The sequence below is a fragment of the Bacillus salacetis genome (assembly GCF_049177075.1).
GTDB lineage: Bacteria > Bacillota > Bacilli > Bacillales > Bacillaceae_B > Rossellomorea > Rossellomorea salacetis_A.
The window spans coordinates 3,928,211-3,985,881 of the sequence record NZ_CP185377.1 but is presented as its reverse complement, the minus strand read 5'-3'; the positions used below and the strand labels follow the sequence as shown (position 1 = coordinate 3,985,881).

Here is a 57,671-nt window from a genome sequence, read left to right as displayed (position 1 = left end):
ATGAAAATGATGTCCTCAAAGAAGGTCTATGCCATCATCAAAAGAGGAGCGGGAGGCAAATGATGCTCCCAAAGAGGGTCTATGCCAGCATCAAAAGAGGAGAGGGTTGAAAATGATGCCGCCAAAGAAGGTCTTTACCAACATCAAAGAAGAGCTGATTGAAAATGATGTCGCCAAAGAGGGTCTATACCGTCATCAAAAGAGGAGCTGATTGAAAATGATGTCGCCAAAGAGGGTCTATGCCCGCATCAAAAGAGGAGCTGATTGAAAATGATGTCGCCAAAGAGAGTCTATGCCCGCATCAAAAGAGGAGCTGATTGAAAATGATGTCGCCAAAGAGAGTCTATGCCCGCATCAAAAGAGGAGCTGATTGAAAATGATGTCCTCAAAGAGGGTCTATACCGTCATCAAAAGACGAGCGGGTAGAAAATGATGCCGCCAAAGAAGGTCTTTACCATCATTAAAAGAGAGTCGGAAAGAAAATAATGCCCTTAAGAGGATCTATTCTTGCATCAAAAGAAGTGAAAATAATGGTCCTTAAAATGATTCCGTCCAGCATCCACTTAAATCCCTGCAGTACCCTCCCCCAACTAAAGCCGCCATTCCCAGCCACCCGAATCCACAGTCTCCAAGACCGGATTTAAAAAGATTAAGAGTTTGTGAAGGAAATAACATGGAATATTATAGGTATTTTTACATATTATTTATGAAATTTGCAGAAATATGTATTATACTAGTAGATGTTGTAGGAATTTTCACGGAAAACTGAATATAGGAGGAGGAATCACAAGGGGTTCTAAAGTGATAAAACGAAAATCTCTTAATCAAGTATTCTTGTAACTGTGCCGAACACACCCGCCTAACGGGAGTTTGGCTGTCCTATTGTCGATTTTAGTTACATAGAAACCGGGTTATAAGATGACGGAAATCCTATTCTTCCACGTATTAGTTTATTAAGAGGTTTTCAAGATGCAAGATTAAAATTAACAAAGGGCGGGATACGAATGAATATGAAAAAACCATTATATGGAGTTTTGTCCACCGCAGCACTTGCAGCTGGAATTTTTGCAATATCACCGGCAGATACAGAAGCTGCGACTGGAAATAACTTTGACCTGACCATTATGCATACCAACGACACACATGCACATCTTGATAATGTGGCACGCCGCATCACGGCGATTAAGGACCTCCGTGCAGAGCGCCAGAATTCCATACTGTTGGATGCGGGCGACGTCTTCTCAGGGACTCTTTACTACAATAAATATAAAGGGCTTGCAGACGTAAAGTTTATGAACATGATCGGATACGATGCGATGATTCCAGGTAATCACGAATTCGACGACGGTCCTGCAGCCTTTGCAAATTTCATTAAACAAGCTGAATTCCCTATTCTAAGCTCAAATATCGATTTCAGTGCTAATGCAGACATCAGTCCATTAGTTCAAAATGAAATCGGGAAGCCAGGGGAAGGCGGAAAAGTTTATCCTGCTTCCATTCTGGAAGTGAACGGGGAAAAAGTGGGTGTCTTCGGTCTGACTACTGAAGAGACAGCCATTCTTTCCAGTCCTGGGGATACAGTCGTATTTGAAGACTATGTGCAAAAAGCTGAAGAAACAGTTGCTATGCTTGAAGCTGAGGGCATCAATAAGATTGTCGCACTGACTCATCTTGGATACAACTATGACGTAACACTCGGTGAAAGTGTCGACGGCATTGACGTTATTGTCGGCGGGCACAGTCATACGAAACTATCAGAAGCGGTCGAGATTGAGAAAGATGATGTAAATGCTGAGCCAACAATTGTGGTGCAGGCGAATGAGTACAGCAACTATCTTGGAGATCTTCAAGTATCATTCGATGAAAATGGGGTTCTTGTTGATGGTTCATGGGATGAAACCTTAATAGATCTTAACGCACAAGATGCCAACAAAAACTATGTAATCGAAGCAGATCCTGAAGCACAGGCAGCACTTGACGAGCTGAAAGGACCAATCGAAGAAATGAAGCAAACAATTGTTGGTTCTTCAGCAACATTCCTGAACGGTGAGCGTAATAGTGTCCGTTTAGGAGAAACCAACTTAGGTAATCTGATTGCTGACTCCATGCTTGAAAAAGCCCAGCAGAATGGCGGAAATGCCACCATTGCGATCCAAAATGCAGGAGGGATCCGTGCGTCAATCGATGCCGGCCCTATATCAATGGAAGAAGTCCTGACTACAATGCCATTTGGAAACACATTGGTTACACTTGATTTAACTGGAGAAGAAATCATTGCTGCCCTTGAAAACGGAGTAAGTGATATTGAGAACATTGCTGGACGTTTCCCGCAAGTTGCAGGAATGAAATTTGCTTATGATGCAGAACTTCCAAAAGGTGAACGTGTTACAAGTGTAAAAGTAAAATCTGATAAAGGTTATGAACCTATTGATCTTGATAAAATGTATACAGTTGCTACTAATGCTTATATAGCTGGCGGCGGTGATGGATATGAGACGTTCGGTAAAGCGAAAGAAGACGGGCGTATGAAGGAGCTGTTCTTTGTTGACTATCAAGTATTCATGGAATACCTTGAAAATCATGCAAATGTAGATCCGAAAATTGAATCCCGTATAGTAGAAGCAGGAACAGAACGTATCCATGGAGAAACCCGCTATGAAACAGCAGTCGAAGTTTCAAAAGCAGGATGGACAAGCGCTGATACTGTTGTGCTTGCCCGCGGAGATGCGTTCCCGGATGCTCTTGCAGGAGCTCCATTGGCTTACAGTCTGGATGCTCCAATGCTGTTAACAGATAAAGAAGTATTGACAGGTTCTGTGAAAGAAGAAATTAAACGTCTTGGCGCGAAAAAAGTCATCATCCTTGGCGGAACAACAGCGGTTGACAATTATGTAAGATATCAGCTTGAAGGAATGGGGCTTGATGTTGAGCGTATCGGCGGCGAAAATCGCTGGGAGACAGCTGCGAATATTTCTGCACGAATGGGCGGTTCCCCTGAAAAGGCTGTGGTCGCTAACGGGAACAACTTCCCTGACGCCCTTGCCGTAGCATCTTATGCTGCACGTAACGGATATCCGATTCTGTTGACAGAGGAAGACAAACTTCCAAGAGAAACAAGCAATGCCCTTAAAGGGGTTGAAGATACTATCGTTGTCGGCGGTCCAAGTGCAGTAAATGCCAAGGTATTTGGCAATCTTCCTTCTGCTGAACGATATGCTGGTGAAAATCGATATGGTACAGCAGCTGTTATTGCGGAAGAACTAATGCCGTCTTACCGCGTCTATGTAGCTACAGGTGCAGATTTTGCAGATGCTCTTGCAGGTTCAGTCCTGGCTGCTAAGCATAATGCCTCCATGGTACTTGTGAAACCAGGTATGCTTCCTGATGAAACAAAAGCTGCCCTCGACGCCCTTAATGCTAATGAATTCAACGTCCTTGGCGGAGAGAACGCGATTAACCAATCAGTTGTAGAGCAGTTAAGTAAGTAGAAAAGATTCATTTCTATACAACAAAAGGTGTCCGGATTCCCGGCACCTTTTCTGTTGTATAGGAACTTATAAAAGTCTCAGGATGTGGATAACAAAGATTGATATCTTCATCCAGCGCCAGCGCCAGCCCCTCGGGTCATAAGCCGATGCGTCAAGAAGGTCAAAAGAGTGACCTTCCCGCCGGCTCGTCTTATGCCTGTTGGGGGCTGATCAAGGCGCTTGCACTTTTGTTCTTGACTCGGCAGGAAAATGAATATCCCCTCCATCCTTGTCACGAGATTGAAAGGAAAACTTAATGGGTATCTGGAATAATTAATCCATTTCCAGCCGGAAAATAGTGTATAATACAGAGACGTGTGAATGATTATATAGAATTAATGTTGGAGGGTTTTTATGTCGTCTATTTTGGTAACTGGAGGCACGGGATATATAGGAAGCCATACTTGTATTGAATTGATTGAAGCAGGCTTCGATATCATTATTTTGGACAACTATGCTAACAGCAATCCGGTAGTGTTGGACAGATTGACAGCCATTACAGGCAAGAGTCCTAAATTTTATGAAGTGGATCTGCTGAATGAAGAAGCGGTCGATCGAGTCTTTTCAGAAAATGATATACAAGCGGTCATTCATTTTGCGGGATTAAAAGCGGTCGGTGAATCGGTTGAAAAACCATTATATTATTATCATAATAATATAACAGGAACTTTGGTGCTTGCTGAGGTCATGAAGAAGCATAACGTGAAAAAGATGGTCTTCAGTTCTTCGGCAACGGTGTACGGTATGCCAAAACAAGTGCCAATTTCAGAGGAGTTTCCTCTTAGTGCAACGAATCCATACGGACAGACAAAATTGATGATCGAACAGATTCTGCAGGATGTTTTTGTATCCGATCCAAGCTGGAGTGTTGCCCTTCTGCGTTATTTCAATCCAATCGGGGCTCATAAGAGCGGAACAATCGGGGAGAATCCAAATGGTATTCCAAACAACTTAATGCCATATATTACTCAAGTGGCTGTAGGGAAGCTGGAAGAGTTGAGTGTGTTCGGGAATGACTATCCAACAGCGGATGGAACTGGGGTAAGGGATTATATCCATGTCGTCGATTTAGCGAAGGGCCACTTGAAAGCCCTGGATAAGGTCCTGACAAATCCAGGTGTGGAAGCATACAACCTTGGAACAGGAAATGGCTACAGCGTACTTCAGATGGTTGAAGCTTTTGAAAAGGCAAGCGGGAAAAAGGTGCCGTACCGCATCAGCGAACGCAGACCTGGTGATATTGCTGAATGCTATGCAGATCCAACTAAAGCAGAAAAAGAACTTGGATGGAAGGCTGAGAAAGGTTTGGAGGAAATGTGTGAAGACTCCTGGAGATGGCAGTCTCAGAATCCGGAAGGGTATTAAGAAATATATCAATCACCAAAAGGCTGAGATTAGATTTTTTAATCTCAGCCTTTTCTTTCTGCCCTGTCAGTTTATAAAAAAATCAGTAGTCTCTGCTCTTCTCCTATGTACTTCTGTCGAAAAAAATCTCTTATAATTGATTGTAATTTAGGCGATAGAGATTATAATCAAGTTTATGGTGTTCTTTTTAAAGAACGAATAGTAAAATTGAGGTGGTAGGGTTGAGAAAGTTTCCACTAATGGCGGGTCTTGCAGCCATCAGCATAATCGCAGGCTGTCTGGTGAATGCTGAAGAGATCTCTCATGATGAAGTTGAAGAAGCTGCAATGCATTCTGAAGGAGCGGAGAAAGCAGTGAAAAATGAGTTGGCTGGTGTTGTGAATTACAAGTACTATCTTGATAAAGGCAGCAGTTCTATTTTAAAAAAGATGAAACAGATGGATATGGTTATTGTTGACCCGGTGGTAATGGATAAGCGGTATATCAAGGAGGCACAGCAGAGCGGGACTATTGTTTACGGATATATCAATGCAATGGAAGCGGATAAGTGGAACAAGAATTTATTCAGGCAGCTGGAAGAAAGTGATTTTTATCATAAAGACGGTAAAAGGGTTTATTTTTCTCAGTGGGATTCCTACTTAACGGATATGACTTCCTCAAAATATCAGGATGTGCTAATTGACGAGATCAAGAGGCAAGTGGCAGATAAAGGGCTTGATGGCGTTTTCCTTGATACTGTTGGAAATATCGATGATCAATTTTCCGATAATCCGGAAACCCTGAAGCGGCAGCAAGAGGCTATGAAAAATTTTATGAAGCGGATCAAGTCGGAGTTTCCTGAGCTTTCAATCGGACAGAATTGGGGATTTGACACCCTGACCGGATACACTTCCCCCTACGTTGATTTCATTATGTGGGAGGACTTTGATGCGCCGTACATCAGGAGCGATAACTGGTCACAGGAAAAGATCCAGGAATTGGTCAAGAACAGAGAGAAATATGGCACCGAGGTTTTTACCATCACTTTTGAAGATGAAGAAAGAAGCAGGAAAATCGCAGAAAAGTACGGCTTTAAAAATTATTATAACCCGGCGGGCTCCTATTATAATAAGTGGTAAGCCGGGATTGCACCCTGTCCAAGCAGTAGAATTTCTGTTTTGACAGGGTTTTTTAGTGGAGATAAACATCAAAAAGACGGCGCCATAACAGCACCGTCTCAAAATTTCTGCTTACTATTATATTATTGGTTAAGCGGAAAAACTTTGGTTCTATTGGCAGGCACCGTCGCCCAGTAAATGGACTGGCCGCCGTAACTTTCAGCGCCGCTCAGGTTTACACCTGTGAGCGGAACAGACACTTTAAGGTTTGAAGTGATGGTGATTTTATCTCCTGGATAATAGATTGCAGTCACACTAGCGTCGTTCAGGTTCATTCGTTCTTGCATCTTTCTTCCAATTTCCTCCTGCGACAGGTTGATGACAGGAAGGTTGACCAGTTCGCTGTACTTCTGCTGCGTTCTGTCAAGCACATCACTCAGCAGGGAGTGGGTGTTGTCATACGCACGCGCATTGGACTGGTGGAACATCAGCGGATTGATGTCGTAGCGGATCATATACCTTAAGTATTGATCGCTTTCCAAATCGATGATTTCGCTGTAAGACAAGTCACGGCCCCAGTAAGATTTATAGCGATAGTTATATTCTGAAGTTTGTTCCTCTGGTGTTGAAGCATTGTAATAGATATTGGTTGCGTAACGCGGAATCATCAGGATGCCAGGCTGATGCGCATTTGGAATTCCGGTGTTTGGCAGGCGGCTTTGTTCGCTTGAGCCCCTGGATGGATCAGACACCACATAACGGACACCTTTATCGTATGCGGCTTTCATGGCAGCAGGGTTGTTCAAGCCTGACACTTCTGGAGTGATTAAGGCCTTTCTGCTGTAATTGGTGAAATTATAATTGGTGGCGAGCCTGTTATTTTTAACGATCTGCCTTACTGTTTCTTCATAAGTGGTTTCTTCCAACAGCATATGATTCCAAGTATGATTAATCCAGCGGAACTCGCCCTGATTAGCGATGATCGCTTCGGTGAGCGAATCTCCTGCAGCTGCGCCTTCCCCATTAAACGGCCATTCGATCATGAAACCATTGAAAAGAGGGTGAGAAGAAAACTGTCTCTGCCAGTTCGTGATGGTATTGAAATCGTTACCTGTCATTCTGTATTCAAGCCCTGTTTCATCACTTAATTTCACTGGATCCCAAAGGTCATCGGGAATCATGATATCATCCGGCTGTATACTTAAGTAGGTTTTTCGCTGTCCTACAAACAAGCCATCTGTCAGCCAGTTTATAATTCCATAGTTTAAGAGCATGGTGTGCATTTGATCCGGGTTATGGTCCATTGTCAAGGCAATGCTTTCCCGGCCGTCCGGATAGTTTTTCAAGACTGCAAGAGTATATCCCTCTGTGGATTTAAGAAGCGGGGTGACACCTTCCTCATGGGCTGCCTGATAAGTCCATGCTCCTTTTATGCCGATTTTGATATCGGGATTAAGGTAGGAGAATGTTTCTGCCCCCTCTTTTGTCAGAACAGCTTCAAGGTCTGAAGATGCACCGTTTGAACTTATAAGTCCATAATTATCGGGATAGCTGCCTGGATAAGTATAAAGCACGGCCTGCCTGACCCCATATTGGGCTTCGTAATTCCATAAGGTTTGCCATTCTTCATACGTAAAGGCACTTTCCCAAACTCCAGGAGAACTTTGATAACCAAGATTTCCGGTTGTCAGCAAGACCCCTTGGAAATTTCCGGTTGAAGAACCGTCGGGAACGAGCAACTGAGGTGTCAGTTCTTCTTTCGATGCAATCAGGGTCTTATAGGGAATCCCGATCCGTTTCAGGGAATCAACAGCTGCTGAGTAGGAAGGTTCTTCTTCAGTCGCGGCTATTAGGAGGATTTCCATCTTCCTTGGGTTCTTGACAGCATTACCTGCCGCTGCAAGCGTATTCTCTGTTCCTGCAAAGTTGGCGGTTTGGGCATTTTCCTTGATGCTTTTTTTCAAGGATTTAATACCGGCAGGAGAATCATCAGTAATTTTATGTTGAAGTGAACTCCAGCCGTCTTTGGTGGAGGAAGCTTTCTCCGGTGACTTCTTGGCGATACTGCTTTCCGGAACACTCACAAAGAAAGCAAAAATAAGTGTGAAGATTAATAAAATAGAAAAAATCTTTTTTGCAGTCATTAATATGATCACCATCCAGATTATTTTGCGGGGGACACCCCTTTTTGAAAAAGGATATAGCAAGAAGCAGCCTATTATTATTTCATCCTTTCATCTCCTCCTGACAGTAAAGGTTAGCGGTAAAGTGATCGTTTCGTTCTTTATTAAAAACAAAAACGTTCCCAATAAAGATTTTACTTCAAGACAACTTCTGTGTAAATGTAAATTTTTCCTTATAATGTAAAAGGCTCTTGTTTATGTTTGAAGAGTTGAAAGACATTTCGACAATTACCCTGCAATATCTGTCGCTATCAAATTCTTTATTAAGAAAAAATTGTTCTATATAATATATTGGTAAATAAGGATGGAAAGAGTAAAGAGTTCTCTTGCTTCATTAATAAACTTTAATATGCGGATCGATCCTTATATCAAAAAAGTTGGAGGTTCATTCATGTCGTCTATTTTAGTAACTGGAGGCACAGGATATATTGGCTGCCATACCTGTATAGAGTTGATTCAGTCTGGTTGGGATGTCATCGTACTTGATAACTTTTCTAACAGTAAGCAAGAAGTTTTAAAAAGAATCATGGCTGTAACAGGCAAAGAGTTGAAGTTTTATAAGGTAGATTTGTTGGATCGTGCTGCCGTGGAAGTTGTATTTGAGGAGAATAATATTGAAGCAGTGATTCACTTTGCTGGCTTAAAGGCAGTGGGGGAATCTGTTGAAAAGCCTTTGCACTATTACCACAATAATATTACTTCGACACTGATTCTTGCTCAAATGATGCAGAAATACAGCGTGAAGAATTTGGTCTTCAGTTCTTCAGCCACGGTTTACGGCATACCTGAGGAAGTGCCGATTATGGAGGATTTCTCTCTCAGTGCGACAAATCCCTATGGCCATTCAAAACTTATGATTGAACAAATTTTGCGGGATGTCTTCACTGCCGATCAAGAATGGAGCATTGCCCTTTTGCGGTACTTTAATCCCATCGGTGCTCATGAGAGTGGTGCTATAGGGGAGGACCCTGATGGAATCCCTAACAACCTTATGCCTTATATTACACAAGTGGCAGTGGGCAAGTTGGAAATCCTTAATGTATTTGGCAATGATTATAATACAGTGGATGGTACAGGGGTAAGGGACTATATCCATGTGGTGGACTTAGCAAAGGGTCACTTAAAAGCCTTACATAAAGTGCTTAAATCAAGGGGAGTGGAAGCCTATAATCTGGGAACAGGCAAAGGTTATAGTGTACTACAGATGGTGGAAGCTTTTGAACAAGTGAGTGGACAAAACGTCCCGTTTCGTATAGTCTCCAGGCGACCTGGTGATATAGCGGAGTGTTATGCTGACCCATCAAAAGCTGAAAGAGAGCTTGGCTGGAAGGCTGGAAGGAGTCTGGAAGAAATGTGTGCGGACTCTTGGAAGTGGCAGTCCAGGAACCCGGAAGGATATAAAGAGGTTCCACAAGCTTCCTGCTCTAAGCCACTGACTCCTACGCCTTAAGAGTCACAGCATATTGAAGAACGCAGGTACGCTATTAAAATAATTTCAAACCCAAGAAGTTGACAGCTTGTCAGTTTTTTGGGTTTTGTTACTTTAGGTTTTTCAACTAAGGAAGTAGATCTTAATAGCAGCCAGTCGCAATAGTAAGAAAAGTTATGAGAATTAAAGGAAATAAAAGGAAGGCAGTAATAAAATGGTAATATAAGGAAGAAATAAAGGTTTTATTATACGTTAGGACATTTTATAATAACTAAAGGTTCTCTATTAAGAACAAATTTAAATTTCACTCCGGTGAAATACTTAGCAGGTGACACATCTTAAGCTACCATTTTAAATAATCTTTGTTGGTATGGAGGTGAATAAAGCCGTTTTCTGCAGCCAGGTTTTCACTCTGCACTTTGTTTTTAAAAGAAACCGTCAGCACTTGAAAGTCATAGTTTTTCCTCAGGTCCTGGAGAATCTTTATTTGTTGGGAGGCCCATTGATTCGATGCAACCATATCAGATTGAAAGGATTCCCACATTATGAAATCGATGTAGGGTGCTGTGTAGTTTTTTAATGTGTCAAAGCCCCAGTTCTGCGCCACCAAAAGACCTGGATACGTTTCTTTGATATACATAATCAGATCGGTTACGCCTTTTTGTTGTTCTTTCAAGATAACAGGATCGGTAGAATGCTCATTATCAATGTCACCGACAGTATCCAAAAACACACCATCCACACTTCCGATATGGATATCGGTTTTCATTTCTTCCTTTAATAAAGACTGATAATGAGGAGAAGTTATATCAGCCAGGTAAGAATCCCATTTGGGGTAATATACTTTTTCACCATTTCTATAGAAATAGTCAGTGTCCTTGATTTTGTCTCTGACACTTGCATTCCAGTTATCAATCTCCAACACATTCAAGTAGCTCAACACAAGGGTCCCATTGCTCTTGATTGACTCAATCTGGCTGGCTGTATAGTGATGTGCTTCAAGAATCACCATATCAAGGCTTTGCATTTCCTTGATGATCCGGGGACTCGGTGCCCCGTAATAAATTTTATAATCAGCGATTTCTTTAGGATTGGTTGATTGATTGGAATATAGATAGAACACAAGAATAATAATGCCGGCAGTGGCTATAGTCATATATTTTAATTCTGTCACCTCACTAAAAAACTACCTTCATTATATCCCATAATTAACTATTTTTTACAAAAAAGATAAAAAGGAGTGCTTACATGTTGTCTTTGCGTGGGGGGTTATTAAGAAAGGGTTTGGAGCTAAGCATTGCGATTGCCATTATATTTTCGGTGGAATTCTTTCTGGGGTGGGATTTTGACTTTTGGAAGTCGAGCCTGTTCCTATTCTTGATTCTTTTATTCTCCATCCAGTACGGCTGGAAAACAGGCGGTGCCAGCCTTGCTACCGTCATGATCTATGAGGTGGTAATGACCTGGATAAAAGGATCGGATGTCCTTCTTTTATTCTATGATCTTGACCAGGCAAAATGGTTGATGCTCTACCTTGTTGCCTTTACAGTGAGCGGTATTTTTGGAACCAAATTCAAGGAACGATATAACGATTTGCAGGATGAGTTCAATGACTTGGAAAAGGAATCCATGACTCTCAAAGAGACGGTGGATGTTCTCGAAGCCTCCAGAAAGACCTTAGTGTCAAAAATCTATGAGTATGAAAATACACCGGCCAGGCTTTTTGATTTAATGAAATCGATCCACTCCGATAACTATGAAGGGATCATGGGCAATATGATGGATACTCTTACGGAGTATTTTCAGACGAACGATGTCCGGTTATATGAAATGGATAGACGCAGCCATTCATTGAAAATCAAATATAAAACAAAAGAGACGGATAGAAATGATGACCATATTCTTACAGGTAATTCACCTTTCTTTAAAAGGCTTCTCACCCAAAAATCGGTCATTCTAAGGAATTCTTCCGATGAAGAAAATGTCCCGCAAATTGCTGGAGTCATCTCTCAAAATGAGGAAGTCACCGGGGTGCTGGCAATGAATAAAGTGAGCTTGGAACGGTTGAATCCTTACGAGCTGGAACTGCTTCAGACCCTGTTATTATGGGTTTCATACTGTCAAGAGCAGATAAGCCAGTCGAAAGAGATGGTGAAGGAAAGTAAAAAGGTTTATTCGAATATTTAGGTTGGAGGAAAACGGTCATGGCTAACTTGTCTCCCTTAATTATTGTCTTCGGTGTTCTGGTCAATACATTGGTTGTTCTATTCGCCTGCAAAACATTTGCAGGAAAAAACCATATAGAGAAAGGCCCTTTTGTATGGGTGATATGGATGTCTATATTTCTGCCTGGAATTGGTTTGGCATTTGGGCTGGTGATTTTAAAAATCAGCAAAGCCTTAAAGGCTTCTGAGCACCTTGGTCACAATGATGGTTTAGAACACGTTAAAGTCCGTTTCGACTATCTCCAGGAAGAAGCAAGAAAGGACGAGTCAGTTGTCCCGCTTACTTCGGTTTTCATGGGGACGGATACTGAACGTCAAAAAGACCTTATCCTGAGCATGCAAGACCTGGGGGTCAGTAAGATTGGGAAATATCTGCGGCTCGCTCTTAAAAGTCCCGACCAGGAGATTGTCCATTATGCGGCAACAACGACAAATTCAGTTCAGGAGATGTTCAGGAAACAGATTGAATATTTAAAGCAGAACTTACTTCCTGCGTCTGAAAAGGGCTATGTCGAGATCACCAATTTGTATGAGCACTACGTAAAAAGTGAGTTGTTGAGTGATCATTGGAAGAAACTCATTTCCGAAGAATACATAACCTGTCTGGAAGATGCCGTTTCATTGTTTCCTGATAACCATTTCTTTTATTACAGGCTTGCCGAATTGATGAGGAGTGCCGGGAATAAAGAAGAATCCTATGAGATTTATCTTACATTAATTGAAAAGTTCCCTGCCCATTATGAAGGGTATGCCGGTGCAGTGACACATTTATATGATGGGGAGAAATGGCAGGATCTGCGAAAAGTCATTCAGCAAATGAATCAGCACGTGAGGGTGGAAGTCATACCCCGCAATCTCAAAACCACATTAACTATATTGGAAGGAATCATATGATAAAGAAAATAAGCCTGAAACTTATCATTGCTTGTCTCTTGTTTCCCGCTGCCATTATCGCCATTCAGCTTTTTCGATTAGAGAACATTAATCAGGTCGTTTCTCCGATTGTTGTGGCAAAGAAGAACTTTAAGACCATGTCTAAGAAAAACGCAGACTTGGAAGGTGAGCAGTTAAAAGTATATATCTATAAGGATGATACGGACCTTTCAATTAAGGTTGCAGAAAATCTTAGGTATTCTCTGGAATATGCAAAAGTACCTTATAAGTTTGTATCTGCAGGGGATTTGGAAACATTGTCTCCATCTCCCTACCATTTGTTAGTCCTGACAGGGGAAAATTCAACTGAGTGGCCATATGGCCATGTTGAATCTTTTGTCAGGAACGGAGGCCGCCTGGTTTTCACTAATCGTTTCATCAACAAGGAATGGTACGAACTTGCCGGAATTGAGGAAGAATTCGGCTTTTCCAAGACCCCTGTTTTCGGAATGAAATTTGACAGGCCCCTGTTTCCTGGCTATGTGGAGATAGAAGGGGAAAGTGGATTGGCTGAAAACAGTATCATCAAAGTTTCTTTAAAAGACAATGCCAAAACATATATTTCCTCCAAAGGTAATCCGTTGCTTTGGACGTACCCTTATGGAAATGGGAAGGTCGTTTATTGGAATTCGACAATGTTAAGCTCCAAGGATGTCAGGGGATTGCTGCTGCATTCATTAGGCTTGGCATCACCTGCATTTGTGACGGCTCAAGCTGCTGTAAAAGTCATTTTCATCGACGATTTTCCATCTCCGGTCCCCGCAGGTACCAGCAAATCGATTAAAGAGCAATTTAATATGTCTATCTCGGATTTCTATAAGAAGATATGGTGGGAAGATGTAAAAGGCTGGGGCAAGAAATATGATTTAAAATATACCAGTGCATTCATAGGGACATACCGTGATGATGATGAACTAAGTGCAGAAGATTTAATAAAAAATGGGAAAAACCGCATGACGTTCTACGGCAGGCAGATATTGGAGGAAGGCGGTGAGGTTGGGTTCCATGGTTATAACCATCAATCACTGGTTACCAAAGACGAAAACATAAATCCCGCTTTTGGCTATAAGCCCTGGAAAGATCAAGCCCATATGGAAATAGGATTATCAAGGGCAAAGGACCTTTTCGATCACTTTTTCCCTAATCAATCACTGGAAACATATGTCCCTCCGTCAAACGTTTTAAATGAAACGGGTATGAAAGCACTCCAGAACGCCATGCCGAATATTAATATCATTTCTGCTTTGTATGTAGGAAACCCTGAATTTGGTGATTACATTCAGGAGTTTGGATTCAATGATCAATACCCTGGTGTCTATAACTTTCCGAGAATCACGAGCAACTACAATCCTACCAAAGAAGATGAGTTCATCCAGAATGATGCCATTGCCAACTTCGGAATGGTCTCCCACTTCTTTCACCCTGATGATGTGCTTGATGAGCACCGTGCCGGGGATGAAGGATGGATGGAATTAAGAAAGAGTTTTGAAGAAAATTTGAAAAAATTATCTGAATACTATCCTTACCTCGAACCCCTGACAGCACAGGAAGCAAGAAATAAGATGGTGAAGTATCAAGAAGGAGAGATCAATATTAGGTACTCGGACCAATTCATTTATATTACAGGGGATGAAATCCTCAACCCATCGCATTTACTTGTCAGGATTGAGGAGGGAAAAATGCTGGATACTGGAGAGTTTGACTTTGGAACGGTCAATCGATTAAAGGACTCAGAAGATATCTATGTGGTAGAACTGAAAGAGCCTGAAGCAAAATTGGAGATAAAGGAGTCAATGCAATGAGGATAGGGCTTATAGCCGAAGGGAGTTATCCCTATATCAGCGGCGGAGTTTCAAGCTGGATTCAAATGTTGATAGAAAGTATGCCGGACCAGGAATTTGAAATCATTTCCTTATCTGAAAAGGAAAGGAATGAGCAGGACCGTAGGTATCAGATCCCTGCCAATGTCACTGGTATAACTGACATTAACCTGAACGGGAAAAAGCAAAGCATGAAACCTTCTGCGCAGTTAACCGATCATGACAAGTTGAAGCTGGAACAATGGATCCTTTACAACAAAATTAATGAGCATGCTCTTGCCGTTCTGGGGAATGCCGACAAGGTCGGAACAGCCGAGCAATTTTTTAACAGTCCTTTTTTCTGGGAGATGATGGAGTCAAGTTACCAATTAGAAAATGGTATGCATTCATTCATAGCGTATATCTCGATGTGGAAATCCCAGCTTACACCTATTATTCATCTGCTGCAGCAGCCCTTTCCGAATGTTGATATCATTCATTCAGTCTCTACGGGATATGCAGGACTTGTAGCGGCGTATTTGAAGATTACCCGGAATATACCGTTTATCTTAACGGAGCATGGTATCTATGGAAGGGAGCGGGAAGAGGAAATCCTTCAGGCGGGCTGGATTCCCCATGATTTCAAAAAGCAATGGATTCGATTCTTTTACCAGCTGTCTTCAAGTGCTTACGATCATGCGGATGATGTCATCACGTTATTTCAAAAGAACAGCGATTTCCAAAGGCATCTGGGAGCACCGGCCGAGAAGCTGAAGGTGATTCCAAACGGAGTTGATTTCCATAAATACGCTGCACTGGCAAAGCAAGACTCAGGAACAAAGTTAAGGATTGGCGCAATTATCCGGGTTGTGCCCATAAAAGACATTAAAACGATGATTCTTTCTGCAAGCTACCTTAAAGAAGAAAATATTCCCTTTGAATTTCTAATAATGGGGCCTACGGAGGAAGATGAAGAGTATGCATCGGAATGCCAGAACCTGATTGATATCCTGGGACTGGAAAAAGAAGTGTTTTTAACGGGAAGGATTAACATAGTCGATATGCTTGCCAGTTTAGATGTCTGCGTATTAAGCAGCATCTCGGAAGGTCAGCCATTGGCGGTACTCGAAGGGATGGCAGCTGGAATCCCCTGGGTCACCACTGACGTGGGGTGCTGCACTGAGCTGATCCATGGAGGAAGGTCTGACCGGTTTGGGCAGGCGGGATTTGTAGTCCCTCCAGTCAATCCAAAAGCAATGGCTGAAAAGCTTAAATGGTATTACGAAAACCCTGAAGAAGGTATCCGATTTGGTCTGAATGGCCAAAACAGGGTGGAAGCATTCTATCAAATATCACAAGTAACAGAAGCGTATTCGGTAATTTACCATGAGAGAGGGGAAGCAAGTGGCAGGAATCGGGTTTCATCTTCAGCCGTTATTTAAAAAAGACTATTACTCTTCGAAACTGAAAGCCTACGGATTCGCAAGCTTGATAACAGCAGGGCCGTGGATCATCATGACCGCTGCCATCGGGATTATCCAGTTCATACTGGGCCAGTTTTCCACTGTCAATACAGGGGAGAGGGAACTGTTCATTTTTTCAGTTTGTTACTGTTTCATTTTTTCTCAGATTATTTTTTCCTCTCAGCAGCTCACCGCGACCCGATATGTATCAGACTTGATCTATGAGAAAAAGTATTCTTTGATCTTTCCGGCATTTTTGGGGCTGACAAAAGTGATATCAGTCCTGGCCTTATTGTCATGGGGCGTCTTTGCTGTGATTTCGCCACTCCCATTGCTTTACAAGGCGGTGCTTTTGTTTCTGTTTCTGACGGTCAACCAGATATGGGTATTGCTTCTGTTTCTATCAGCGGCAAAACATTATCAAATCATCGTCAATGCCTTCTTGTTCGGGGGAGCAGCCGCCATCCTCTCGAACTTTACGGTATGCTGGTACAGTGATTATTTCACCGGCGATTATATGCTGCCGTTCATGTTGCTGCTAGGATTCTATTTAGGAATGTCCGTCACGATGTTCATTCTATTTATTTCCCTGCTGAAAACTTTCCCGGATTGGGCAACGGAAAATCAGTTTGGATACTTTTCGTATTTTGGCAAGTATCCGATGTTAGTGGGTGCAGGTATTTTGTATAACCTTTCCATTTGGATATGTACATGGCTGATATGGTTTGGGGAAGGGGCTCAAGTCATTCAACATTCTTTCTTGGTCCACCCTTTGTACGATATGGCGATTTTTTGGAGCTACCTCACCATCCTGCCCATTCTCATTCTATTTGTTGTTTCAATTGAAACAAGATTCTACCTGAAATACATTGCTTTCTTCCGGGCAGTGAATGAAGGAGGGACCCTGGAACAAATCCGTCAAGCCAAAGAAAAAATGGTTACCGTCCTGTGGCAGGAGATACAGCGGGTCTTTCGCATTCAGTTGATATTCTCCGGTGTCATCATCGTGCTTGCCGGCTACATTTTTGGACAATTGGGACTGGATGATCAATTTGTCAACATGTTCCGTATGACGGCAGTCGGGGCCTTTGCCAACGGTATGCTGCTCATCATGTTTTTGTTGTTATTGTATTTCGATGACCAAAAGGGTGCCTTATACAGCACGATCCTTTTCTTCCTCACCAACTTGACTTTAACCCTAGCATTTCTTCCTGGAGGGATCGAATGGTTCGGGCTCAGCTTCTGTATAGGAGCTTTCGCCAGCTTCATATTTGCAGCCCTTCGCCTGATGTTCTACCTGAAATCCCTGGAATATCATGTGTTCTGCAAGCCGGCTCCGGCACAAAGAGGTAACTGGTTAACAAAGTTCGGACAGTGGCTGGACAAAAAAGCGTTGATATAAAAAATAAAGGACGAATCCTGGTTTCTAAAATGGAACCGGGGTTCGTCCTTTTTACTTATAGTCTTATAATTTCCCCTTCTGCGAGCTGAAGAGCGGCAATGCTGCCAGCAGGTAACTCCAGAACCGAATGTGAATCCTTCACTGGGGAAATGAATTTCCAAGGTTGAATGCTACTTACCAGTTTGACAATTCTATTATTGTTATCGAGAAAAACCACATCAATAGAAAACTTCATAAAACACATATGTATTGAATTGCAAGGTGTAATCAATAATCCTTCCTCTACCAAAGGATCTTTCCGGAACATAAGGCCTTTCAAGCGTGAAAAAAATGTATCAGCAGTGGAGATGGAGTAGGGAATTGTTCGATATAGTGTGTCTTTAACGGTGTTCTTCATATAAAACCTCCTGTATATAGTGACGTATAAAAACAATATATACTAAGAAGTTAAGGTTCACAATAGCGAAAAATGTCGCGGTTTTGTCGGTAATAGGCGAACGTTTATGGTAAAAAAAGTATTTACTTGTTCTCAATAATGGATTATTATATGAGTACGAGGTGTTCAACATAACGAACAACCTAGTAAATACAAAAAACGAATAGGGGAGAAGTAAAAATGATGAACAAAATGATGCACTTGGTGAGAGAAGAAGAAGGACAAGGTCTATCTGAGTATGGGTTGGTATTAGCTGGTGTTGTAGCAGTAGTAGCAGTAGCGGTTGGCTTATTAAGAACACAAATTACTGCTCTGTTTACAAACATCTTTACTACAACACCATAATTAATTTAAACAAAAAGTAAAGCCCTACTATTTAGTAGGGCTTTAATTGAAAAGAGGTCGATAAAATGTTAGTGATTTATACAACTCTCTTTCTTGCATTAATCATATCTTTAATAACAGATATGAAAAGTAGAAGAATCTTAAATATTATAACCTTTCCTGTAATCCTTATAGGAATAGGGTTTTACTCCATAACCCAAGGTTGGGATGGATTTTTTTTTAGCAGTTTTGGGTTTTTAACAGGTATCGGCACACTGTTGATTCCATTTATCTTAGGTGGTATGGGTGCAGGTGATGTCAAATTAATGGGAGCCATAGGTGCAATGATGGGGTCTGCCTTTACACTAAAGGCATTTTTTATTATTGCTCTCCTTGGAGGTGTGATCTCACTCATCTTAATACTAAGGAAAAAAGGATTCTTTAATGTCATGAAATTATTATACCTAATGCCATTACTATTAAGTGGAAATCCAGGTTTACTAAATCTCAATTACCAAGATAAATCAAAAATAGTCTTCCCATACGGTGTTCCAATAGTATTAGGTACCTTAATTACAATGGTATGGGGTGTGGTGTAATGATAAAGAAGGAAAATGGCCAATCCCTTGTAGAATTTGCTTTGGTGCTACCAGTGTTGCTGATTCTTATCTTTGGAATAGTTGATTTTGGGAGATATTTTCATGCCTATCTAACAGTGGATCACGCGGGTCGCGAAGCAGCAAGGGCTGCAAGTATTGGTACGGCAGATGCAGTAAGTGTAGCTGTTCAAAATGGATCTGGTATTGGGTTGACGGCAGACCAAGTGAGTTTTACTAGTTCAGGAGGAGAGGCAACAATTACCATTGTTTATCCTATTACTTTCCTGACACCTGTAATCGGTTCAATGGTAGGCTCGCTTACTGTTGAGGACACTACAATTATGAGGATTGAGTGATGATGAGAAAAATTAAGAGACTCCTATTAAATGAGAATGGAAATATTCTTGTCACTGTAGCATTATTCATGGCAGTGTTATTAGGTGCTACAGGTTTAGCTGTAGATGTAGGGAAGGTGTACTTGGAAAAGAGTGAATTGCAAAAGGCACTGGATGCTGCGGTTCTGGGCGGAGCCCATATAATTGTCGGTAAAGGAGAAGCGGAAGCAATTACTCTCGCAAAAACTATTGCCCAAAAGAATAAATACTCTTTAGAGGGGAGCCCTTTTTCAACTACAAGAAATTCCATAAAGGTTACTAAACAAGTAACAGTACCAATGACATTTGCCAAATTTATTGGTGTGGAAGATAAGGTAGTGTCTGCCTCAGCAAAAGCAATTGCTGCACCGTTGAAAATTGGGACAGGAATCACTCCAATCGCTGTGGAGAAAGCCGCAATCCCTCATGGAACGGAATTAAAATGTGATAACACCGGTAATCACCATGGGAATTGCGGATACCTGGCGATTGATGGAAGTGGAGCGAGCAATCTGGCAGATGGAATATTAAATGGTGCAAGTGTATCGGTTGGTGATATGAAAACTTTTGATACAGACCCAGGGCAAAAATGGGGGCCGGTAAAGTCGGCATTCCAGACTCTTATTGACCGGGACGAAGATAAACCTCATTGCCAGCGGTTTGATACAGCAGACAATCATTGTGCGCGTGTCATTTACATAGTTGTCATAGATACTTGGGATAACCTTAATGGCAAAGATCAGGTTCAGGTAGTGGGCTTGGCTGCCTATTGGTTAGAAGATGTAAATAAGGATAAAAGCATCAAAGGGCGTTTCATTAAGACTATTGCTCCTGGAGAAATTGATCTGACTAGCGGCGGCAGTGAGTATAGTTTATATGGTGTAAAACTGGTTGAGTAAATTCTAATCTAGCTAATGAAAAGTGGAGGATATTATGAAAACAAAACGTATTTGGATATGGTCCTTTTTATTTGGCATTATCGCAGCAGTTATTGCTTATGCTGCTATTTTTCCAGGTAATACGCCCCTGCCTGCAACTACATCTACTGCTAAAGCAGATAATGAAGAGAAAAAAGAGGAGCCGGAGGAGGAGCCTGAAGAAGTCTCTCGCCAGTTCAATAATCCGATGGAAACAGTTGCTGATGGAATGCGCGCTATTTCATTAAGGGCGCTGAATGTTGAACAAGGGCTTTCAGGGTATATTGAACCAGGTTCATATATTGATATTGTTGCCTTTGAATCAAAAATTGACAAGAAACTCGATAAAGAATATAGATCATCCGTGCTGATGCTCCAAAACGTAAAAGTACTCTCCTCGGGTAAAGCTGCAGATGCGCCTGAAGAAGCATTAAGATATGAAACGATAACGGTTGAGGTAACACCGCAGCAAGGTGTGGAATTGAGTTTGGCATCTCTGGACGAAAGCGGCTTCTACTTTATGCTTCGAAATGAAGATGATCATCAGTCGATAAAAGACAGAGTTTCATTTACAAGGGAAATTATTAAAGAAGGGGAAGATGAAGGTGAAGAGTGATGACTAAGTGGTTCTATTTTTCAGATACAAACGCTCCTTCAGATGAAATTAATGTGATACTACAAAAGCAGCAAAATGAGCTAAATCATTTTTACCGGCTCGAAGAAGTTATCGAAAAACTGAAGAGTTCAGAGAGTATTGTATTGTTTTTAAGAGCCAATACCCATTATAACGGGTATGATCTCTGCCAGGAATTATCAGTGAAATTCCCCAATGTTTATATTGTTTTGATCGTTCCAGACAATATGGAAAACACTAAGAAGGCCATGAATGCCGGTGCTTCTAATCTCTTGAGATATTCGGCTGAGGAAGAAGAAAAAAGGGATGTTATTATTCAGGCGGGCAAATATATGAAACTGCGGGAAACTGACTGGAGTTTCCATGATTCAACAAATTGTAAGGTTATTTCGGTTTGCAGTACCAAGGGAGGAATTGGGAGGACCACTACCTCAGTTAACTTGGCTGCTGCATTTGCCAAACAAGGAAAAAATGTTGGTATTTTGGATGCTGATCTACAATTTGGAGATGTCACGATGTATCTGGACCTGAAACCGTCAAAGACTATTTATGAATGGGTTAAGGAAGGTTATGAGCGTAAGGTATATTCAATAGAGAAATATCTAAGTAAACATGAAAGCGGTGTTTCGGTATTTCCGGCTCCATTGCGTCCTGAATTTTTTGAAATGATAACAGAGGATCATATTGAAAGAGCAATTGAGGAAATGAAAATGCTTTTCGATGTCATTGTTATCGATACATCTTCTAGCTTATCTGAAGTTCATCTTAAATGTTTGGAACTATCAGATGAGTGCCTTCTGCTGGTTACTTCAAATATCCCTGTTCTTCGTCGGAGCAAACTGTATATAGAAACTTTGGAATCTTTCAATTTAGGGGATAAGCTAAAAATCATTGAAGCGAGATCTGCCAAGAAGAAGGTGCTGGATCTAAAAAAAATGGAACAGATGCTTGGGAAACCTTTTACAGGGAGTATACCAGATCAAGACTCTATTACTGATGCATCCATAAATACCGGGATACCTTTTTTGCTTTCCCATCCCCGCTCACCAATTGGAAAATCAATCATTATACTTGCACAGAATTTGGATTCGCCTCCAGAAGAGGAAAGTTTGTCACGTTCTAAAAAGAAAAAAGGCTTAAGGAGATTATCCCTGGTAAAGGAGAAGGTATAAAATGGCGTTATTCACTAAAGTTGCTGAAGAAAAAATTTCAGTAAAAAAACCGAGGAATGAGCGAAAAAATGCTATAAAGCAGAAAACAAAAGAATTCTTGAAGATGGAAACAGAATTGCATACCTACCTAATTGAAGAATTAAAAAGGTTTCCTGTCGGCAATGAAACAGATGAGAAAAGTAAAATTACTGAACTAAGTGAAAAATTTATAAATGAAGAAGGTGGACGTCTCACTTTTGAGGAGAAAGAGCAGTTGATAGAGGCAGTTGAGGATGAACTATTAGGGTATGGCCCCATTACTCCTTTACTGGAAGATCCATCTATTTCGGAAGTAATGGTAAATGGTCCTGGTGATATCTATTTTGAACAGAAGGGTAAATTGGTAAGAAGTGCTGTCACCTTTAGAGATGATAGCCATGTACTGCGCATCATTGAAAAAATTGTTTCACCTATCGGAAGGCGTGTGGATGAAAGCTCCCCCATGGTAGATGCAAGGCTTCCGGATGGCTCACGTGTGAATGCAATCATACCGCCGCTCTCCCTAAAAGGACCTTCACTGACAATAAGAAAGTTCTCCGACACTCCCTTTACTTCCCGGGATTTAATTTCATTCGGTACGATGACCGACGATATGGCAGAGTTTCTTGAGCTTTGTGTAAGAGCCCGATTGAATATCTTCATCAGCGGAGGGACAGGCTCTGGTAAAACCTCTTCCTTAAATGTTCTGTCTTCCTTTATCCCACATGATGAGAGAATTGTAACCATTGAGGATGCAGCAGAATTAAAACTTTCACAAGATCATATTGTCTCGCTTGAATCAAGGCCGTCAAATATTGAGGGTAAAGGAGAAATAACGATAAGGGATTTGGTGAAAAACTCCTTGAGGATGAGGCCGGACCGTATTGTAGTCGGTGAGGTCAGAAGTGCTGAAGCTTTAGATATGCTGCAGGCCATGAACACAGGGCATGATGGAAGCTTGAGTACCGGGCACGCCAATTCACCGAGAGATATGCTCTCCCGTCTGGAAACAATGGTGATGATGGCAGGATTTGATTTACCGGTAAGAGCCATTCGGGAACAAATATCAAATGCAATTGATTTAATTGTCCAGCAAGTACGACTGAAGGATGGTTCCAGAAAAATCACCCATATTACAGAAGTACAGGGCTTAGAGGGAGATACGATCGTTCTTCAGGATTTATTTGTTTTTAAAGAAGATGGCATTTCACCTGATGGAAAAGTGGAAGGGCGGTTTATGTCAACAGGGATCCGTCCAAAATTCATTGACCAACTTGAAGCGTACGGAAAGGTATCCGCTTCCTGGTTTATGGGAGAATGGTAGGATGGAAAAGTTGATGTGGATCTTTTTGATATTCATTCTGGCAAGCTGTGTGTTTTTTGTATTGGCTTCAAGGATAAGCAGGAAGAAAAGAATTTCTGAGAGGGCCAGTTACTTCATTCCTGTTGCTGCTGATACTGAAAAGTCTGTAGAAGCTAAACAAAAAAAACGAGCATCAAATAAAGTAATTGAAACTACTGCAAAGCTTTTTCACGGAGTCCGTTTCAGTGAAAAAACGGAAATAATGCTCGTGCAAGCCGGGAGTACGTTAAAGGTTGAGGAATTCTTTGTTTACAGGCTTATTTGTTCAGTTGTTGCGGCTTTCCTATCCATATTACTAGATTTAGGCGTCTTAATTAGTATTGGAGCACTGGTTGTAGGGTATTTAGTGCCGCAATTATACATGAAGAATAAAAGAAAGAAGCGGTTACAGATATTGCCGTTACAATTAATTGACACACTCGGGATCATATCCAATTCAATGCGTGCGGGATTCAGCTTTATGCAAGCGATGCAGTTAGCAGGAAAAGAAATGCCTGATCCGCTCGGGCCTGAATTTGAACGCGCAGTTCGTGAAGCAGGCTTGGGAATACCGCTGGAGAAAGTGTTTGAAGATATGAGCAAGCGCCTTCCGAATAAAGAATTGGAGGTGGTCCTGCAGGCAATCACTGCACAAAGAAAAAGCGGAGGGAATTTGGCTCAGCTGTTGGAAACGATGGAAGATACTATTCGCGGTAGAGTACGGATCCTTGGAGAAATGAAAACGCTGACTTCTCAAGGGAGGATGTCTTCATGGGTCATAACATTATTACCGGTTGGGCTGGGCCTATATCTCCATTTTATCAATCCTGATTACTTTTCTGATATGATTCATCACCCCATTGGTATTGGTATGCTGGTGATTGCCGGTACTTCGGTTCTGATTGGATGGTTCCTCATTCAAAAGATCATACAGATAGAGGTGTAAAAAATGTCTATTATATTTCTCCTTTCAGCTACATTTTGTTTTATGCTCCTTTTTGCAGCAATAATATTAACGATCAACACACAAAAAATCGCTACAGAAAAACGTTTTAATGCCTACTTTAATAGTAAAGTTCAGAATACGGTAGTAGACGGGGAAGGAAAAGCAAAAAAAGCGAGAAGTTTTGGAGTGTTTCAGCAATACTGGATGAAAGGTATTGTACAGGTTAATAAAAGAACTTCAAAATCTCAACAGAAAAAATTAGACCTTTTGCTTAGGGATGCAGGACTTTCATCAAAGCTCTCTGCAATAGAGTTTCGTTTAATACAGCTTTTGATCAGTTTTGGCAGCGGTTTTGCGGTGATGCTTTTGCTCACACCGATGGTTGAAAATATTAAAATGGTTTGGCTGATGGCTTTTGCGGTTGGTTTTCTTGGCTTAAGGATTCCAATGTTTATATTAGGTAAAAGGAGAACACAGCGAATTGCTGAAATTAACAAAGAAATGCCAGATTTTTTTGATATGGTGAACTTACTCATAGAGGCGGGGATGGGACTTGATGGCGCAATATCGACAGTATGCCAGAAGAAGAAAGGTCCCCTTTCCGAGGAATTTCGAATAGTATTAGAAGATATGAAAAGGGGGAAAACAAGGAGGGAAGCCTTCTACGATATGCGTATGAGGGTGCCTTCCGACTCGTTGCAAAGTGTCATGACTACCATGATCCAGGCCGATTCATTAGGTGTGGGAATGGTAAAAGTCATTAGAAATGTAACTGTTCGGATAAGAGAGCAGCGGAGGGAAGCAGCCAGGGAGCAAGCTATGAAGGCTCCGGTAAAGATGCTGTTTCCAATGGTATTCTTTATATTCCCTTCCCTCTTTATTGTCGTATTGGGTCCATTAGTAGTCAAGATATTAACTGGGGGTCTTACGGGTTAAAAATAAGAGGACAAAAAACTCCAAGCAAATCAGCTTGGAGTTTTTTATTGTCTTCTTTTATTGATTCACATAATCCTTAAACTCCTCAAATGAAAGAGAATAACTAATCGGAAATCTTGGTATTTCATAAATGTGATCGATTGGACTTGCGTTTCGTTCTTCGAGAGTAAAGGCCATTTTCGTGCCCAGCTGTTCGAGTATTTCTATGGTTTCTGGTGTGTATTCGCCGTATGGATATGCAAGAAAGTCATTATCGCCAAGCTGGTGGAAGCTGGTTTGCAGATCTTTCTGGACTTCTTTTTTAGATTTGGAGGTTAAAAAAGCCCTTTCCTTCCCGCCTTTTGTTTCTTTTTGGTGGAAGGTATAGGTGTGGCTTCCAAACTCGAACACGCCGCAAGAGGCTTTCAGCTCTTCCAGACTGAGATATTGTACTTTGCTTGGGTCGTAATGATGAACATTTTTTCTGATGGAACCAGTCACAAGGAAGTTGGCAGCATAAAAGTTATACTTTTTTAATATTGGGTATGCTTCAATGTAATTGTCCTTATATCCGTCGTCAAAGGTTATGACCACACTGTTTTCCGGTATTGCTTTGCCTTCTGTTAAGAAAGCGTACAATTCATCCAGTGTCAGAGTGACGAAGCCATTTTCTTTCAGGTAGGTCATCTGTTTTTTGAAATTTTCTGTGGTGACAATAATCGGATTGATTTCGCCGTCGATATAGTGTTTTTGTGACAGGTCTTGCTCTTTTATAATGCGGTGGTACAGCAGTATTGGGATGCTTGTGGCTTCATTATTGTCTGTTTCAAAGGTTCTTGAATTTCCAGGCCGCTCACATAGATCAAACCCTTCATTTACAGGGAACGGGCCATGGTGTTCATCTGCCAAGATGTCGTATTTGCTTAGGACGACTCCAAAACCGATGAAAATCGTGCTGAGAAGTGAAAGGAATCCAAATGCAAAAATGATCTTAACGTACATATGTCTCATGCACGCTTCACTCCTTTTATTTCAAGTGCTCCTGTACGCTCAAACTTGTTCCAGGAGTGGGGTTTATATAAATAAGTAACCGTTCCGTACAGAACGAAAGTAAGGTTTAACACTCTAAAGATGAATATCTCGAATGGAAGGAATAATACGATGCGTGCTAGATCTGTTTTCGAGAATGTTATAGTGTGCAGATAACTGATGTAGAGGGTTGTAAGTCTTTGATACGTAAAAAGGAAGAAAGCTGTTGTAAGAAGCATTAGCATGATTAAATAATGATTTTGATTGATTAAGAGAAGGAACGGTGCCGCGATGACAGGGAAGCCATTAAGTGTGCCAATGAGAAATTGATCCACAAGAAAAAAGATGGAAAATCTCTTTGAAAACTTATGAAAATAGCACATTCGGTAATGGACCAGGCAGTCAATAAACGCTTTTTGCCATCTTACTCTTTGTTTGAATAAGTCTCTTATAGTATCGGGAGCTTCAGTAAAACAAATAGCAGAGGGAACAAATGTGATCTTATCTCTCCGGCCGTTCTCTTCGATATATCTATGCAGCTTGAGAGTGATATCCATATCCTCACCAACAGTGGTCCTGAATCCGTTTACCTTAAGGAGAATTTCCTTTTTAAAAGCCCCGAACGCCCCTGATATCACAGACAAGGCTCCAAGTGAGGCTTGAGCCCGTTTGTATAAATAAAAGTCTGTCAGATATTGAAGGAACTGGTATCTAAGAATCCCTTTCATCTTAAAATGGGGCTGTAAATTCTCAAAATCCCCTTGGAAAGCCTGGGCAATCATGACATTTCCACCACAGGCAATGACATTTTTCTCTTTAAAGGCATCGTTCATTTCAGATAACGAATTGGCGTGCAATACACTATCAGCATCAAGGGTAACGACAATCGCATTGCTGGCAAAATTAATGCCGGCATTTAAAGCATCGGCTTTCCCGCCGTTTAGCTTGTCAATGACAAAAATATTCTTGGCTGACTCTGAGCGGTATACATTCAAAAGCTCCTTATGACGAAGGGGCTGGTCAAAAGGTTTGGCATAAGGCTGCAGCTTCAATAGTTTTTTCAACTTGTCCAGGGTATTGTCTGTTGACCCGTCGTTAACTATGACCATCTCAGCATTTTTGCTGCTGGTTTGTATGAATCCCTGGATACAGTTTTCAATGACGACAGCTTCGTTATAGGCCGGGACAATAACTGAAAAGCTGTGTTCCTGCAGACTCAAAACCTTTTTCCTTCGCTCATCTTTGAAGATTGGAATGAGAATATACAGTGTTTGAAAAGCCACAAATGTCAAAAAAACAATCAGTGCAAAGTAAAGGTAAGCCATTTGTCCTTATCACTCCCCGTTTGTTTTTTGATAGACCCTCACATAATCAATAAGCATTTCTTTTGGAAAGGAATCGTTTGGGTCAGGGTATCCAGGCCAATTGCCGCCGACAGCAGTATTCAAATACAGATACAGGGGAGTATCAGGTGAAAACTCTTCTGTCTCAAAGATTTCTTTACCGTCTAAAGTCCAGGTGATTTTATCTTTTTCCCACACAAGCCCATAATTGTGATAGTCAGCTGAGAAGTCAGTGTCTTCACTTATATGCTGATAATGATCCTTCATTTTACCTTGCTCTTCATTCTCCCAATGGACTACATAAAAAAGTTCATTTGGCTTTTGGCCAATATTCTCCATCATATCAATCTCAGGAAGCCAGGTTCCGCCATTTGAATTGACCAGCCAAAACGCTGGAAACATCCCTTGTCCTTTAGGGATTTTCGCCCTTATGTCAATTTTTCCATAAGTGAACTCAAGGGTATCTTCAGTTGTTACTGCTCCGGAAGTATAATGCCTCCCTTTGAACCTTTCTCTTTTGGTCGTAAGCACCATGTTTCCGTTTTGGACTTCAACGTTATTTGGAGAGTAATACTGAAGCTCATTGTTTTTAAAAGAAGGCCAATCCTGCAATTTCCATAATTCCTCAAGTTTCTCTGGTTCTTCAAATTCGTCACTCCAAACAAGTGACCATTCATCTTGAGGGTTGGAAAGGATCTCAGAAGAAACCATAGTGTTATCTTTTTCTACCGTTTTAACCTCTATGCTGGGTACCTGTGCTGAAATGTTCGTTATTGAGTCTTCTACTGCTGGACTTTTTTGTATGCTGCAGCCGGACAAGATTAACGATAATGTGATGAAACCAATAAAATAGCGAATAGTAACCCCTCCTATATTTATTATTAAGAACAAAGTATTATTATATAATGAACTAAGAACCCAAAAAAATAGCCACATTTGTTCATTATATAGAACAATTTTATTCTAGCAGAGAAATTAGCATAAGTAAATATTTAAGAATATAACCTGTTTTTACCATGCGTAAATGGTTAGGTTTTGGTTTCAGTTATTGGTTTAAAAAAGATAATTGAAAAAGCCCTTCGTCCAAGTTAGGAGAAGGGGGCAAAAATTACAGGCCGTATTATAAATGTTTATTATTTATACAAACGAAATAATCGTCCCGCCTTTCCCGGCATAAGTCCCCATCGTCGCTCCCATATAATTAACGACAATGTCCTTAGGCTTGAACCTTTCCTGAATCTCATTCTTTAAATACTCAACATCATCATGGTTGCCGGTATGGGTGATTCCGATGGTGGTGTCGGAAAAGTCTTCCTTGCGTTCACCAACGATCTGCAACGCCTTCTTAAAGAATCTCTTGTTTCCACGCACCTTCTCTTTTAGCTCAATCTTTCCTTCAATGCCTTCCAGTATGATTTTAATATTAAGGACTTTGGCAATCGACCCCTGGAACTTGCTGAGTCTTCCGCCTTTTACTACATTTTCAAGAGTGTCCAGGAGTATCAGGATATTCATCTTTTTTCTCATTTCCTGAAGTTCCCCGAGAATCTGCTCGCGGTTATGGCCTTGCTGTACGAGTTCCGCAGCTCTTAAAACTTGAAACCCGTGTCCCAGTGAACCTCCGAGTGTATCAAACACCTCCACATTGGCATTGGAAGTTTCTCTTCCCAGACAGGCAGATTGATAGGTGCCGCTGAGATGGGAAGAGATCGTGAAGCAAATAATTTCGTCTCCCTCTTTATCCAATCGGGAAAATAAGTCTGCGAAGTTTGAAGGAGAAGGCTGTGAGGTCTTGGGAAGTTCATCAGCAGAGAACATCTTTTCATAGAATTCCTGAGGTGTTAAATCAATGCCTTCTTTGTATTCCTTGTCTCCAATCCGGACTGATAAAGGAACGATGTGGATATTATATTTTTCTACTACCTCTTTTGGTATATCGGCAGAACTGTCTGTAACAATATGTATCATCTTTATATTCCTACTGTATCTATGAGGCTATTTTACCATGTGACAGTCACCACTAGACAAATCTTGTTTCACAAAATGTTTCTTGATCTGGATGAATAGTTGCTTGCAAAACAGATTCGACAAATACCGGGTGGTGACTGTCACACATATATGTATAAACGGCCTGGTCCCCCAGGCCGTTTTAATTAAATCACCAAAGCACATCCACAAACTCATTGTTAAATAGATTCGTATCAATGTTGCATGCCTGGGCCCCAATGCCGTACTGCCAGCCTATGATTTTCGACCCATCCGGCGCCTGCGGATTATACTCCGGGGCATTCTCCTTGGTCGTAATGCCGACATTCGGTGATGCCGTCCAAAGGTAGGTGTTTTCCACGATCGCATTGTTCTGGCTGACGGCTTCATTGAAGGCAGCGGTCAATGCACGATCGCCATCAAAAATGCCGTAAATTCCCGGTTCATAAGAGGAAGAAGATACTGTGTCATACCAGCCTCTTATAAAAGCAGCGTCAACCGGATAAGTGGGTTCGATATCCGCAAAGAGAGCCGTTCCTTTCGGGGCACCGATTTCCTCTGCAAGTTGAATCGCTTCTTCAGCTTCTTCCACGCCTTTATCAGAACCTGTAGCATCATCAAATCGGTTGTGAATCAGGAGAATCTCGTCATTATTGGACTTGATGAGCTCTGCTTCTGCCTGGGTTAACCCTGCAGAAACTCCTTCTTTGCCGCCGAGATACCTGCCGACAACAGCGGGATCGCCGAAGTTTTCCCGTACACACATATTCAATTCTTCCGTTACAGCGCTGGCAGTGTCGATTCCCCAGGCTAATTCGGAGCCTGATCCTCCATTGTCGTTTCCGTTATCTCCTCCGTTACTACCGTTGCCATTGCCTGAACCGTTTCCTCCATTTCCATTGGTGACCCCATTGCTGATGTTGTTGCTGATATTATTCACCACATCCCCGTCACCCTGCACGTTCACTTCTACGTTATTGGTGATGTTGTTGGTAATGTTGTTTTTTACGTCTTTTCCTGCATTATTTTCTATCTGATTCTCAACGGTATTCTTGGCTGATTTGCTGCCATTGTTATCTATTTGATTTTGAATATTGTTTGTTCCATCCATAGGCTGTGCTGAAGTGGACGCTTCTTTTCCTTCTTGCAGTCCGACCTTATAAATATAAAGACCGGAGAATAATGAGAGCAGCAAGAGGACGGCTGCCAATAGTACACCAACATACTTATTCTGCCACACTTCTACATTCACACCTTTCATCATTCTTCTACAGCATATGCCTGATGAAGGCGGGCGTGTGGGCGGAGGCATTGGTGCAACGCATTGCCGCAGTCCAAAGAATAAAAAGCAGGGGAACACATAAATATACATTGTTAAGCTATTAAAATATAATTTTTATAAAAAGCATTGCATATTTATACTAATGTGTTAAAATACATTTTATTGAATAAATATTAATTAAACTTTTAGGGGGACATTCGATATGAAAAAGCTTTTTGCAGGTTTGATGGCGGTAGTAGTGGCAGGTTCGTTGGCGGCATGCGGTACTTCAGAGGAAACGAGCGGGGAAGGGAAAGAGAAGATTGTGATGGGAACATCGGCGGACTTTCCTCCATTTGAAACACACGATAACAGCGGAGAGATTGTCGGTTTCGATATTGATCTTGCGAAGTACATAACGAATGAGTTAGGGTACGAGCTGGAAATCAAGGATATGAACTTTGACGGACTGATCGGTGCGCTTCAGGCTGACACAGTCGACTTTGTAGCATCCGGCATGTCTGCAACAGATGAGCGTAAAGAAAATGTTGATTTCTCTGTTGAATATCATCGTTCCGGGGAAATGTTCATCACTTTGCCAGAATCAGAGATTGAGAGCATGGATGATTTAGAGGGCAGCAAAATCGGTGTGCAGCTTGGTACAATCCAGGATACAGCTGCTCAAAAGCTGGCAAAGACAATGGATATTGAAGTGAAGGCTTTGGATAAACTTCCGGCGTTGATCCAGGAATTGAAAGCCAAGCGTATCGATGCCATCTACCTTGATAAAACGGTAGCTGAAGGATATATCAAAGAGGTGGATCTAAAAGGCTTTGATGATGAGAGTTCCGCTTCACCGGGTATGGCTATCGCGTTCCCTAAAGGCAGCGACAAAGTAGAGGAATTCAGTGAAGTCATCGAAGAAATGAAAGAAAACGGCGAGCTGAAAAAACTAGAAGAGAAATGGCTGGAAGAAGAATAAAACTTTAAGAAATGAGGTGCAGGCATGGATTTGGATTTCCTCCGGATCGTGCCTTCTATTCCTTTTATACTAAACGGAATATGGGTGACGTTACTTTTCGTTTTGGTGTCAGGAATCGTAGGTTTTATCATCGGAACGATTTTATCATTATTCAAGATAGGCAGAATTAAAGTATTAAAGTGGCTGGCGGATGCATATACATCCATTTTCAGGGGAACACCGTTAATTTTACAGCTGATGCTGATTTATTTTGCTACACCGCAGCTGACTGGCTATGACATTCCGCCGTTTTTGGCAGGGATGCTCGCTTTCGGATTGAACTCAGGTGCATATATTTCTGAAATCATCCGTGCCGGAATCCAGGCTGTGGACAAAGGACAAAAGGAAGCGGCTGAGGCGCTGGCAATTCCATACCGCCCGATGATGAAAGATATCATTCTCCCTCAAGCATTAAAAAATATCCTTCCTGCATTAATGAATGAATATATTACGTTGACAAAAGAATCAGCGATTGTTTCAACAATCGGATTTTTAGATATTATGAGAAGATCGCAAATCGTCAGTGCAAACACGTATACAGCATTTGAACCGCTGATCTTCGCGGGTGTCATTTACTATGTGCTCGTCATGTGTTTGACGCTGCTCGGAAGAAAACTTGAGAGGAGGCTGCGCCGAAGTGAGTAACGATTATATTAAAATAAATGACCTTCACAAGAAGTACGGAAAGCTGGAGGTTTTGAAAGGGATTTCGACCACGATCAATAAAGGGGAAGTTGTGGCGATCATCGGCCCGTCCGGTTCAGGGAAGTCCACGCTGTTAAGATGCTTGAACCTCCTGGAGACCCCGACAAGCGGTGAGGTCTGGATTGATTCGGAAGAGATTACAGACCCTAAAACGGATATTCTGAAAGTGCGTCAGAATGTCGGAATGGTGTTTCAGCACTTCAATCTATTCCCTCATAAAACCGTGCTGGAGAATGTCACATATGCGCCGGTTGTGGTAAAAGGGGAATCAGAGGCAGCGGCAGAAGAGATTGCATTGAAGCTTCTGAAATCGGTGGGTCTTTCTGAAAAAGCAAATGACTATCCGAACAGATTGTCTGGCGGCCAGAAGCAGCGGGTCGCAATCGCGCGAGCCCTGGCAATGTCACCGGATGTCATGCTGTTCGACGAGCCGACATCCGCGCTGGATCCGGAAATGATCAAGGAGGTATTGGACGTTGTGAAATCACTGGCACACACAGGCATGACCATGGCCATCGTCACACACGAAATGGGCTTCGCCAAAGAAGTCGCAGACAGAATCCTGTTCCTGGACGGCGGTGTATTAATGGAAGACGTCCACCCAGAAGAATTCTTCCATAACCCAAGCAGCGAACGCGCCAAAGAATTCCTGCAAAAAGTCCTTTAACCCTCTAAAGCAGTGGGGGACAGTCCCCCGCTGCTTTAAAGTGGTGAAGTGCACTCGAATCTTTATAAAATGAGGTTGAAAATCATGAATGCATTGAAGCAGCAAATAGTTGATGAGATCGATCAGTTGAAGACTGTATTTGATGAAATCAGTGTCTATATTGGAGAGAATCCGGAACTTGGCCATGAGGAGTTCAAGGCAAGCAAAGTACTTTCTAAAACCCTAGAAGATTACAGATTCACCGTTGAAATGGGAACCTGCAATTTACCGACTGCTTTCAGAGCGGTTTATGACAGTGGAAAGGAAGGTCCGGTCATCGGCTTCATGGCTGAGTATGACGCTCTGCCGGAAGTAGGGCACGCATGCGGGCATAACCTGATCGGCACCATGGGGATCGCTGCCGGGATCGGCTTGAGCAGGGTCCTCTCAGAAACCGGCGGAAAGGTGATTGTTTACGGAACCCCGGCAGAAGAAACCCGAGGCGGAAAAGTGACGATGGCAGACGCCGGTATTTTCAACGAATTGGATATAGCATTGATGGTCCATCCGCTCAACAGCTATGTAAAAAGTGGTTCATCCCTCGCAATGGATGCCATTCAGTTTGAGTTTTTCGGCAAATCGACTCATGCTGCCGCCAGTCCTCAAGACGGCATCAATGCGCTGGATGCCGTCATCCAAACGTTCAACAGCATCAATGCACTCCGCCAGCATATCCTGCCGAGCGCACGCATTCATGGAATCATCACCGAAGGCGGAAAGGCGGCGAATGTCACGCCCGACTATGCTGTTGCCCAGTTTTATGTACGCGGAACCTCCCGTGCGTATGTCAATGAACTGACAGAAAAAGTGAAGAAGTGTGCGGAGGGAGCTGCCCTGCAGACAGGAGCCGCCATGAAACACTCTTTCTATGAATTCTCTTATGACGACATGATCACCAACACAGGATTATCAGAAGCCTTTACCAAGGAACTGATTTCACTTGGGATAGACAGCGGCGAAATCCAGGAACAGCGTGACGGCAGCGGCTCCCTTGATATGGGAAACGTCAGCCAGGTTGTGCCGTCCATCCATCCGTATATCAAAATCACGGAGGAAGCCTATGCCTGCCATACCCATGAGTTCCGTGAAGCGGCCATGACGGAACAGGCGAGGGAGGCCATGATCCTTGGGGCGAAAGCTATGGCACTGACAGGGATGGAGGTTCTCTCAAATAAAGAACTCCTCCAGGAAATAAAAGCGGAATTTGCCCTGCAGCGTGGACAGTCACTCCCGGAATTTGTTGAATAATCGATATCAAAGCCCCTTAACAGTAGTTGTGAGGGGCTTTTTTGCATTATATCTTTATTCAGAATAATCCTCTCCTTGTTGGAAACTCTAAGCACATACAAGATACCAAGGAGGGATTCAGTATGGCAGAAAAGAGCACAAATCGAAAAACTGAACTTGAACAGCAGGCGGTTGTAAAAGCCCAAAACAACGCAGGGCAGTTCAAGGGACTGGACACAGAGTTCTCTCTTGATGAAGATGTGCAGAGAGCTGTTGCGAAAAGTCAGCAATACCAGGCCCAGCACCAGCAGCCGACTTATGAGCCGAATAAACCCTTATAACAAAGAAAACCGGTACCGAGTGATATTAGGTACCGGTTTTTCGTGTGCTTTTTCTTATTCGCTGCCCCAGCTAATCAGAATTGTGTTATCTTTCTTGATGATGGAGTAGCCCGCCAAATCAGGAAATTCCACATGTACTTTTGCTCCTGTTTCTGCTGCTATGTCGATGTTGCCAGCGATGCCGGTTCCCTGTGAAAAGTTGTTAAAGACGAAGTAATCTTTTAATACAGTGATGTCTTCAATCCCCGCACTGACAGATCCTACTGAAAACATCAATATTGGGTCGTTATCCTTAATAATCGCAAAACAATCAGTATTCTCTACAGCGAAAAGGCGTGCACCATGTTTCTGGGCAAATGCTCCCATTTCTTTGAACTTTTCCATATCAGTGATATCCACATATTCGGTATCCCCAAACTTAATAACCACCTTCTCAAAAGATTCAGGCTCGTTGGCAGAAGTATTATCGTTTGTTTGTGTGGGTACCTCAGAAACAGTATCAGCAGATGAAGAGTCTGCCATATCCTCTACGGGTGCTTCACTGTTCTCACTTTCCAAAGTACTGGTTTCATCAGTTTCAGATGCTGTTACTTCCCCTTTATCGTCAATTGATTTTTTCTGCTCAGCATTTTCTTTCTGGGTTTGAACCTCTGTCATACTGGAACCTTCCGTTGCTGTAACCGTACTTTTAGTTCCTTGGTAATGAAATGCTCCGACCGCCAATAATAAAACAGTAAAAAAGACAATGAGTGGTAATTTCTTTTGCATCATTCTGTTCCCCCTTAAAATCGATTGTTTATAAATTAGACGACAAAGGGAAAAGTAATGTTTCAAAAATATTACAAAAAAGTTACTTGTATTACTTTTTATATATTTAGCTTGTGAATACTAATTTCATGAAATTTAAAAATGCTGATCCCAAAAAAGAGAATGGCAGCCTCTTCACAAACTAAAGAACATTAGTATAATAGGGAATATGATTAAATCGGAAATGTGGTGCATTTTATCATGAAGATAGATGATACGGATCGTAAAATATTGCAGATCCTGACGGAGAACGGAAGGACTTCCTATGTGGATATCGGGAAAGAGCTTGGTTTGTCGCGTGTATCCGTCCGGGAACGGGTGAACCAGCTGATCGAAGGCGGCGTAATCGAACGTTTCAGTGTGGTCATCAACTCCGAGAAGGTAGGCAAGAAAGTTTCCGCTTTCTTCGAAGTGGACTGCGAACCTGCTTTTCTCGTTGAAGTTGCCGAGAAACTGGTCGACCTTCCTACCGTGGCCAGTTGCTACCAGATGACAGGACCGAGCACACTGCATATGCACGTACTGGTCGACGACTTTTCCGCTTTGGAAAACTTCGTCAACAATGAATTATATGCCCTAGAAGGGATCACCAGAGTGGAGAGCCATATTTTATTACGGCGTTTTAAAAGCCGAAATGGTTTGAAATTATAATATTTGCTTCCGTAACGGAAGTGATTCTCAAAAAGACTTAGACAGGTTGGTAAGCAACCTGTCTAAGTCTTTTTTTCTAATGTTGTGTTCTAAGAATTTGCTGCTTTTCACTTGTTTTTGCTGTTTTTTTTGAGGTTGATTGAAGCGTAAGGTATACGACCTCCTGCGGGACTAGCGGGACAGGTGAGACCCCGCAGGCGCAGCCGAGGAGGCTCAACGCCCGCCCCGCGGAGTCGTATACCTGGAGCGGAAATCAATAAACTCATCCAATAAGCAACAATTTTTATAAAAAGAGTACTCTCTAAACCCACCCAACTACTTCCAAATAAATAGACCTTTATACTCAAAACCTACCCTCCAAACTAGTTCTTTATAAATAAATTAAACTTTTTTGCAAAAACACTAGAAATATTCTGAATAATCATTTATAATCGTCACTAACATTTAAAAAGTTCCGTTTGTAAACCTAAAACAAATTTTAAACTAACAAACGGAATCTAACATCAGAAAGCGGCTAATTAAATAATGAAACGCTTTCATAAGAAAGAGGGAGGGGAACTTATTGATAGCACTCATTGGACGCAGAATTATTCAACTAATCTTATTATTATTCGGAATTTCGTTCCTGGTCTTCGGCAGTATGCACCTGGCACCAGGCGATCCGGCCACCATCATTGGCGGACCGACAGCAAGTGATTCCGACATCGCCGCCATTCGTGACAGCCTCGGGTTGAATGATCCGTTCCTTGTCCAATATTGGGATTACTTAAAAAATATCGTACAAGGGGATTTCGGTTATTCATATCAAACGAAACAATCAGTCGCAGAAGCGATTGCCATCCGATTCCCGAATACACTTAACCTTGCGATTGCAAGTATGATTGTCGCAGTGGTCATCGGGGTCATCGCCGGAATCATTTCAGCTTTGAAGCAAAACTCCTGGCTGGATGTCACCTCCACCGTGTTTGCTTTAGGGGGAATCTCCATCCCGAACTTCTGGCTTGGAACCATCCTGATTCTCATATTCGCAGTTAACCTGCAGATTTTACCGGTCGGAGGCTTAAGCGCTCCATTCTGGACAGTAGAAGGAATGAAACAGCTGATCCTCCCGGCGATTACACTCGGTACCGGATCGGCAGCGATGATCGCCAGGATGAGCCGTTCATCCATGCTCGAAGTCATCAGGGCCGACTACATAAGGACAGCGAGATCCAAAGGTGTGAAAGAAAAAACAGTCATCTGGATCCACGCTTTGAAAAACTCGATGATCCCGGTCATCACCGTTATAGGTTTGAACTTCGGTTTCCTTTTAGGAGGAACCATCATCACGGAACAGGTTTTCGCCATCAACGGAGTAGGCAGACTGATGATCGACGCCATCGCGGCAAGGGACTTCCCGATGGTACAGGGCTCAGTGCTCCTGGTCGCAACGTTATTCGTTTTGGTCAACCTGATCGTCGATATTGTTTACGTCTTTATTGATCCAAGAATCAGCTACGATTAAGCCGTTTAGGAGAGGAGGAACTCATCTTGTCAGCTGAAGCAGTATTAAATGAAGAAATCCAGCCGGAATCGAAGCCCAAGAAAGAAAAGTTTCTGGTTACAACATTCAAACGTTTGATTAAAAACAAACTGGCTGTCATCGGCCTGGTGATCATCGCTCTGCAGCTGGTCCTCGCGATTGCTGCACCAGTGATTGCCACACATGATCCATTGGAGCAAAACCTGACAGCTTCCGAATTGCCAGCCTTCTCAGAGGGACATTGGCTTGGAACCGATAACTATGGAAGGGACATTTGGAGCCGGATTGTATATGGAGCAAGAATTTCCTTATCAGTCGGATTGCTGGCCGTAACTCTTGGATTGGCCGGGGGAGTCGCCCTGGGGCTGATATCAGGTTACTATCGCAGACTCGATGGCATCATCATGAGATTGGTAGATTTATTGTTTGCCTTTCCGGGCATCCTGCTGGCGATGCTGATCATTGCCATCCTGGGAACCAGCCTTGTGAATGTCGCAATTGCCATCAGTATCTGGTCAATCCCGTCTTGTGCAAGGATTGTCCGCGGGTCGGTCCTTACCGTCAAGAAACAGGAGTATATCCAGGCGATGCGCTCGCTGGGAGCAAGTGATTTTAGAATCCTGGTGAAGCACATCCTGCCAAACTGTATGGCACCGATCATTGTTTTTGCCACGATGAGAATGGCAACAGCGATTCTTTCAACATCAGCTCTAAGCTTCCTTGGGTTGGGCGCTCAGCCGCCGACACCGGAGTGGGGAGCGATGATCGCCCAGGGACAGAACTTCATGTGGACGTCTCCTCATATGACGATCGTTCCGGGAATTGCCATCATGCTGATCGTATTTGCTTTTAATGTAGTAGGAGATGGATTAAGGGATGCACTCGATCCAAATATGGATTTGAATCAATAATTTTTTTATAAAAAATAGGGGGAAAGCTCAATGAAAAAGTGGTTGGCAGTACTATTAGTATCCATGCTTGCTTTTGCGGCAGGATGTTCCAGTAACGCAGGCAGTTCAAGTGAAGGAAGCGCAAGCTCAGGGAATGCTCCTCAGGAATTAACCTATGCATCTACATCTGATGCTGTCGGGCTTTCACCGATCGGAACAAACGATTCTGTTTCTTCCCGCATCATCGAGCAAGTCTATGAAACTCTTTTCACTAGAAATCCAGATACGATGGAAGTCGAGCCGAAATTGGCAGAATCCTATGAAACACCTGATGAAAACACTTGGGTGATCAAACTGAAGGAAGATATCCAATTTACAGATGGAACTCCTTTCAATGCAGAAGCGGTAAAATACACATTTGATAAGTTCCGTGATCCTGAAACAGCTGCACCGCGTGCTTCATTATTAGAGCCGATTTCTGAAGTGAATGTCGTTGATGAGTACACAGTTGAAATCAAAACAGAAAAGCCATACGGTGCGATGCTTGCGGCGCTGTCTCACACGAACGCATCAATCGTCAGTCCTGAAGCAGACAAATCACAGGATCTAATGAAGGAACCGGTTGGAACTGGTCCATTCAAATTCGTCAGCTGGACACAAGGCGACCAAGTTGTTTTAGAGAAAAATGCCGATTACTGGCAAGGAGAGCCAAAACTTGAAAAAGTAACATTCAAAGTGGTACCAGAAGTGAACACAGCGATCTCCATGCTGCAAACAGGAGACGTTCAATTCATTGATGGAATCCCTTCCGAACAGCTGAAACGTGTTGAATCATTGAAGAATGTTGAAATCATGAAAAATGAAGGAACGCCAATGTACTACATGGGCTTCAATATGGAAAGAGAGCCAATGAAAGATCTTGAATTCCGACAGGCTGCAGCGTATGCGCTTGACCGTGAAGCTTATGTCAACAAATTGAACGGTCTTGGAGTACAAGGAAACAGCGTCATCGGCCCTAAGGTTTTCGGTTTTGATGAATCTGCAAACGAAGCAGGTTACAGCCATGACCTTGAAAAAGCAAAAGAACTTGTTGAAAAGAATGGTTATGGAGACAAAAAGCTTACGATCCTTGCTGCCAACACAGAAGCATACATGATGATGGCGGAAATCGCTCAATCACAATTGACAGAAGCTGGCTTCAACGTAGAAATCGAAACGATGGAGTGGGGTACATTCCTTGATACAACAAAAGAAGGAAACTTTGACATCACATTCATGGGCTGGTCCAACTCAACAGCTGATGGAAGCGAACTTCTATACCCTAACTTCCACACTGACAATATCGGATCTTCCAACCGTATGAGATATTCAAATCCTGAATTCGATAAGCTGGTTGATGAATCAAGACAAAATGTTGACCAGGAAGTACGTCAGGAAAAGCTTGACGCGGCAAACAAAATTCTTGTAGACGATGCTACAGCTGTCATCATGCACCACGGTGTCGTTACAGCAGCATATGATAAATCCGTTAAAGGACTCCAAGTAGACCCGACAGGACAATGGTCACTATACAACGTTTCTAGAGAGTAGGGATACAATGTCTAACGAATTACTATCTGTATCAAACTTAAATACTGCATTCCGTACGGCTGATGGGGAACTATCAGCTGTCCGGGGCATCTCTTTTTCAGTGGATAAAGGCGAAACCCTCTGTATCGTAGGGGAATCAGGATGCGGGAAGAGCATCACGTCCCTTTCGGTGATGGGACTGCTTCCAAGCAACGGTTACATCAAAGATGGATCCATCGATTTCGACGGACGCGATTTGACGAAGCTGTCAAAAGAAGAATTGAGAAGAGTCCGCGGAAAAGAAATTTCAATGATCTTCCAGGAACCGATGACAGCCTTGAATCCCGTGTTAACCATCGGCTATCAATTAAGGGAACCATTGATGCTTCATAAAAAGGTGTCAAAACGAGAAGCGCATAAACAAGGAATTGAGCTGTTAAAACAGGTCGGAATTCCATATCCAGAAAAACGGATGAACCAATACTCCCATGAGCTTAGCGGCGGGATGAGGCAGCGTGTCATGATTGCCATCGCACTGGCATGCCGTCCGCAATTATTGATTGCCGATGAACCGACGACTGCATTGGACGTAACGATCCAGGCGCAGATCCTCGACTTGATCCAAGATCTCAAAGACGACCTGAACATGGGCGTCATTATGGTCACTCATGATATGGGTGTTGTGGCTGAAGTAGCCGACAAAGTGATGGTCATGTATGCGGGTGAAAAAGTCGAAGAAGGCGATGTCGAGAGCATCTTTAACAGCCCTCAGCATCCGTACACACAAGGCCTTCTCCGCTCCGTGCCTGATGTCGATGACCCATCCTTTGAACTGGAAGCAATCCCGGGATCGCTGCCAAACTTAAATGAAAAAATCTCAGGATGCCGTTTTCATCCGCGCTGTCCTTTCGCAATGGAATGCTGTAAGACGGAATCGCCGAAAGATTATGATGTAAATTCAACACACTGCGTAAAATGCTGGCTTCAGGAGGTGCAGGAGGATGGAAGTGCTCGAGAAAAAATCGCTACTTAAACTAAACAGTGTTCAAAAATACTTTCCTATTAAAGGAGGTTTTCTGAAACGTGTCCAGGGACATGTAAAAGCTGTCGAGGATGTAAGCTTGGAGGTTTACGAAGGAGAAAGCATCGGAGTCGTAGGTGAATCCGGTTGCGGGAAGTCAACACTGGGCCGCACCATTCTCGGCCTCGAAGATATTACGAATGGGAAGGTTTTTTATAAGGACAATGAAATACAAGGATTAAGCGGCAGCAAGCGAAAAGAACTGACAAAAGAAATGCAGATGATCTTCCAGGATCCTTATGCCAGCTTGAATCCAAGGCAGCGGATCGGGAATGCACTTGAAGAAGTGTTTGTCATGCATACCAACCTTTCCAGCAGCGAACGCAGGCAGAAAGTGTACGATCTTTTAAAAGAAGTTGGTCTTAAAGAAGAGCATTTCGACCGCTATCCGCATGAGTTCAGCGGCGGGCAGCGCCAGCGGATCGGGATTGCCCGCGCGATTGCCTTGAATCCTTCTGTTATCATATGTGATGAGGCCGTTTCGGCTTTGGATGTATCCGTACAAGCGCAAGTGTTGAAGCTGATGAAAAATCTGCAGGAAAAATACGGTCTGACATACCTGTTCATCTCGCATGACCTCGGGGTTGTCCGCTACTTCTGTGACCGTGTACTGGTCATGTACCTGGGGAACACATTTGAACTCGCTTCATCAGAACGTCTTTATGCGAACCCGCTTCATCCTTATACAAAAGCATTGCTTTCTTCGATTCCGCGTCCGAAAGTCGGAGCAAGGAAAGACCGCATCCGCCTGACTGGGGAGATCCCCAACCCGGCAAATCCCCCTTCTGGCTGTCCGTTCCATACCCGCTGTCCGCTTGCGACAGATCTTTGCAAACAGGCAAAACCGGAATGGAGGGAAATCGAAAAAGATCATTTTGTAGCTTGTCATCATGTTGAACAGGAGGTTGTGAATTAATGGAGAACATGGATTTTTTATACCACCCGTATTCCTCTCAGCGAAATACGGTCTTTTCAAAAAAAGGGATGGTCGCTACATCCCAGCCCCTGGCGGCACAGGCAGGGCTTGAGATTCTACAGAAGGGTGGCAATGCCATTGATGCCGCGATTGCGACTGCTGCCGCACTGACGGTTGTCGAACCTACTTCGAACGGAATCGGCGGTGACGCTTTCGCCCTTGTCTGGGTGAAGGATAAGCTGTACGGTTTGAATGCCAGCGGACCGTCACCAAAATCGATTTCAATCGAGAAAGTGAAGGAGCAGGGCCATGAAAAAATGCCGGTACATGGCGTCATTCCGGTAACGGTTCCGGGTGTCCCATCAGCATGGGCAGAGTTGTCTGAGAAATTCGGAAAGCTTTCCTTAAAAGAATCACTGGCACCGGCCATCCGTTTGGCGGAAGAAGGCTATCCGCTCACACCTATTCTCGGTAAGTATTGGTCACTTGCTTATAAAAAATTCAAAGAAATTTTAACCGGTGACGAGTTCAAAGCCTGGTTCGAAACATTCGCTCCAGATGGAAGAGCACCACAGATCGGAGAAGTCTGGTCCTCACCAGGTCATGCTTCCACACTGAGATCCATTGCTGAAACGAACAGTGAGAGCTTTTACAGAGGCGAACTCGCTGAAAAAATCGGCTCATTTATGGAACAGCATGGCGGGTTTTTATCAACAGAAGACCTGAAGGACTACCGTGCCGAATGGGTGGACCCGATCAAAACCGATTACCGCGGTTATGATGTTTGGGAAATCCCGCCGAATGGCCAGGGATTGGTCGCGTTAATGGCATTGAATATCGCGAAAGGCTTCAAATATCAGGAAAAAGACGCAGTCGATACATACCACAAACATATCGAATCAATGAAGCTGGCCTTCACAGACGGAAAAGCGTTCATCACCCAGCAAGACCATATGCCATTACCGGTAGATGAGCTTTTATCCGATCGTTACGCATCCGCCCGCCGTGAGCTTATAGGCGACGAAGCCATCACGCCGGAAGCTTACGACATCCCAAAAGGGGGTACTGTATATCTGGCGGCAGCTGATGACGAAGGCAATATGATCTCATATATTCAAAGTAATTACATGGGCTTTGGCTCCGGTGTCGTCATCCCGGGAACAGGCATCGGCCTGCAGAACCGCGGACATGATTTTTCTTTAAATCCGGAGCATCCAAATGCCTTGAAGCCTGGCAAGAAAACATACCATACCATCATTCCTGGATTCCTGACGAAGGATAACAAAGCTGTAGGACCGTTCGGAGTCATGGGCGGATACATGCAGCCGCAGGGCCATTTCCAGGTGATCAGCAACACCATCGATTTTCATTTAAACCCGCAGTCAGCTCTTGATGCGCCAAGATGGCAGTGGATTGAAGGGAAGAAAGTTCTCGTGGAACCGAACTTCCCGACACATATCGCGCAAGCTTTAGCAAGAAAAGGACATGAAATCCAAACCGCAACAGACGAGGGAATGTTTGGCAGAGGCCAGATCATTTGGAGAGACGAGAAAACAGGAGTACTCATGGGAGGAACAGAGTCGAGAACAGACGGAGCCATAGCGGCCTGGTAAGAATCATGTCCGGACATCAGGCAGTAGAAAGTTGGGCATACTAAACCTGCCTTCTTCAATGCTTGATGTCGTGCTCTTTTGAGGCTTTATTGGAAGGAGCATATCCAACAACAAGAGGGTGATAGAACCTTGAAGCAGCTTCAATTATTTTTAGCTTTTTTCCGGGTGGGAATGTTAGGGTATGGCGGCGGGCCGTCATCCATTCCCCTGGTTCATAAAGAAGTCGTGGAAAAATACAAATGGATGGACGATGATGATTTTTCGGATGTTCTTGCACTTGGAAATGCCATGCCCGGCCCGATTGCGACAAAGATGGCCGGCTATATCGGGTGGAGAGTCGGAGGCTTCCTCGGAATGGTCAACGCGGTACTTGCGACCATCATTCCGACCATCATCCTGATGATCTTGCTCCTCAATGTCCTGAATGCTTATAAAGACAAGGCATGGGTGCAGGGAATGGCCAATGCCGTCGTCCCTGTCGTCGGTGTCATGCTGGGCGTGCTCACTTGGGATTTTATCAAAAAGTCCAAAGGGGCCCTTGGCTGGTCCGTGACCATCGGGATCCTGATCGGAAGCTTGATTATCATAGAAATATTGGGCATCCATCCGGCAATCGTAATCGGCGGCCTGCTCGCTTACGCCTTGCTTGGTAAAAAGAAAATGGTACCTGAAAGAGAGGTGAAAGCCTCATGATCTATTGGGAAATCTTTTTAGCCTTTTTCATCCCGGGCATCCTGGGTTATGGAGGCGGTCCGGCTTCGATTCCGCTGGTGGAACATGAAGTCGTCGACCGTTTTGGCTGGATGAGTGTCAATGAGTTCAGTGAGATGATTGCATTGGCAAACGGACTTCCAGGCCCGATTGCGACCAAAATGGCCGGCTATATCGGCTATGAGCAGGGCGGTATCCTGGGAAGCGTCGTCGGTGTATTTGCGACTGTCGCACCATCTTTAATTTTGATGGTTGTTTTACTAAGCTTGCTGATGAAATTCAAAAGCTCACCGAGAGTCAAGAAAATGACCAACCTTGTAAAACCGACCATCGCGGTTCTGCTCGGCGTCATGACGTGGGGATTCATCTCCAACTCCTATGAAGGAATCGGCTGGATCCAGACCATTCTTATCGCCACCGCAGCTTTTGTCCTGCTGGAGAAACTGAAGATCCATCCGGTTTATGTGATTGGCGGGGCATTGGTTTATGGGGCTGTGTTTTTGGCTTAGTGATATTGAGAAGAGAAAAAGCAGTCCAAAGAGGACTGCTTTTTTAATATGCCATTTATTGAGACAGTGACTAAGGGAATAGTACATAAAATAAGGGAGAATTTTTCCGTTAAATTGGAGAATTTAGCTGTGGAGAGGTAAATAAGGGAAGTATTTACCGTTAATTATGCTCAGTAAGCCAATTTTCATGTTTTTTAAGTGAATAGCGGAAGGTTTTTCCCTTATTAGACCTATTTATCTCGACATTTCTTCTATAAGGGAAATTTCTTCCCTTATGGTGCTGGGGATTTTTTGCTGGACCGTGATTCATAAGAAAAAGAAAAAGCACCCTCAATCAGGTGCTTATTTTTGATTCATGATATTTTAATTTCCGAGATAAATCTCCTTTTAATTCCTCATCAAGACAATCTTGAAGGAGTATTGCATAGTACCCCACAAAGAATCGATGCATTAATTTCATGTCCATAACCTCCAGCATTAAGTCTTAACCGTACGGAGGATGTATTCGGCAGCTGGCTGGCATGATCAGATGATTTTAGCCCCTTTAGCTTTGCGTCGTCATTTTTCAATGATTTTGCCATTTCGTACGATTTAATTTTATTTTCTTATATATTCTGAAAGAAATAAATGAGTATATTGTTATGGTTTTTTGCCTTATATTCCCTTCTGGTAACTTTTTTGATGAAAGCTGGCATAGGTTTTACAGCATTTTAGGCTTTGAATCCTTATTGAGACAGTGTGAATGGTGCATTATGATCGTAAAGCGTCGTAGTGGTAGTGTAATTGCCGAGAGGGGTTGGCAAGTTGATATCGATCCGGTGGATTAAGCTGTCCTCGTCGCCGACCCAATAGGTGATGTCCATATTTTTCACCATTACGCCTGACAGGCTGGAAGCAAGGGAGCCTGCAGAACCAGCGACGGATTTCAGGACAGGTGACAATTCATTCATCATGTCATCTGCGTTCACCTTTGCTTTAATAACAATACAATTAATGCCGTTTACTTCTTCTTTTCCGGCTGCCTTAAGTTTCTTTTCGATTTTTGAATTGTAATATTGATTAATAGAATTTGATGGGTCTAAAGAAGACATGAACATATCGATAAGGACCTGGTCTTGCGGGTGAAAGTTTGTCACTGACCATTGTTGTGTCGATTGGTCAAAGATCCCGTATTCTGTCGGGCTAAAATAGATTGTTTCGGTTACAGGCTGTATCCCGTTACCTGATATGCTTGTTTCTACTAACGCTTCTACTATTACTCCGTTCTCCAATCGGGTATGGCCTTCATTTGTAAACTCATACGAATAGGACTTCCCCAGAATTTCCCCTTCAATTGCTGTACTTCCGGTAGAACGCATGGTTTGGATCTCTGCCATTTTGGACGCTGCTTTTTCTAAAACTTCTTCAGGATCGACGAATTGATCTTGAATCCATGTAGGCATGCTGCAGCCGGTTAACATGATAAGGGAAGTCATCATAATTGTTAGTAACCTCACTACTCTCACTTCAGCCTCTCCTCCAGTTGTTTCTATTCTTCTTTACCCTATGTGACGAAAGGCTTGAACCATTACTAATAATTGGTTTATTGGCAATTAGTACTCCTTAGACAGAAAAAGTCAAAAAAGATTACAGAAAACAACACACTTTTATAGCCAGTCTTTTCTATACTAAAAATGGAAAAGGAGAAGTCAGGAGGCACTTAATATGTCAGTAGGAAGGAAGCTGCTTTTAAAATGGCACACATTAAGAACGTATTATTATCAGGCTCTCTTAAATAGTTGTCTGGACCAGGGAATCAGTCGAAAGCTCAGCGGAAAAATACAATATCACCAAGCCAAGCTGGAGTTGATCAGTAGGAAGACTTAATAAGGTGAATTAGTGAGAGAATGGAGGATCTTCATTCTAATTATCGAGCAGGATGCTGATATTTCTTACTGTTTTGACAAAGAATCTGAGAATAAGAATATCATAGGAGCAGTGTCCACCTGATGCGTGAAGAGTCGGTAATTTGCCCCCGGCTCTTTTTTAGTGTCTTATTCGTGCTGGGCAAGTGGGTTTGGCTTTGTCCGGTTAATGGCTCTAATTAGGTTTCAAGGAAGAAAAACTAGAAAAAGAGAAAGTAGAGTCCAATAAAGAAGGTTCAAGGAAGATAAGTTAGAGAAAGAGAAAGTAGAGTCCAATAAAGAAGGTTCAAGGAATATAAACTAGAAAAAGAGAAATTAGGGACCAATATGGATATTAGAATAGTGATCCAAGTGGAAATCTGTACAGACTCCCACTTGGACCTATTTTCTAAATTGGCTCTTTTATATTCAAGCTTTTATGTTCTTTGGAATCAACCACATACCACTCGTTTGACGAAGTGTCATATTCACAATAATAAGTGAAGTAATATTTCTTTGGTATGAAGGTGGCGGCAGAAGAGTCAGATGGATCATTCCAGCTGCTCGTATATCGCTCCTCTACATTGATGCTTGCGATATAAGTGCCATTTCTTTCTTCAATGGAAAAGGAGGAACCGTCAAATACCATATCATCCAAGCGTCCTCCATAAGTGATGCTCCGCTGCTGCAAGTTCCTGATGGTCTTTTGCATTTCCTGAAGTTGTTTCCCTTTTACGTTCTTCAGCAGTGAAGAATTGACGTAGGTAATGGATTCGATATAAGAAGTGTTGTAACTCACGACATCTTCCATTACCTGCGCCCGGATTGCAGTGGTGTTGAGAGGGAAAGTTAAGTCAATGCTTTCAGAACTGCCGACCTGAATATCTTCAGTCAATACATAGCCCCAAGGATAGCTGTATTTTCCGCTTATTGTTACGGTTTCCCCTTCTGCGACCGGACCGATTTTTATATCCGAATCACCGATTTCTCCATACAGCTTGCCGTTAAGGAAAACCTCCGCCCCTTTTGCATTTGATGTGACAGTGACATATTCTTCCTCAAAATAGAGGGGAATTGGCTCCTTGCTTGTTTCCCAGATCATTAATTCTTCCGTTACTTCAAAGGTTCCGTAGTCTCCTTTTTTAATTGCTTTTATCTTGAATTCACCTGGAAGTTCATCTGATGAATTCCTTAGTTCGGTTCCTGAAGGAGGGATTTCCTGACCATTGATAAATACTTGCGCATCCATATCCGTTTCCAAGGTGAACGAAACTGGCAGAAGTTCAATGGTGTATTGGTCGATCAGCTTCCATTTTTTCTCTGGTGCTTTTTTCAGTTCAAATAAGAATGGATTGGAAACAGGCTTTCCGGTGGCAAGGGCCGTTTCCTGCTGCTTCATATTCTTCAGTGCTTTCTCCATTACTTTCGGTTGGGAGTGCAGATCGGTTAACAACTCCCTCACTTTCCCTTCGTTCAGCCCGGGTCTTTCTTCCCTAAGCATAGCGGCCGCTCCAGCGGCATCCTGATTTTGAACAGCCTCAATAAAAGATCCGGAAGTATGGGAAGGCGAGGAAGCATCGTCCACATAGTAATACCCGTAAACACCTCCGCCTGTCAGCAATACTGCTAAAACGGCCAATACTATAAGCCACTTGCTTTTCTTTCGCTTAGGAGTGGAGTGGGGAGTATGAACAAAAGGACCTGGTAAAGGCGCCGGCTGCTTGCAATGAACACAGAGGGGTTGATCAGGTGCCACTGCTACTCCACAGTTTTTGCAATAAGCAATCTGGTCTGCTGCCTCTTTACATGCTCGACAATCCTTTTCACCTTGGGGTACCGCCTCCCCGCACTGCCTGCAGAATGCTTTATTATCCTCTATGGGAGGCGGACTGCAGTCCGGACATCTTTCAAAACCTGAATCGATCTCCTTCCCGCAATCCTTACAGGAGGGGGATTCCCGCTGATTTTTATTAGGAGAAATCACATCCCCGCATTGATTACAAAAGGAAGCCGATTCTGACAAAGAATTTCCGCACTGTTTACAATATCTCATTACATCACCTCTTCACTTCATTATTAAAATGGAATCAGTGATCCTAGTTGCTCAAATAGAGTGGCGATAATAAAGGCAGCCATTACGATAAAGGTAATGAAGATGGCCAGGTATGTCAGTAATGTTCCATAAAGGACATCGAGACCGGAAGAGGTATCTTTTTTGAAGCTGGAAATAACCAGCGGCGGCAAAATAAAAACCGATCCGAAGAAACCGATTCCCAGTAAAACAGGAAATAAGTACATATCTAGAAGCGACATAATAAGGGCAACAAAAAATAAGCCAAGGAAGGGAATGAGCATTGACCCGAATCTGGCAATGACATCTGCATAACCGGCAGAAACTTTTCCGAGTTTAATTGATACAAAGGTATAGGTAGCGATAAGAAGAATTAGAATTCCGTATGAGACGGTAGGCTTGATTACATACTCAATGAACGCTCCTTCTCCTGAGGGATCTATACTAAAATAAAGTATAAGTGGAATGATAAGAGCAAATAATCCAATAGATATTAATCCATTTGTAAGCTGATCCCTGTTGGTGTGCTGGGTAGCAGCTACGGGTTTCTTCAGAACCGTCATAAAGTAACTGAAATACATTTTAGAAGCTTGTTTGGCATTCTCCAGGTGAGCATTAGGCTGTGGAGGAGGAACTGTTTGAGTGGTTTGCGCATACTGGACCGCACCTCCCTGTACCGGCTGCACTTCAGGCTGTGGAGGCGGCGGAGTATACTCGGCGGCTAATTTAGTGCCGCATTGTTCACAAAAATTCCCTCCGTCGTTCACATGTTGGCAATTAGGACAATTCATCAGCAAAACCCCTTTCTTGGTTATATCTAATAAATACCAGATTTATGAGATAATATGACTAAAATTACCTCCCTGAAAAAGATGCCTGTCTCTTTAAAAAGATTCATTCCTGCCAACGGGAATTCCCATGTACCTGTAAAATGGTTGTCTCTTAAAATGGTATAATTAATTATCAACAATGATAGGAGTCCATAGTGTCGAAAAAATTACTACTAACTAGTATCTTGGTCACAATTTGCCTAAGCGTATGGTTAAGTGTGTTTGTTCTTTATTTTATAAAGGGGAAAAATGCTGAGGGTAATGAAGCAATCATGCCAGCAGTCAAAGTGGAAAAGGTGAAAGAAGCAGTCAGACAAGAAGCACTTGAGGATACTCACCTTGAAAAGATAAAAGAAGAAACAGCATCAGTGAATACTGAAATAAAAGATGAAAAAGAGGTTGAAACAACTAAAGAGGTTGAAGAGAAATCGGCATATGAACCATCAAAAACACCAGCTGTACCTAAAGAGCAGGTACCTGAGGCTGCAGATCCACAGCCTAAAAAAGGGGAGGAAGAAACCGAAGTTTTACGATTATACGAAAGCTATTTTCCTGATTTTTATGCATGGTGGGACAATGTATCTGCAACAGATGTACGCCCTCCATTGTTGGAAGACTATCACCTCGACAAATATTATTCAGAGTACGTGTCCGAACACTTCGATGAAATGAAGGGGAAGGTATTTTCCTTTAACACAGCTTTTAAATATTTGGGAGAAGAGCTTCCCACCAACGGAACATTTGTTCAAGCCGATGTCAACCAGCTCCAGCAGAAGGCTGATATGATTACCGAGTATGCAATGGAAGGCATCAGTGAACCTTATACCCATTGGCTGACCTTGGAATTAGGAGAGACTTATTCCGAATACCTACAATTGGTAGAGAGGTATATGTATGATATCCGCATACGTATTGATGATGATATGTTTGACCCGGTAATTATCTATGCTTCAACTGAAGAGCAGAGGGAAGTAATACAAGAGCAGTCTGTTAAGGTGGGAAAATTGCTGGAGAAAGTCGAGAGCCGAATGCTCCAAGAAGAGCAAAGGATGAAGCGAGACCTTATTTTACTCAATGAATAGTCTTTTGACAGTCATTTTACGATTTCTTTAAAAACGACGATTTTATTCGACAAAGCCTGAAAGTAGTAATAAAATGACAGTGGAAGATAACTAGCAATTTGAGTAAAATATACGTAAAATGTTTACTGTTATTGAAAAAAAGAAAAACTATGTATATTACCTTTATTAAGGAGCGACTTATAGATGGATTTATTCAATAGAATAGAAAATAAAGAAGAAAAGATCTCAATCATTGGATTGGGATATGTTGGGCTGCCACTGGCGATTGAATTCGCTAAGAAATATGATGTCGTCGGATTTGATTTAAATACCAGCAAGCTTGAGCAGTATAAAAACGGTATCGATGTAACAAACGAAGTCGGCAACGAAGAAATTCAGAAGACTTCTATGATTTTTACGAATGATGAGACAGAATTAAGAAACTGCAAGTTTCATGTTGTAGCTGTTCCGACACCAATCAACAGTGATAAAACACCTGACTTGACTCCGGTTATTGGAGCAAGTGAAACGGTTGGGCGCAACCTTACAAAGGGATCGATTGTTGTATTCGAATCGACTGTATACCCTGGCACAACTGAAGAAATCTGTATTCCTATCCTGGAAAAAGAGTCCGGATTAACATACGGGGAAGATTTCAAGGTTGGTTATTCGCCGGAACGGATCAACCCGGGCGATAAGGTGAATACGTTAACGAAGATCATAAAGATCGTTTCCGGTTCTGATGAAACGGCTTTAGGCGTCATTTCTGATGTTTATGGCTCCATAATTGAAGCAGGTGTGTACCAGGCGGAGTCTATTAAAGTTGCCGAGGCGGCTAAAGTTATCGAGAACTCGCAGCGTGACATCAACATTGCTTTCATGAATGAGCTGGCAATGGTGTTCAATAAGATGGATATCGATACAAAAGCTGTTTTGGAAGCTGCAGGAACGAAGTGGAACTTCCTTAAATTCACTCCTGGACTCGTTGGAGGACATTGCATTGGTGTGGATCCTTACTATTTCACTTACAAGGCTGAACAGCTGGGTTACCACTCGCAAATTATCCTTTCAGGACGCAAGATCAATGACGACATGGGTAAATATGTTGCCAGCAACGTCATTAAGAAGCTGATCAAAGCGGGACACCCTGTAAATGGCAGCAGAGTGGCCATCATGGGGCTTACGTTTAAAGAAAACTGTCCTGATGTCCGCAATACGAAGGTAATTGATATCATTGATGAGTTAAAAGAATTCGGTGTAGAGGTCCTTGTTCATGATCCTGTCGCAAACAAGGAAGAAGTATACCGGGAATATGGCATCAACCTTGTTGAAAAAGAAGATCTTCAAGACTTGACCGCTGTAGTTCTGGCAGTTTCTCATAAAGAATTTAATGAGAATTACGGATTGGACTTCTTCGATACAACCTTTGTTGATGAAAACAAAGTGCTTATCGACGTAAAGAGTGTGTTAAGCAGAAAAGAATGTGAGTCCCGCGGCTACATCTATTGGAGTTTATAGAATTTTTTGCGGAGCGGTATTAGATGCCGCTCCGTCTATTTTATATTAAGGGTGTTTTTTATGAGATTATTACATATTTCTTCTTATTATATAACCAATAAATTATACATGAACCTTTATAAGCAGCTTTCGCATGAAGGGTTTCAGCAGGAAGTGTTCATCCCCGTTAAAGAAGAAAGCCTGATCGGGGTAAATCAACTGCCGGAAGAATTTACGAATGTAAATTACTTTTATAAGAATATCATCAAGAAGTATGATAAATATCTTTACCATAATAAGATCAATAAACAGATGAAACATATTGAACAGGATATTCTAACTGGGGGAAATGTTGATTTCATCCATGCCCATACTGTTTTCAGTGATGGCGGCAGTGCATACAAGCTTCATAAAAAGTATGGGACGGACTATATTGTGAATGTCAGGAACACCGACATTAACTTCTTCTACAAATACGCCATTCATCTGCGTCCGTTCATGTATAAGGTGCTGCGCAACGCCAAGGCAATCGTATTTCTATCACATGCTTATAAACAGAAAACCTTTGACTTGCTGCCGGTCGATGTACTGACTGACATAGAACATAAATGCCATATCATTCCCAACGGAATCGATGATTACTGGCACAGCCACACTCCTAGTCAGCGGCTTGAGCCAAGCGAGGATCAGTTAAGGTTATTATTCATCGGTTTACTGGATGAAAATAAAAACCTGGGAGCTGTTCTATCGGCCTGTTCCATACTTAAGGAGCAAGGGAAAAATGTCTATTTGGAAGTTGCCGGAAGCGGCCCGCTTGAAGAAAAAAATAAACAGATGTGCAAAGAACTGAACATAACGGACAACGTGACCTTTCACGGCTATGTAAAAGACCAGGAGAAAATCAGAAAGATCATGGGGGAAACGGATGTGTTTGTCATGCCTTCCTTCAGAGAAACATTCGGCTTAGTCTATATCGAAGCGATGTCCCAGGGTATTCCAGTTATCTATTCCGAGGGGCAGGGGATTGATGGAGTCTTCGAGAATGGAGAAGTTGGATATGCGGTGGATCCGCATAAACCGGAGACCATTGTAGAGGCCATCAATAATGTTAGAATGAGTTATGAGGAAATGTCTGCAAACGGCATTAGAGAGTCCAAAGGATTTAAGTGGGCCAACGTAGCGGCACGCTACAAAGAATTGTATGAAAAGTAAATGAATCAAAATAAATGTCCTGTGACTTCACAGGACATTTATTGTAGGCTGGGAATAATGAGCGCCATCAATCGACGTTAAGCTTGGGTATTTTTGAAAAATAATGATCAACGAAGAAAAATAAAATACAGCAAATACATCCAAATAGTCCATAGAACCATCCCAGCAGCGGAAAACAAATCAACCCGGCGGCAATATGGATTAATAATGATGTCTTAAACGGTTTCAACCCTCTGACCTTTTCAGAAATTTTTTCCGCCATCAAGGAGATCGGCAAGGCATAGATGAGATTACCGGCTATGGCAAATAAAAATACAAAACACAAAAACAGAATGGAGAAGTTCCAATCGGTTCCAGAGTCTTTAAACAACTCCCAGACTAGTAAAATACCTAATAAACCAAAAACCAAAATAAATGTTACTGTCCATGCAGCCAAGAATTTTCTTATTACTAACATTCAATTCACCCACGACCATACGAATTTTTGATTACCTCGATTATACTATATACCTTGCAGTATTTGGCTTTAATGTTGAAGAACCTTCAAGTTGTCTTTCGAAAGGAGAACCAGGATGCCGGTTATTGAACACCAGCAATTTATTGAGGCACCGATAGACTTGTGTTTTGATCTTGCGAGAAATGTCTCTATTCATACTCAAACAACCTCTAATACAAAGGAAAAAGCAGTCGGCGGCGTGACATCTGGTTTGTTAGAGGAAGGAGATACCGTTACTTGGGAAGCGGTTCATCTTGGGATAAAACAAACGCTGACTGCCAAGGTGACCCACTTGGAAAAGCCGGATAAATTTGTGGATATAATGGTGAAAGGAGCCTTTCACTCTTTTGTCCATACTCACTATTTTAAAGAAGAAGCAGGCGGAACCCTCATGACTGACCACTTTGATTATACGTCTCCTTTTGGCGTATTAGGGATCGCTGCAGATAAGTTATTCCTGAAAAGATATATGAGGCGGTTCATCGTTTCTCGTGCAGTATCTTTGAAAAGAATCGCAGAGGATTAATAGATAAAAAAATGATTTCCGCTCCAGGTGCACGACTCCGCGGGGCGGGCAGTGAGCCTCCTCGGCTTCATAAAAAGCGGAAGCGACCGTTCAGGGCCGTACAGATTGGAGGGCTCTCGCATGAGATAAAGGAAACACAACGAACAAAGTGAGTTGATGTTGACTTATCGCAAGGAGAGAGACCGAAATCTGCTAGGCGCTGGCCGCTGGAGCTGGATTCGCCTGCGGGGTTACGTTCCAGTGGGTACGTAACCTTGGTCTCACCTGTCCCGCTAGTCCCGCAGGAGGTCGTACACCTTCCGCTTCACTCTACCTTTTTTTCTCCCAGTACTGAAACCGTTACTCTTGTGAGAGTTTGTTTATACCAACCTTTTATTCTTCTTCGTAAACTCCTACGTAGAACCAGACCTTCTCGTGGGTATCCCATTCGGCGAGGAAACGCACCAACTGGTCAGGCATATTGTCCGGGAGCTTCAGCGTCAAATCTTCTATTTTTACTTTTTTCACTTTAGTTCCATCATGATAATAGGCATAACAAGAAGGCTCTCCTGCAGAATTTTGAAAATCAAAGGTCAAGTCAGCCGGGGACTCAGTGAAAGGAACCTCTCCTTCCAGTCCTTCAATCCCTCTTGCACGAGGAAGGATAAAGGGCTCAGTGTCATACACACAACCTTCACCGTCATTGGTCCAGCAATAAGTGCTTCTAATGGGAGCTGCCTGTCCGTTAATCGTTGCCGTCACAACCGGAGCCCCTTTTTTATCAATTTGAGCTTTGATTATTTCTGTTTGAAGGTGGGTGATCAGAGTTGGACTCATGAAAAGGATATAAGCTGCCGGCGGAATGAGAAAGATCAACTTTGCTTTATGAGACCTAAGATTTACTTTATGAAAGAGGATCTCATCCACTATAAAGAAAATAGCAGCTGAAAAAGCAGGCATTGCCATAAAAGGCAGTGAATCCGGCCAGGAAAAAGGGAAAATCAGGCCCCCGAAAAGTATGGCTGGCAGAAGATGAATAACGAAATTTGCTATATGGGTGAACTTCGCTGTATATTTTGTGATCAGGCCTGCAATGAAGTTGACAGGCAATCCTATCAATATCATAAAGATCCCGCCAAACCCTGCATAGAATAGAAATGATTTAGAGTAGGAAGCGAGATAGTCTGCTGCAGAAAAAGAAAAAGGCATATCGATTGGAAAAAATAAAGGTAACAGAATAGTAGATGCCAGGATTGAGATGAGAGAAACTTTTAATTTTTGTTTGAGCATGGTACCCCCAGGTTGTTAAGTTTTACACTGATTATACCAGACCAAAAATACTTGCAGAGGAGTTTCTGGATTACTTTGTTTCTAACATACTTTTGTGGGTAGGAGATTAATAGTGCTTACTAATTAGGAGGGATAGATTGAAACGTAAAGAATTACTCTTAGCCACCATTTTTACTGCCATTTTGATGATTTTTTCTTACTCTAATCAAGCCGATGCCTTCACGATTGACCGCATCGCGGGGGAGGACCGGTATGAGACAGCTGTTGAAATTTCCAAGCAAGGCTGGCCGGACGGAGCTACTGCCGTATTGATTGCCAGGGGGAAGGACTTTCCCGATGCTCTCGCGGGAGCCCCTTTGGCTTATCAAAAGGGAGGTCCGATTTTGTTAACGAAAAGCGGTGAAATCCCTAGAGCAACCTTAGAGGAAATAGACAGGCTGAACCCTTCAGAAATTGTCATTCTTGGAGGGCCGAATGCTGTTTCCCGACAAGTTGAAGGTGAATTGGCACAGAGATTCAAAATGAAAACAACACGAGTAGGGGGAGAAGACCGATACGAAACAGCAGCTATCATTTCAGGAATGCTGCCGAATAAAACCGAAGCCATCATAGTCAGCGGAGAGAAATTCCCCGATGCCATGACGATCGCTCCTTATGCATCTAGAAAAGGAATTCCTCTATTACTAACGAAAAGAACTAACCTTCCGCCGGAAACTGCCGACGCATTAACCAATCGCAATAATACCATTTTAGTTGGAGGAACGACTGTTATTGACGAGCAGGTGGAGAGCAAGCTTCCAAGCTCATGGCGCATAGCAGGTGAAGACAGATATGCAACATCAGCTGAAGTGGCAAGAGGGTTGCCAATGGGTAATGCTGAAGAAGCCTTTGTGGCCACGGGATTAGACTTTGCTGATGGCTTGACTGGTGCCGTACTGGCTGCGACGAGTAATGATGAGATTCTCTTAACGGAAAGAGATTATGTATCGAATGCGGTAAAGATAGCAGTGCACGAGAGAGGATTAGAGAACTTCCATATTCTCGGCGGTTATCGAGTGATTGATCAATATGTAGATACGGAACTTTCACTCCCTATCCAAATGCTTCTTGTCAATAAAGAACGAGGCATCCCGTCTTCCTATGAACCTGACAGATTGACAGAACCCGATGTCCCATTTCCATTCTCGGATGACCGGCCAAAACGATATATGAGCAGCGAAGCAGCAGGGCAGCTGGGGAATATGTTCGACCAGGCATGGAACCAAGGGGTAGAATTGTATGCAAAATCAGGATATAGATCTTATGACAGGCAAAAAGAATTGCATGATTACTACACACGTACGTATGGAGAAGAATATGCCGACCGGATCAGTGCTGAGCCTGGGCACAGTGAACACCAGACAGGTCTTGCCATGGATGTGACAAGTGCGGAGATCGACTATCAGCTTATTGAAGAATTTGCTGACACAGAAGAAGGGCAATGGGTAGCGGAGAACGCAGCCGACTATGGTTTCATCATCCGTTATCCTGAAGGGAAAGAATACATGACCGGTTATAAATATGAACCGTGGCATTTAAGGTATGTAGGAGTCCGTGCTGCTCAATACATTGACCAGCAAAATTGGACGCTGGAAACGTATTTAAGATAGAACGAAAGAAAGCCGGCTTCTTGAATATGGAGAAGTCAGCTTTTTCGATGAATTAATTCTTTTGGCAGAGTTCTGTTTGCTATTTTGGATAATAATTTATTGAAGGTGGTCGTGGCGGTACCCACTATGAAGACAATCCATACAACTTCAAAAATCGTGCGGGCAAACTTGTTAGAAATCGAGCTGCTG

53 protein-coding genes and 1 riboswitch (1 of these 54 cut by a window edge) are annotated in these 57,671 nt (G+C 42.7%); of the genes, 38 read left to right on the top strand and 15 right to left on the bottom strand.

Annotation, left to right across the window (positions count from 1 at the left end; translation table 11 throughout):
- Positions 1-28 precede the first annotated feature (28 nt).
- The 4 genes from ACOJQI_RS20650 to ACOJQI_RS20635 all read left to right on the top strand — a co-directional run bounded on the left by ACOJQI_RS20650 (position 29) and on the right by ACOJQI_RS20635 (position 6,010).
- Complete coding sequence (locus tag ACOJQI_RS20650) at positions 29-211, top strand: hypothetical protein (protein WP_421381641.1); 183 nt, start codon at positions 29-31, stop codon at positions 209-211.
- A 793-nt stretch (positions 212-1,004) separates the two neighbouring features.
- Complete coding sequence (locus ACOJQI_RS20645; protein ID WP_421381639.1) at positions 1,005-3,488, top strand: cell wall-binding repeat-containing protein; 2,484 nt, start codon at positions 1,005-1,007, stop codon at positions 3,486-3,488.
- Between the two features lie 393 nt (positions 3,489-3,881).
- Positions 3,882-4,892 (top strand): UDP-glucose 4-epimerase GalE, encoded by a 1,011-nt coding sequence (galE, locus tag ACOJQI_RS20640; RefSeq protein ID WP_421381637.1) that lies wholly within the window; start codon positions 3,882-3,884, stop codon positions 4,890-4,892.
- Positions 4,893-5,113: 221 nt separating this feature from the next.
- A complete protein-coding gene (locus ACOJQI_RS20635) occupies positions 5,114-6,010 on the top strand; it encodes an endo alpha-1,4 polygalactosaminidase (RefSeq protein ID WP_421381635.1) in 897 nt (298 codons plus the stop codon).
- 122 nt (positions 6,011-6,132) lie between these two features.
- Here ACOJQI_RS20635 and ACOJQI_RS20630 read toward each other — a convergent pair whose 3' ends face one another.
- Positions 6,133-8,133, bottom strand: a complete 2,001-nt coding sequence (locus ACOJQI_RS20630) for a hypothetical protein (protein ID WP_421381633.1) — start codon at positions 8,131-8,133, stop codon at positions 6,133-6,135.
- Between the two features lie 430 nt (positions 8,134-8,563).
- Between ACOJQI_RS20630 and galE (ACOJQI_RS20625) the strand changes: the two genes are divergently transcribed.
- Complete coding sequence (galE, locus tag ACOJQI_RS20625; protein WP_421381631.1) at positions 8,564-9,622, top strand: UDP-glucose 4-epimerase GalE; 1,059 nt, start codon at positions 8,564-8,566, stop codon at positions 9,620-9,622.
- A 322-nt stretch (positions 9,623-9,944) separates the two neighbouring features.
- Here galE (ACOJQI_RS20625) and ACOJQI_RS20620 read toward each other — a convergent pair whose 3' ends face one another.
- Positions 9,945-10,757: an endo alpha-1,4 polygalactosaminidase gene (locus tag ACOJQI_RS20620; protein WP_421381629.1), complete on the bottom strand. Its 813-nt coding sequence runs from the start codon at positions 10,755-10,757 to the stop codon at positions 9,945-9,947.
- Between the two features lie 92 nt (positions 10,758-10,849).
- Between ACOJQI_RS20620 and ACOJQI_RS20615 the strand changes: the two genes are divergently transcribed.
- From ACOJQI_RS20615 to pelG, 5 genes are read left to right on the top strand one after another with little or no spacing between them, the layout of a single operon-like run.
- Positions 10,850-11,788, top strand: coding sequence for a hypothetical protein (locus tag ACOJQI_RS20615; protein ID WP_421381627.1), 939 nt, complete (start codon positions 10,850-10,852; stop codon positions 11,786-11,788).
- Positions 11,789-11,805: 17 nt separating this feature from the next.
- Positions 11,806-12,720: a tetratricopeptide repeat protein gene (locus ACOJQI_RS20610; protein WP_421381625.1), complete on the top strand. Its 915-nt coding sequence runs from the start codon at positions 11,806-11,808 to the stop codon at positions 12,718-12,720.
- A complete protein-coding gene (locus ACOJQI_RS20605; protein WP_421381623.1) occupies positions 12,717-14,561 on the top strand; it encodes a DUF2194 domain-containing protein in 1,845 nt (614 codons plus the stop codon). Before ACOJQI_RS20610 ends, ACOJQI_RS20605 begins: the two co-directional genes overlap by 4 nt.
- The gene (pelF, locus tag ACOJQI_RS20600) at positions 14,558-16,000 is read left to right on the top strand and encodes a GT4 family glycosyltransferase PelF (RefSeq protein WP_421381621.1); all 1,443 of its coding nucleotides are present in this window, start codon (positions 14,558-14,560) and stop codon (positions 15,998-16,000) included. Before ACOJQI_RS20605 ends, pelF begins: the two co-directional genes overlap by 4 nt.
- Positions 15,963-17,423, top strand: coding sequence for an exopolysaccharide Pel transporter PelG (gene pelG, locus ACOJQI_RS20595; RefSeq protein WP_421381619.1), 1,461 nt, complete (start codon positions 15,963-15,965; stop codon positions 17,421-17,423). Before pelF ends, pelG begins: the two co-directional genes overlap by 38 nt.
- A 55-nt stretch (positions 17,424-17,478) precedes the next feature.
- On the opposite strand, the gene ACOJQI_RS20590 is transcribed toward pelG, so the two are convergent.
- A complete protein-coding gene (locus tag ACOJQI_RS20590) occupies positions 17,479-17,820 on the bottom strand; it encodes a DUF192 domain-containing protein (RefSeq protein ID WP_421381617.1) in 342 nt (113 codons plus the stop codon).
- A 219-nt stretch (positions 17,821-18,039) separates the two neighbouring features.
- On the opposite strand from ACOJQI_RS20590, the gene ACOJQI_RS20585 reads away from it, so the two are divergent.
- From ACOJQI_RS20585 to ACOJQI_RS20545, 9 genes are all read left to right on the top strand, one after another.
- The gene (locus tag ACOJQI_RS20585) at positions 18,040-18,204 is read left to right on the top strand and encodes a Flp family type IVb pilin (RefSeq protein ID WP_421381615.1); all 165 of its coding nucleotides are present in this window, start codon (positions 18,040-18,042) and stop codon (positions 18,202-18,204) included.
- Positions 18,205-18,269: 65 nt separating this feature from the next.
- Entirely contained in the window at positions 18,270-18,782 is a 513-nt protein-coding gene (locus ACOJQI_RS20580) for an A24 family peptidase (RefSeq protein WP_421381613.1), read from the top strand.
- On the top strand, positions 18,782-19,138 hold the full coding sequence (locus tag ACOJQI_RS20575; protein WP_421381611.1) for a TadE/TadG family type IV pilus assembly protein: 357 nt from the start codon (positions 18,782-18,784) through the stop codon (positions 19,136-19,138). Before ACOJQI_RS20580 ends, ACOJQI_RS20575 begins: the two co-directional genes overlap by 1 nt.
- Positions 19,138-20,055, top strand: coding sequence for a pilus assembly protein TadG-related protein (locus ACOJQI_RS20570; RefSeq protein ID WP_421381609.1), 918 nt, complete (start codon positions 19,138-19,140; stop codon positions 20,053-20,055). Before ACOJQI_RS20575 ends, ACOJQI_RS20570 begins: the two co-directional genes overlap by 1 nt.
- 34 nt (positions 20,056-20,089) lie before the next feature.
- The gene (gene cpaB / locus ACOJQI_RS20565) at positions 20,090-20,689 is read left to right on the top strand and encodes a Flp pilus assembly protein CpaB (RefSeq protein ID WP_421381607.1); all 600 of its coding nucleotides are present in this window, start codon (positions 20,090-20,092) and stop codon (positions 20,687-20,689) included.
- Positions 20,689-21,879 carry an AAA family ATPase gene (locus tag ACOJQI_RS20560; RefSeq protein ID WP_421381605.1) on the top strand — a complete coding sequence of 397 codons (1,191 nt, stop codon included), beginning with the start codon at positions 20,689-20,691 and terminating at the stop codon, positions 21,877-21,879. Before cpaB ends, ACOJQI_RS20560 begins: the two co-directional genes overlap by 1 nt.
- 1 nt (position 21,880) lies before the next feature.
- Positions 21,881-23,221 carry a CpaF family protein gene (locus tag ACOJQI_RS20555; protein WP_421381603.1) on the top strand — a complete coding sequence of 447 codons (1,341 nt, stop codon included), beginning with the start codon at positions 21,881-21,883 and terminating at the stop codon, positions 23,219-23,221.
- A 1-nt stretch (position 23,222) separates the two neighbouring features.
- Entirely contained in the window at positions 23,223-24,185 is a 963-nt protein-coding gene (locus ACOJQI_RS20550; protein WP_421381601.1) for a type II secretion system F family protein, read from the top strand.
- 3 nt (positions 24,186-24,188) lie between these two features.
- Positions 24,189-25,121, top strand: coding sequence for a type II secretion system F family protein (locus tag ACOJQI_RS20545; RefSeq protein ID WP_421381599.1), 933 nt, complete (start codon positions 24,189-24,191; stop codon positions 25,119-25,121).
- Positions 25,122-25,178: 57 nt separating this feature from the next.
- Here ACOJQI_RS20545 and ACOJQI_RS20540 read toward each other — a convergent pair whose 3' ends face one another.
- The 5 genes from ACOJQI_RS20540 to ACOJQI_RS20520 all read right to left on the bottom strand — a co-directional run bounded on the left by ACOJQI_RS20540 (position 25,179) and on the right by ACOJQI_RS20520 (position 30,722).
- Positions 25,179-26,111: a polysaccharide deacetylase family protein gene (locus ACOJQI_RS20540; RefSeq protein WP_421381597.1), complete on the bottom strand. Its 933-nt coding sequence runs from the start codon at positions 26,109-26,111 to the stop codon at positions 25,179-25,181.
- Positions 26,108-27,454 (bottom strand): glycosyltransferase family 2 protein, encoded by a 1,347-nt coding sequence (locus ACOJQI_RS20535; RefSeq protein WP_421381595.1) that lies wholly within the window; start codon positions 27,452-27,454, stop codon positions 26,108-26,110. Before ACOJQI_RS20535 ends, ACOJQI_RS20540 begins: the two co-directional genes overlap by 4 nt.
- 9 nt (positions 27,455-27,463) lie before the next feature.
- Entirely contained in the window at positions 27,464-28,408 is a 945-nt protein-coding gene (locus ACOJQI_RS20530; RefSeq protein WP_421381593.1) for a glycoside hydrolase family 16 protein, read from the bottom strand.
- A 201-nt stretch (positions 28,409-28,609) separates the two neighbouring features.
- The gene (locus tag ACOJQI_RS20525; RefSeq protein ID WP_421381591.1) at positions 28,610-29,440 is read right to left on the bottom strand and encodes a DegV family protein; all 831 of its coding nucleotides are present in this window, start codon (positions 29,438-29,440) and stop codon (positions 28,610-28,612) included.
- A gap of 190 nt (positions 29,441-29,630) precedes the next feature.
- A complete protein-coding gene (locus ACOJQI_RS20520; protein WP_421381589.1) occupies positions 29,631-30,722 on the bottom strand; it encodes a glycoside hydrolase domain-containing protein in 1,092 nt (363 codons plus the stop codon).
- A gap of 220 nt (positions 30,723-30,942) precedes the next feature.
- On the opposite strand from ACOJQI_RS20520, the gene ACOJQI_RS20515 reads away from it, so the two are divergent.
- The 5 genes from ACOJQI_RS20515 (at position 30,943) to ACOJQI_RS20495 (ending at position 34,719) form a co-directional block, all read left to right on the top strand.
- The gene (locus ACOJQI_RS20515; protein WP_421381587.1) at positions 30,943-31,701 is read left to right on the top strand and encodes a transporter substrate-binding domain-containing protein; all 759 of its coding nucleotides are present in this window, start codon (positions 30,943-30,945) and stop codon (positions 31,699-31,701) included.
- A gap of 24 nt (positions 31,702-31,725) precedes the next feature.
- On the top strand, positions 31,726-32,385 hold the full coding sequence (locus tag ACOJQI_RS20510) for an amino acid ABC transporter permease (RefSeq protein WP_421381585.1): 660 nt from the start codon (positions 31,726-31,728) through the stop codon (positions 32,383-32,385).
- The gene (locus tag ACOJQI_RS20505) at positions 32,378-33,112 is read left to right on the top strand and encodes an amino acid ABC transporter ATP-binding protein (protein WP_421381583.1); all 735 of its coding nucleotides are present in this window, start codon (positions 32,378-32,380) and stop codon (positions 33,110-33,112) included. Before ACOJQI_RS20510 ends, ACOJQI_RS20505 begins: the two co-directional genes overlap by 8 nt.
- A gap of 93 nt (positions 33,113-33,205) precedes the next feature.
- Entirely contained in the window at positions 33,206-34,399 is a 1,194-nt protein-coding gene (locus ACOJQI_RS20500) for a M20 family metallopeptidase (protein ID WP_421385527.1), read from the top strand.
- Positions 34,400-34,521: 122 nt separating this feature from the next.
- Positions 34,522-34,719, top strand: coding sequence for a hypothetical protein (locus ACOJQI_RS20495; protein WP_421381581.1), 198 nt, complete (start codon positions 34,522-34,524; stop codon positions 34,717-34,719).
- A 54-nt stretch (positions 34,720-34,773) separates the two neighbouring features.
- Here ACOJQI_RS20495 and ACOJQI_RS20490 read toward each other — a convergent pair whose 3' ends face one another.
- Positions 34,774-35,490: a hypothetical protein gene (locus tag ACOJQI_RS20490; protein ID WP_421381579.1), complete on the bottom strand. Its 717-nt coding sequence runs from the start codon at positions 35,488-35,490 to the stop codon at positions 34,774-34,776.
- A 237-nt stretch (positions 35,491-35,727) separates the two neighbouring features.
- On the opposite strand from ACOJQI_RS20490, the gene ACOJQI_RS20485 reads away from it, so the two are divergent.
- The 9 genes from ACOJQI_RS20485 (at position 35,728) to ACOJQI_RS20445 (ending at position 44,988) form a co-directional block, all read left to right on the top strand.
- A complete protein-coding gene (locus ACOJQI_RS20485) occupies positions 35,728-36,177 on the top strand; it encodes an Lrp/AsnC family transcriptional regulator (protein WP_421381577.1) in 450 nt (149 codons plus the stop codon).
- A 562-nt stretch (positions 36,178-36,739) separates the two neighbouring features.
- Entirely contained in the window at positions 36,740-37,681 is a 942-nt protein-coding gene (gene nikB / locus ACOJQI_RS20480; protein WP_421381575.1) for a nickel ABC transporter permease, read from the top strand.
- Between the two features lie 26 nt (positions 37,682-37,707).
- A complete protein-coding gene (locus ACOJQI_RS20475; protein WP_421381573.1) occupies positions 37,708-38,610 on the top strand; it encodes an ABC transporter permease in 903 nt (300 codons plus the stop codon).
- Positions 38,611-38,640: 30 nt separating this feature from the next.
- Entirely contained in the window at positions 38,641-40,179 is a 1,539-nt protein-coding gene (locus tag ACOJQI_RS20470) for a glutathione ABC transporter substrate-binding protein (protein WP_421381571.1), read from the top strand.
- Positions 40,180-40,186: 7 nt separating this feature from the next.
- Positions 40,187-41,191, top strand: coding sequence for an ABC transporter ATP-binding protein (locus ACOJQI_RS20465; RefSeq protein ID WP_421381569.1), 1,005 nt, complete (start codon positions 40,187-40,189; stop codon positions 41,189-41,191).
- Entirely contained in the window at positions 41,160-42,155 is a 996-nt protein-coding gene (locus ACOJQI_RS20460; RefSeq protein WP_421381567.1) for an ABC transporter ATP-binding protein, read from the top strand. Before ACOJQI_RS20465 ends, ACOJQI_RS20460 begins: the two co-directional genes overlap by 32 nt.
- A gap of 8 nt (positions 42,156-42,163) precedes the next feature.
- Positions 42,164-43,768 carry a gamma-glutamyltransferase family protein gene (locus ACOJQI_RS20455; RefSeq protein ID WP_421385526.1) on the top strand — a complete coding sequence of 535 codons (1,605 nt, stop codon included), beginning with the start codon at positions 42,164-42,166 and terminating at the stop codon, positions 43,766-43,768.
- 129 nt (positions 43,769-43,897) lie between these two features.
- Positions 43,898-44,461 (top strand): chromate transporter, encoded by a 564-nt coding sequence (locus ACOJQI_RS20450; RefSeq protein WP_421381565.1) that lies wholly within the window; start codon positions 43,898-43,900, stop codon positions 44,459-44,461.
- Complete coding sequence (locus ACOJQI_RS20445; RefSeq protein WP_421381563.1) at positions 44,458-44,988, top strand: chromate transporter; 531 nt, start codon at positions 44,458-44,460, stop codon at positions 44,986-44,988. Before ACOJQI_RS20450 ends, ACOJQI_RS20445 begins: the two co-directional genes overlap by 4 nt.
- 504 nt (positions 44,989-45,492) lie before the next feature.
- Positions 45,493-45,577, bottom strand: a riboswitch (cyclic di-GMP riboswitch).
- 136 nt (positions 45,578-45,713) lie between these two features.
- Here ACOJQI_RS20445 and ACOJQI_RS20440 read toward each other — a convergent pair.
- The 3 genes from ACOJQI_RS20440 to ACOJQI_RS20430 all read right to left on the bottom strand — a co-directional run bounded on the left by ACOJQI_RS20440 (position 45,714) and on the right by ACOJQI_RS20430 (position 49,733).
- Positions 45,714-46,493, bottom strand: a complete 780-nt coding sequence (locus ACOJQI_RS20440) for a hypothetical protein (protein WP_421381561.1) — start codon at positions 46,491-46,493, stop codon at positions 45,714-45,716.
- 787 nt (positions 46,494-47,280) lie between these two features.
- Entirely contained in the window at positions 47,281-48,510 is a 1,230-nt protein-coding gene (locus ACOJQI_RS20435; protein WP_421381559.1) for a TcaA 3rd/4th domain-containing protein, read from the bottom strand.
- 437 nt (positions 48,511-48,947) lie between these two features.
- Positions 48,948-49,733, bottom strand: coding sequence for a zinc ribbon domain-containing protein (locus ACOJQI_RS20430; protein ID WP_421381557.1), 786 nt, complete (start codon positions 49,731-49,733; stop codon positions 48,948-48,950).
- A gap of 194 nt (positions 49,734-49,927) precedes the next feature.
- Here ACOJQI_RS20430 and ACOJQI_RS20425 point away from each other — a divergent pair, with 194 nt between their 5' ends.
- The 3 genes from ACOJQI_RS20425 to ACOJQI_RS20415 all read left to right on the top strand — a co-directional run bounded on the left by ACOJQI_RS20425 (position 49,928) and on the right by ACOJQI_RS20415 (position 53,542).
- Positions 49,928-50,854, top strand: coding sequence for a hypothetical protein (locus ACOJQI_RS20425; protein WP_421381555.1), 927 nt, complete (start codon positions 49,928-49,930; stop codon positions 50,852-50,854).
- Between the two features lie 183 nt (positions 50,855-51,037).
- Positions 51,038-52,351, top strand: a complete 1,314-nt coding sequence (locus tag ACOJQI_RS20420) for a nucleotide sugar dehydrogenase (protein ID WP_421381553.1) — start codon at positions 51,038-51,040, stop codon at positions 52,349-52,351.
- A gap of 60 nt (positions 52,352-52,411) precedes the next feature.
- A complete protein-coding gene (locus tag ACOJQI_RS20415; RefSeq protein WP_421381551.1) occupies positions 52,412-53,542 on the top strand; it encodes a glycosyltransferase family 4 protein in 1,131 nt (376 codons plus the stop codon).
- 67 nt (positions 53,543-53,609) lie between these two features.
- Here the strand turns inward: ACOJQI_RS20415 and ACOJQI_RS20410 are convergent, their stop codons facing one another.
- Positions 53,610-53,999 (bottom strand): hypothetical protein, encoded by a 390-nt coding sequence (locus tag ACOJQI_RS20410; RefSeq protein WP_421381549.1) that lies wholly within the window; start codon positions 53,997-53,999, stop codon positions 53,610-53,612.
- Between the two features lie 115 nt (positions 54,000-54,114).
- On the opposite strand from ACOJQI_RS20410, the gene ACOJQI_RS20405 reads away from it, so the two are divergent.
- Positions 54,115-54,564, top strand: coding sequence for an SRPBCC family protein (locus tag ACOJQI_RS20405; protein ID WP_421381547.1), 450 nt, complete (start codon positions 54,115-54,117; stop codon positions 54,562-54,564).
- Positions 54,565-54,936: 372 nt separating this feature from the next.
- Here the strand turns inward: ACOJQI_RS20405 and ACOJQI_RS20400 are convergent, their stop codons facing one another.
- Positions 54,937-55,833 (bottom strand): hypothetical protein, encoded by an 897-nt coding sequence (locus ACOJQI_RS20400; RefSeq protein ID WP_421381545.1) that lies wholly within the window; start codon positions 55,831-55,833, stop codon positions 54,937-54,939.
- A 137-nt stretch (positions 55,834-55,970) separates the two neighbouring features.
- On the opposite strand from ACOJQI_RS20400, the gene ACOJQI_RS20395 reads away from it, so the two are divergent.
- Complete coding sequence (locus tag ACOJQI_RS20395) at positions 55,971-57,482, top strand: cell wall-binding repeat-containing protein (RefSeq protein WP_421381543.1); 1,512 nt, start codon at positions 55,971-55,973, stop codon at positions 57,480-57,482.
- A 35-nt stretch (positions 57,483-57,517) separates the two neighbouring features.
- On the opposite strand, the gene ACOJQI_RS20390 is transcribed toward ACOJQI_RS20395, so the two are convergent.
- On the bottom strand, positions 57,518-57,671 hold the 3' portion of the coding sequence (locus tag ACOJQI_RS20390) for a hypothetical protein (RefSeq protein ID WP_421381541.1). The gene runs 149 nt beyond the window's last position; the window shows 154 of its 303 coding nt (coding positions 150-303); the start codon falls outside the window, past its right edge; it ends in the stop codon at positions 57,518-57,520.

What these genes read in the sequence shown, in the direction of transcription:
- ACOJQI_RS20540 (WP_421381597.1), bottom strand. Translation starts at nt 26,111, where the DNA reads ATGAGACATATGTACGTTAAGATCATTTTTGCATTTGGATTCCTTTCA.
- ACOJQI_RS20400 (WP_421381545.1), bottom strand. Translation starts at nt 55,833, where the DNA reads ATGCTCAAACAAAAATTAAAAGTTTCTCTCATCTCAATCCTGGCATCT.
- ACOJQI_RS20520 (WP_421381589.1), bottom strand. Translation starts at nt 30,722, where the DNA reads ATGATGAAAGGTGTGAATGTAGAAGTGTGGCAGAATAAGTATGTTGGT.
- pelF (WP_421381621.1), top strand. Translation starts at nt 14,558, where the DNA reads ATGAGGATAGGGCTTATAGCCGAAGGGAGTTATCCCTATATCAGCGGC.
- ACOJQI_RS20535 (WP_421381595.1), bottom strand. Translation starts at nt 27,454, where the DNA reads ATGGCTTACCTTTACTTTGCACTGATTGTTTTTTTGACATTTGTGGCT.
- ACOJQI_RS20650 (WP_421381641.1), top strand. Translation starts at nt 29, where the DNA reads ATGCCATCATCAAAAGAGGAGCGGGAGGCAAATGATGCTCCCAAAGAG.
- ACOJQI_RS20460 (WP_421381567.1), top strand. Translation starts at nt 41,160, where the DNA reads ATGGAAGTGCTCGAGAAAAAATCGCTACTTAAACTAAACAGTGTTCAA.
- ACOJQI_RS20490 (WP_421381579.1), bottom strand. Translation starts at nt 35,490, where the DNA reads ATGATGCAAAAGAAATTACCACTCATTGTCTTTTTTACTGTTTTATTA.
- ACOJQI_RS20615 (WP_421381627.1), top strand. Translation starts at nt 10,850, where the DNA reads ATGTTGTCTTTGCGTGGGGGGTTATTAAGAAAGGGTTTGGAGCTAAGC.
- ACOJQI_RS20515 (WP_421381587.1), top strand. Translation starts at nt 30,943, where the DNA reads ATGAAAAAGCTTTTTGCAGGTTTGATGGCGGTAGTAGTGGCAGGTTCG.
- ACOJQI_RS20590 (WP_421381617.1), bottom strand. Translation starts at nt 17,820, where the DNA reads ATGAAGAACACCGTTAAAGACACACTATATCGAACAATTCCCTACTCC.
- ACOJQI_RS20585 (WP_421381615.1), top strand. Translation starts at nt 18,040, where the DNA reads ATGATGAACAAAATGATGCACTTGGTGAGAGAAGAAGAAGGACAAGGT.
- ACOJQI_RS20495 (WP_421381581.1), top strand. Translation starts at nt 34,522, where the DNA reads ATGGCAGAAAAGAGCACAAATCGAAAAACTGAACTTGAACAGCAGGCG.
- ACOJQI_RS20470 (WP_421381571.1), top strand. Translation starts at nt 38,641, where the DNA reads ATGAAAAAGTGGTTGGCAGTACTATTAGTATCCATGCTTGCTTTTGCG.
- ACOJQI_RS20575 (WP_421381611.1), top strand. Translation starts at nt 18,782, where the DNA reads ATGATAAAGAAGGAAAATGGCCAATCCCTTGTAGAATTTGCTTTGGTG.
- ACOJQI_RS20445 (WP_421381563.1), top strand. Translation starts at nt 44,458, where the DNA reads ATGATCTATTGGGAAATCTTTTTAGCCTTTTTCATCCCGGGCATCCTG.
- ACOJQI_RS20560 (WP_421381605.1), top strand. Translation starts at nt 20,689, where the DNA reads ATGACTAAGTGGTTCTATTTTTCAGATACAAACGCTCCTTCAGATGAA.
- ACOJQI_RS20550 (WP_421381601.1), top strand. Translation starts at nt 23,223, where the DNA reads ATGGAAAAGTTGATGTGGATCTTTTTGATATTCATTCTGGCAAGCTGT.
- ACOJQI_RS20525 (WP_421381591.1), bottom strand. Translation starts at nt 29,440, where the DNA reads ATGATACATATTGTTACAGACAGTTCTGCCGATATACCAAAAGAGGTA.
- ACOJQI_RS20405 (WP_421381547.1), top strand. Translation starts at nt 54,115, where the DNA reads ATGCCGGTTATTGAACACCAGCAATTTATTGAGGCACCGATAGACTTG.
- ACOJQI_RS20485 (WP_421381577.1), top strand. Translation starts at nt 35,728, where the DNA reads ATGAAGATAGATGATACGGATCGTAAAATATTGCAGATCCTGACGGAG.
- ACOJQI_RS20570 (WP_421381609.1), top strand. Translation starts at nt 19,138, where the DNA reads ATGATGAGAAAAATTAAGAGACTCCTATTAAATGAGAATGGAAATATT.
- ACOJQI_RS20545 (WP_421381599.1), top strand. Translation starts at nt 24,189, where the DNA reads ATGTCTATTATATTTCTCCTTTCAGCTACATTTTGTTTTATGCTCCTT.
- ACOJQI_RS20605 (WP_421381623.1), top strand. Translation starts at nt 12,717, where the DNA reads ATGATAAAGAAAATAAGCCTGAAACTTATCATTGCTTGTCTCTTGTTT.
- ACOJQI_RS20610 (WP_421381625.1), top strand. Translation starts at nt 11,806, where the DNA reads ATGGCTAACTTGTCTCCCTTAATTATTGTCTTCGGTGTTCTGGTCAAT.
- ACOJQI_RS20430 (WP_421381557.1), bottom strand. Translation starts at nt 49,733, where the DNA reads ATGAATTGTCCTAATTGCCAACATGTGAACGACGGAGGGAATTTTTGT.
- galE (WP_421381637.1), top strand. Translation starts at nt 3,882, where the DNA reads ATGTCGTCTATTTTGGTAACTGGAGGCACGGGATATATAGGAAGCCAT.
- ACOJQI_RS20465 (WP_421381569.1), top strand. Translation starts at nt 40,187, where the DNA reads ATGTCTAACGAATTACTATCTGTATCAAACTTAAATACTGCATTCCGT.
- ACOJQI_RS20510 (WP_421381585.1), top strand. Translation starts at nt 31,726, where the DNA reads ATGGATTTGGATTTCCTCCGGATCGTGCCTTCTATTCCTTTTATACTA.
- ACOJQI_RS20645 (WP_421381639.1), top strand. Translation starts at nt 1,005, where the DNA reads ATGAATATGAAAAAACCATTATATGGAGTTTTGTCCACCGCAGCACTT.
- galE (WP_421381631.1), top strand. Translation starts at nt 8,564, where the DNA reads ATGTCGTCTATTTTAGTAACTGGAGGCACAGGATATATTGGCTGCCAT.
- ACOJQI_RS20580 (WP_421381613.1), top strand. Translation starts at nt 18,270, where the DNA reads ATGTTAGTGATTTATACAACTCTCTTTCTTGCATTAATCATATCTTTA.
- ACOJQI_RS20630 (WP_421381633.1), bottom strand. Translation starts at nt 8,133, where the DNA reads ATGACTGCAAAAAAGATTTTTTCTATTTTATTAATCTTCACACTTATT.
- ACOJQI_RS20410 (WP_421381549.1), bottom strand. Translation starts at nt 53,999, where the DNA reads ATGTTAGTAATAAGAAAATTCTTGGCTGCATGGACAGTAACATTTATT.
- ACOJQI_RS20455 (WP_421385526.1), top strand. Translation starts at nt 42,164, where the DNA reads ATGGATTTTTTATACCACCCGTATTCCTCTCAGCGAAATACGGTCTTT.
- ACOJQI_RS20620 (WP_421381629.1), bottom strand. Translation starts at nt 10,757, where the DNA reads ATGACTATAGCCACTGCCGGCATTATTATTCTTGTGTTCTATCTATAT.
- ACOJQI_RS20530 (WP_421381593.1), bottom strand. Translation starts at nt 28,408, where the DNA reads ATGTGGCTATTTTTTTGGGTTCTTAGTTCATTATATAATAATACTTTG.
- cpaB (WP_421381607.1), top strand. Translation starts at nt 20,090, where the DNA reads ATGAAAACAAAACGTATTTGGATATGGTCCTTTTTATTTGGCATTATC.
- ACOJQI_RS20415 (WP_421381551.1), top strand. Translation starts at nt 52,412, where the DNA reads ATGAGATTATTACATATTTCTTCTTATTATATAACCAATAAATTATAC.
- ACOJQI_RS20420 (WP_421381553.1), top strand. Translation starts at nt 51,038, where the DNA reads ATGGATTTATTCAATAGAATAGAAAATAAAGAAGAAAAGATCTCAATC.
- ACOJQI_RS20555 (WP_421381603.1), top strand. Translation starts at nt 21,881, where the DNA reads ATGGCGTTATTCACTAAAGTTGCTGAAGAAAAAATTTCAGTAAAAAAA.